60 protein-coding genes (1 of these 60 running past the window's edge) are annotated in these 57,671 nt (G+C 55.9%); 4 read left to right on the top strand and 56 right to left on the bottom strand.

The window, feature by feature from the left end; genetic code table 11:
• Both lspA and thiD read right to left on the bottom strand, forming a co-directional pair.
• On the bottom strand, positions 1-400 hold the 5' portion of the coding sequence (gene lspA / locus NWF31_RS04700) for a signal peptidase II (RefSeq protein WP_258359356.1). 53 nt of this gene lie to the left of the window's left edge; 400 of the gene's 453 nt are visible here — the first part of the coding sequence; it begins with the start codon at positions 398-400; the stop codon falls past the left edge of the window.
• Positions 401-402: 2 nt separating this feature from the next.
• Positions 403-1,197 carry a bifunctional hydroxymethylpyrimidine kinase/phosphomethylpyrimidine kinase gene (thiD, locus tag NWF31_RS04695; protein ID WP_258359355.1) on the bottom strand — a complete coding sequence of 265 codons (795 nt, stop codon included), beginning with the start codon at positions 1,195-1,197 and terminating at the stop codon, positions 403-405.
• A 150-nt stretch (positions 1,198-1,347) separates the two neighbouring features.
• Between thiD and NWF31_RS04690 the strand changes: the two genes are divergently transcribed.
• A complete protein-coding gene (locus NWF31_RS04690) occupies positions 1,348-1,554 on the top strand; it encodes a DUF1540 domain-containing protein (protein WP_258359354.1) in 207 nt (68 codons plus the stop codon).
• Here NWF31_RS04690 and NWF31_RS04685 read toward each other — a convergent pair.
• From NWF31_RS04685 to NWF31_RS04490, 40 genes are all read right to left on the bottom strand, one after another.
• Positions 1,551-2,276: a TraR/DksA C4-type zinc finger protein gene (locus NWF31_RS04685; RefSeq protein ID WP_258359353.1), complete on the bottom strand. Its 726-nt coding sequence runs from the start codon at positions 2,274-2,276 to the stop codon at positions 1,551-1,553. The two genes, NWF31_RS04690 and NWF31_RS04685, sit on opposite strands and share 4 nt — an antisense overlap.
• Before the next feature lie 16 nt (positions 2,277-2,292).
• Positions 2,293-2,586 (bottom strand): DUF5665 domain-containing protein, encoded by a 294-nt coding sequence (locus NWF31_RS04680; RefSeq protein WP_258359352.1) that lies wholly within the window; start codon positions 2,584-2,586, stop codon positions 2,293-2,295.
• Positions 2,587-2,654: 68 nt separating this feature from the next.
• Positions 2,655-3,230, bottom strand: coding sequence for a phosphate propanoyltransferase (pduL, locus tag NWF31_RS04675; RefSeq protein ID WP_277998821.1), 576 nt, complete (start codon positions 3,228-3,230; stop codon positions 2,655-2,657).
• Positions 3,231-3,343: 113 nt separating this feature from the next.
• On the bottom strand, positions 3,344-6,136 hold the full coding sequence (gene ileS, locus NWF31_RS04670; RefSeq protein ID WP_258359351.1) for an isoleucine--tRNA ligase: 2,793 nt from the start codon (positions 6,134-6,136) through the stop codon (positions 3,344-3,346).
• A gap of 16 nt (positions 6,137-6,152) precedes the next feature.
• The gene (locus tag NWF31_RS04665) at positions 6,153-6,653 is read right to left on the bottom strand and encodes a DivIVA domain-containing protein (RefSeq protein WP_258359350.1); all 501 of its coding nucleotides are present in this window, start codon (positions 6,651-6,653) and stop codon (positions 6,153-6,155) included.
• 11 nt (positions 6,654-6,664) lie between these two features.
• Positions 6,665-6,931 carry a YggT family protein gene (locus tag NWF31_RS04660; RefSeq protein WP_258359349.1) on the bottom strand — a complete coding sequence of 89 codons (267 nt, stop codon included), beginning with the start codon at positions 6,929-6,931 and terminating at the stop codon, positions 6,665-6,667.
• A gap of 5 nt (positions 6,932-6,936) precedes the next feature.
• Positions 6,937-7,737, bottom strand: coding sequence for a pyrroline-5-carboxylate reductase (gene proC / locus NWF31_RS04655; protein WP_258359348.1), 801 nt, complete (start codon positions 7,735-7,737; stop codon positions 6,937-6,939).
• A gap of 17 nt (positions 7,738-7,754) precedes the next feature.
• Entirely contained in the window at positions 7,755-8,195 is a 441-nt protein-coding gene (locus NWF31_RS04650; RefSeq protein WP_258359347.1) for a cell division protein SepF, read from the bottom strand.
• Between the two features lie 25 nt (positions 8,196-8,220).
• The gene (locus NWF31_RS04645) at positions 8,221-8,907 is read right to left on the bottom strand and encodes a YggS family pyridoxal phosphate-dependent enzyme (RefSeq protein WP_258359346.1); all 687 of its coding nucleotides are present in this window, start codon (positions 8,905-8,907) and stop codon (positions 8,221-8,223) included.
• A 76-nt stretch (positions 8,908-8,983) separates the two neighbouring features.
• Positions 8,984-9,952 carry a biotin/lipoyl attachment domain-containing protein gene (locus NWF31_RS04640; protein WP_258359345.1) on the bottom strand — a complete coding sequence of 323 codons (969 nt, stop codon included), beginning with the start codon at positions 9,950-9,952 and terminating at the stop codon, positions 8,984-8,986.
• Positions 9,953-9,957: 5 nt separating this feature from the next.
• The gene (gene pgeF / locus NWF31_RS04635; protein WP_258359344.1) at positions 9,958-10,779 is read right to left on the bottom strand and encodes a peptidoglycan editing factor PgeF; all 822 of its coding nucleotides are present in this window, start codon (positions 10,777-10,779) and stop codon (positions 9,958-9,960) included.
• Positions 10,780-10,823: 44 nt separating this feature from the next.
• The gene (locus tag NWF31_RS04630; protein ID WP_258359343.1) at positions 10,824-11,093 is read right to left on the bottom strand and encodes a YlmC/YmxH family sporulation protein; all 270 of its coding nucleotides are present in this window, start codon (positions 11,091-11,093) and stop codon (positions 10,824-10,826) included.
• A gap of 93 nt (positions 11,094-11,186) precedes the next feature.
• Positions 11,187-11,816, bottom strand: a complete 630-nt coding sequence (spoIIR, locus tag NWF31_RS04625; RefSeq protein WP_258359342.1) for a stage II sporulation protein R — start codon at positions 11,814-11,816, stop codon at positions 11,187-11,189.
• Between the two features lie 34 nt (positions 11,817-11,850).
• Positions 11,851-12,621 (bottom strand): RNA polymerase sporulation sigma factor SigG, encoded by a 771-nt coding sequence (sigG, locus tag NWF31_RS04620; protein ID WP_422880243.1) that lies wholly within the window; start codon positions 12,619-12,621, stop codon positions 11,851-11,853.
• Positions 12,622-13,090: 469 nt separating this feature from the next.
• A complete protein-coding gene (gene sigE / locus NWF31_RS04615; RefSeq protein ID WP_258359340.1) occupies positions 13,091-13,819 on the bottom strand; it encodes an RNA polymerase sporulation sigma factor SigE in 729 nt (242 codons plus the stop codon).
• Positions 13,820-13,830: 11 nt separating this feature from the next.
• Positions 13,831-14,751, bottom strand: coding sequence for a sigma-E processing peptidase SpoIIGA (gene spoIIGA, locus NWF31_RS04610; protein ID WP_258359339.1), 921 nt, complete (start codon positions 14,749-14,751; stop codon positions 13,831-13,833).
• Between the two features lie 181 nt (positions 14,752-14,932).
• A complete protein-coding gene (gene ftsZ, locus NWF31_RS04605; protein WP_258359338.1) occupies positions 14,933-15,994 on the bottom strand; it encodes a cell division protein FtsZ in 1,062 nt (353 codons plus the stop codon).
• A gap of 50 nt (positions 15,995-16,044) precedes the next feature.
• Positions 16,045-17,277 carry a cell division protein FtsA gene (gene ftsA / locus NWF31_RS04600; RefSeq protein ID WP_258359337.1) on the bottom strand — a complete coding sequence of 411 codons (1,233 nt, stop codon included), beginning with the start codon at positions 17,275-17,277 and terminating at the stop codon, positions 16,045-16,047.
• 90 nt (positions 17,278-17,367) lie between these two features.
• The gene (locus NWF31_RS04595) at positions 17,368-17,697 is read right to left on the bottom strand and encodes a small basic family protein (RefSeq protein ID WP_258359482.1); all 330 of its coding nucleotides are present in this window, start codon (positions 17,695-17,697) and stop codon (positions 17,368-17,370) included.
• 5 nt (positions 17,698-17,702) lie between these two features.
• Positions 17,703-18,473, bottom strand: a complete 771-nt coding sequence (locus tag NWF31_RS04590; protein WP_258359336.1) for a cell division protein FtsQ/DivIB — start codon at positions 18,471-18,473, stop codon at positions 17,703-17,705.
• A gap of 86 nt (positions 18,474-18,559) precedes the next feature.
• Entirely contained in the window at positions 18,560-19,825 is a 1,266-nt protein-coding gene (gene murA / locus NWF31_RS04585; protein WP_258359335.1) for a UDP-N-acetylglucosamine 1-carboxyvinyltransferase, read from the bottom strand.
• 20 nt (positions 19,826-19,845) lie between these two features.
• A complete protein-coding gene (gene murB / locus NWF31_RS04580; RefSeq protein WP_258359334.1) occupies positions 19,846-20,754 on the bottom strand; it encodes a UDP-N-acetylmuramate dehydrogenase in 909 nt (302 codons plus the stop codon).
• Entirely contained in the window at positions 20,751-22,163 is a 1,413-nt protein-coding gene (murC, locus tag NWF31_RS04575) for a UDP-N-acetylmuramate--L-alanine ligase (protein WP_258359333.1), read from the bottom strand. Before murC ends, murB begins: the two co-directional genes overlap by 4 nt.
• 157 nt (positions 22,164-22,320) lie before the next feature.
• Positions 22,321-23,436, bottom strand: coding sequence for an undecaprenyldiphospho-muramoylpentapeptide beta-N-acetylglucosaminyltransferase (gene murG / locus NWF31_RS04570; RefSeq protein WP_258359332.1), 1,116 nt, complete (start codon positions 23,434-23,436; stop codon positions 22,321-22,323).
• 33 nt (positions 23,437-23,469) lie between these two features.
• Positions 23,470-24,564: a putative lipid II flippase FtsW gene (gene ftsW, locus NWF31_RS04565; RefSeq protein WP_258359331.1), complete on the bottom strand. Its 1,095-nt coding sequence runs from the start codon at positions 24,562-24,564 to the stop codon at positions 23,470-23,472.
• A gap of 29 nt (positions 24,565-24,593) precedes the next feature.
• A complete protein-coding gene (murD, locus tag NWF31_RS04560; RefSeq protein WP_258359330.1) occupies positions 24,594-25,973 on the bottom strand; it encodes a UDP-N-acetylmuramoyl-L-alanine--D-glutamate ligase in 1,380 nt (459 codons plus the stop codon).
• An 18-nt stretch (positions 25,974-25,991) separates the two neighbouring features.
• Complete coding sequence (gene mraY / locus NWF31_RS04555; RefSeq protein ID WP_258359329.1) at positions 25,992-26,951, bottom strand: phospho-N-acetylmuramoyl-pentapeptide-transferase; 960 nt, start codon at positions 26,949-26,951, stop codon at positions 25,992-25,994.
• On the bottom strand, positions 26,944-28,341 hold the full coding sequence (locus NWF31_RS04550) for a UDP-N-acetylmuramoyl-tripeptide--D-alanyl-D-alanine ligase (protein WP_258359328.1): 1,398 nt from the start codon (positions 28,339-28,341) through the stop codon (positions 26,944-26,946). Before NWF31_RS04550 ends, mraY begins: the two co-directional genes overlap by 8 nt.
• Entirely contained in the window at positions 28,335-29,834 is a 1,500-nt protein-coding gene (locus NWF31_RS04545; protein ID WP_258359327.1) for a UDP-N-acetylmuramoyl-L-alanyl-D-glutamate--2,6-diaminopimelate ligase, read from the bottom strand. The genes NWF31_RS04550 and NWF31_RS04545 overlap by 7 nt, the downstream gene beginning before the upstream one ends.
• 190 nt (positions 29,835-30,024) lie before the next feature.
• Positions 30,025-32,148, bottom strand: coding sequence for a stage V sporulation protein D (locus NWF31_RS04540; protein WP_258359326.1), 2,124 nt, complete (start codon positions 32,146-32,148; stop codon positions 30,025-30,027).
• An 84-nt stretch (positions 32,149-32,232) separates the two neighbouring features.
• Complete coding sequence (ftsL, locus tag NWF31_RS04535) at positions 32,233-32,760, bottom strand: cell division protein FtsL (RefSeq protein ID WP_258359325.1); 528 nt, start codon at positions 32,758-32,760, stop codon at positions 32,233-32,235.
• Positions 32,761-32,763: 3 nt separating this feature from the next.
• On the bottom strand, positions 32,764-33,720 hold the full coding sequence (rsmH, locus tag NWF31_RS04530) for a 16S rRNA (cytosine(1402)-N(4))-methyltransferase RsmH (protein ID WP_258359324.1): 957 nt from the start codon (positions 33,718-33,720) through the stop codon (positions 32,764-32,766).
• Positions 33,721-33,731: 11 nt separating this feature from the next.
• Positions 33,732-34,163: a division/cell wall cluster transcriptional repressor MraZ gene (gene mraZ, locus NWF31_RS04525; RefSeq protein WP_258359481.1), complete on the bottom strand. Its 432-nt coding sequence runs from the start codon at positions 34,161-34,163 to the stop codon at positions 33,732-33,734.
• Between the two features lie 226 nt (positions 34,164-34,389).
• Positions 34,390-35,463 carry a uroporphyrinogen decarboxylase/cobalamine-independent methonine synthase family protein gene (locus NWF31_RS04520; protein WP_258359323.1) on the bottom strand — a complete coding sequence of 358 codons (1,074 nt, stop codon included), beginning with the start codon at positions 35,461-35,463 and terminating at the stop codon, positions 34,390-34,392.
• A 64-nt stretch (positions 35,464-35,527) separates the two neighbouring features.
• Positions 35,528-35,728 (bottom strand): sulfur carrier protein ThiS, encoded by a 201-nt coding sequence (gene thiS / locus NWF31_RS04515; RefSeq protein WP_258359322.1) that lies wholly within the window; start codon positions 35,726-35,728, stop codon positions 35,528-35,530.
• Positions 35,729-35,758: 30 nt separating this feature from the next.
• Positions 35,759-37,009 carry a nickel-dependent malate racemase, LarAH5 family gene (gene larAH5 / locus NWF31_RS04510; protein WP_258359480.1) on the bottom strand — a complete coding sequence of 417 codons (1,251 nt, stop codon included), beginning with the start codon at positions 37,007-37,009 and terminating at the stop codon, positions 35,759-35,761.
• 155 nt (positions 37,010-37,164) lie between these two features.
• Complete coding sequence (locus NWF31_RS04505) at positions 37,165-38,673, bottom strand: tripartite tricarboxylate transporter permease (protein ID WP_258359321.1); 1,509 nt, start codon at positions 38,671-38,673, stop codon at positions 37,165-37,167.
• Positions 38,674-38,685: 12 nt separating this feature from the next.
• On the bottom strand, positions 38,686-39,156 hold the full coding sequence (locus NWF31_RS04500) for a tripartite tricarboxylate transporter TctB family protein (protein WP_258359320.1): 471 nt from the start codon (positions 39,154-39,156) through the stop codon (positions 38,686-38,688).
• Positions 39,157-39,177: 21 nt separating this feature from the next.
• Entirely contained in the window at positions 39,178-40,167 is a 990-nt protein-coding gene (locus NWF31_RS04495) for a tripartite tricarboxylate transporter substrate binding protein (RefSeq protein ID WP_258359319.1), read from the bottom strand.
• Between the two features lie 414 nt (positions 40,168-40,581).
• Complete coding sequence (locus tag NWF31_RS04490; RefSeq protein ID WP_258359318.1) at positions 40,582-41,532, bottom strand: ROK family protein; 951 nt, start codon at positions 41,530-41,532, stop codon at positions 40,582-40,584.
• 116 nt (positions 41,533-41,648) lie between these two features.
• Between NWF31_RS04490 and NWF31_RS04485 the strand changes: the two genes are divergently transcribed.
• Positions 41,649-42,980, top strand: a complete 1,332-nt coding sequence (locus NWF31_RS04485; RefSeq protein ID WP_258359317.1) for a B12-binding domain-containing radical SAM protein — start codon at positions 41,649-41,651, stop codon at positions 42,978-42,980.
• Between the two features lie 36 nt (positions 42,981-43,016).
• Here the strand turns inward: NWF31_RS04485 and NWF31_RS04480 are convergent, their stop codons facing one another.
• From NWF31_RS04480 to NWF31_RS04470, 3 genes are all read right to left on the bottom strand, one after another.
• Positions 43,017-43,793 (bottom strand): tetratricopeptide repeat protein, encoded by a 777-nt coding sequence (locus NWF31_RS04480; RefSeq protein ID WP_258359316.1) that lies wholly within the window; start codon positions 43,791-43,793, stop codon positions 43,017-43,019.
• Between the two features lie 112 nt (positions 43,794-43,905).
• The gene (locus NWF31_RS04475; RefSeq protein WP_258359315.1) at positions 43,906-44,097 is read right to left on the bottom strand and encodes an FmdB family zinc ribbon protein; all 192 of its coding nucleotides are present in this window, start codon (positions 44,095-44,097) and stop codon (positions 43,906-43,908) included.
• 210 nt (positions 44,098-44,307) lie between these two features.
• A complete protein-coding gene (locus NWF31_RS04470; RefSeq protein WP_258359314.1) occupies positions 44,308-45,036 on the bottom strand; it encodes an S-layer homology domain-containing protein in 729 nt (242 codons plus the stop codon).
• Between the two features lie 5 nt (positions 45,037-45,041).
• Here NWF31_RS04470 and NWF31_RS04465 point away from each other — a divergent pair, with 5 nt between their 5' ends.
• Positions 45,042-45,242 carry a hypothetical protein gene (locus NWF31_RS04465; protein ID WP_258359313.1) on the top strand — a complete coding sequence of 67 codons (201 nt, stop codon included), beginning with the start codon at positions 45,042-45,044 and terminating at the stop codon, positions 45,240-45,242.
• A 137-nt stretch (positions 45,243-45,379) separates the two neighbouring features.
• Here NWF31_RS04465 and NWF31_RS04460 read toward each other — a convergent pair whose 3' ends face one another.
• Positions 45,380-45,952 (bottom strand): nitroreductase family protein, encoded by a 573-nt coding sequence (locus tag NWF31_RS04460; RefSeq protein ID WP_258359312.1) that lies wholly within the window; start codon positions 45,950-45,952, stop codon positions 45,380-45,382.
• A gap of 482 nt (positions 45,953-46,434) precedes the next feature.
• Between NWF31_RS04460 and NWF31_RS04455 the strand changes: the two genes are divergently transcribed.
• Positions 46,435-48,234, top strand: coding sequence for a hypothetical protein (locus NWF31_RS04455; RefSeq protein WP_258359311.1), 1,800 nt, complete (start codon positions 46,435-46,437; stop codon positions 48,232-48,234).
• Between the two features lie 139 nt (positions 48,235-48,373).
• Here NWF31_RS04455 and NWF31_RS04450 read toward each other — a convergent pair whose 3' ends face one another.
• From NWF31_RS04450 to NWF31_RS04405, 10 genes are all read right to left on the bottom strand, one after another.
• Positions 48,374-48,808, bottom strand: coding sequence for a PepSY-associated TM helix domain-containing protein (locus tag NWF31_RS04450; protein ID WP_258359310.1), 435 nt, complete (start codon positions 48,806-48,808; stop codon positions 48,374-48,376).
• 394 nt (positions 48,809-49,202) lie between these two features.
• A complete protein-coding gene (locus tag NWF31_RS04445) occupies positions 49,203-50,660 on the bottom strand; it encodes a sensor histidine kinase (RefSeq protein ID WP_258359309.1) in 1,458 nt (485 codons plus the stop codon).
• The gene (locus NWF31_RS04440; protein WP_258359308.1) at positions 50,657-51,340 is read right to left on the bottom strand and encodes a response regulator transcription factor; all 684 of its coding nucleotides are present in this window, start codon (positions 51,338-51,340) and stop codon (positions 50,657-50,659) included. The genes NWF31_RS04445 and NWF31_RS04440 overlap by 4 nt, the downstream gene beginning before the upstream one ends.
• 304 nt (positions 51,341-51,644) lie before the next feature.
• Positions 51,645-51,779 carry a hypothetical protein gene (locus NWF31_RS04435; protein WP_258359307.1) on the bottom strand — a complete coding sequence of 45 codons (135 nt, stop codon included), beginning with the start codon at positions 51,777-51,779 and terminating at the stop codon, positions 51,645-51,647.
• A 140-nt stretch (positions 51,780-51,919) separates the two neighbouring features.
• Positions 51,920-52,621 carry a Crp/Fnr family transcriptional regulator gene (locus NWF31_RS04430; protein WP_258359306.1) on the bottom strand — a complete coding sequence of 234 codons (702 nt, stop codon included), beginning with the start codon at positions 52,619-52,621 and terminating at the stop codon, positions 51,920-51,922.
• Positions 52,621-54,696 (bottom strand): flagellar assembly protein A, encoded by a 2,076-nt coding sequence (locus NWF31_RS04425; protein WP_258359305.1) that lies wholly within the window; start codon positions 54,694-54,696, stop codon positions 52,621-52,623. The genes NWF31_RS04430 and NWF31_RS04425 overlap by 1 nt, the downstream gene beginning before the upstream one ends.
• A 94-nt stretch (positions 54,697-54,790) precedes the next feature.
• Complete coding sequence (locus NWF31_RS04420) at positions 54,791-55,192, bottom strand: Fur family transcriptional regulator (RefSeq protein WP_258359304.1); 402 nt, start codon at positions 55,190-55,192, stop codon at positions 54,791-54,793.
• Positions 55,193-55,245: 53 nt separating this feature from the next.
• A complete protein-coding gene (locus tag NWF31_RS04415) occupies positions 55,246-55,608 on the bottom strand; it encodes a YlbF/YmcA family competence regulator (protein WP_258359303.1) in 363 nt (120 codons plus the stop codon).
• Between the two features lie 19 nt (positions 55,609-55,627).
• The gene (locus NWF31_RS04410; RefSeq protein WP_258359302.1) at positions 55,628-56,299 is read right to left on the bottom strand and encodes a LysE family translocator; all 672 of its coding nucleotides are present in this window, start codon (positions 56,297-56,299) and stop codon (positions 55,628-55,630) included.
• 61 nt (positions 56,300-56,360) lie between these two features.
• On the bottom strand, positions 56,361-57,671 hold a 1,311-nt coding region (locus tag NWF31_RS04405; RefSeq protein WP_258359301.1), incomplete at its 5' end, for an FAD-dependent oxidoreductase.

The raw sequence follows: 57,671 nt of genomic DNA, 5'->3' as shown, positions 1-57,671 counted from the left end.
GGATGACACCGCCGACGATGGCTACGTCCGCCAGGTTAAAAACGGGCCAGATGCGGAAATCAAGAAAATCAACTACATAACCAAAACGCAGGCGATCAATGAGGTTGCCCATGGCGCCGCCCAGCATCAGGGCCAGGGCCAGGCGCGGGCCCATGCGTCCCGGCGGCAGGAAGAGGTATGCGGCCAGGATGACGACCACCACTATCACGGCCACGGTTATAAATAACGGGGTTTTATGGGCAAGAAGGCCGAAGGCAGCCCCGGGATTATTGACATGGGTGATATGAAAAATCGACTGGATTACCGGCAGGCTTTCATTGGGCTGTAAATTGGCCCGGATAATATACTTGGTCAACTGGTCAAGACCCATGACCAGGGCTACCAGCAACAAAAAGGGCACGCTCAATCCCCCCAGGAATAATAAGGTGCCAGGTGATGTACCGGCCCGCAGCCCTGGCCTACGCCCCGGGCCTGGCTAATGGCCGCCTGGATGTACTCCTTGGCCGCAGCTACCGCCGCCGGCACCGTCAAACCCCTGGCCAAAAAAGCAGTGATGGCCGCCGACAGGGTACAGCCCGTACCATGGGTATGGCGGTTATCAAGGCGCGGGGCGGAAAAACGCCTGATTTCCCGGCCATCAAAGAGAATATCGGTGGCCGCGCCGGCCAGGTGCCCCCCCTTGACCAGAACATAGGGCACGCCCTGTTCATGCAACTCCCGGGCGGCTGCCTCCATATCTTCTTCACTGCCGATCTCGCGTCCCGTCAGGACGCCGGCTTCTTCCAGGTTGGGGGTAATGATAAGGGCCAGGGGAAAAAGTTTTTCCTGCAAAACCCGGCGTGCTTCCCGGGCCAGCAAGAGGTCGCCGCTCTTGGCCACCATTACCGGGTCAATGACCAGGTTTTTTACCCCGTATTCCTGAACTTTGGTCGCTACCATTTCGATAATACCGGCATTGGCCAGCATCCCGGTCTTGACAGCGTCCGCGCCGATATCCTTTAAAACCGCATCTATTTGCAGGCCCACGAATCCCGGCGGCAGGTCGAAGGTCCCCTGCACTCCCAGGGTGTTCTGCGCCGTAACGGAAGTGATTACGCTGGCGCCGTAAACTTTGAGGGCGGCAAAGGTCTTCAAGTCGGCCTGGATGCCGGCCCCGCCGCCGGAATCGGACCCGGCAATAGTTAAAGCCTTAAACATAAACTCCTCCCCCTTCTTTCCCGTTCTCTATCATACCACGTCGGCCGGTATGGGTAAACTATTTTTGGCGGATGGAACCCCTTGAAGACCTGTCCGGGCCCCGCCGGCCTCTGTAGGAAAATTCCGGCTTGCAATCAAGGAGGGATTTATATGCCCCGCATATCCTGTGAGGTAGATATCTGTATCCACCATGACGGTGCCGGCTACTGTAAGCTGGGAACCATCCATGTTACCAGGAACGGCCTGGATACCAACTGCGGCAATTTTGAACGGTTGCTGCCGGAAGAAGACACCACCACCGTCTTTTCCTTCCGCAAGCCCGATGATACCCTGGAAACCATGCCGTATGATTATTAACGCACCCGGTCCCAGCTGGCGTCGCCGATAACCTTTTCCTCCGGGGCTCCTTCATCGTCAATGTAGGCCCCGGTATCCTCATAAAACATGCCGTCGGCCCCTTTAAAATAGGGGATACCTTCCACCGCTTCAACATAACCCTGATCTTCATCCAGATCCAGGGGGCCAAAGTAGGCACCGCTGCGCGATTCGGAGGCATGCTCAGTAGTTTGGGCCAGGTCCTGCCACGTGTCTTCGCCATCATACATGAGGGCCTCCTCCTCATCAGGGTGTTTCTGGTAGGGGTCGGAGAACTGGCCGCCAAAGGGGGGCAGGATAACCTGCTCCTCGATAGGACGGTGGTTGATATCCCCGGCCCCTTCCATTTTTTTGCGGCACTCCAGGCACAGGGTTGTCTCCGGTATGGCCTCCAGCCGTTCCCGGGGTATCTCCCGGCCGCACATGCGGCAGTAGCCGTAAGTCTCTGCCTCAATACTGGCCAGGGCATCATCTACCTTTTGCAGCTGGATGCGGGCGTTATCCCGCAGGGCCAGGTCTTTGCTGCGTTCGAATTCCTCGCTGCCGAGGTCCCCGGGGTGGTTGTCGTATCGTGATAGTTCCTGGGTAGACTCCACCAGGGATTCCCTTAATCCCCCGCTGTTAAAGGAATCTATTTGTTCCTGTAGCCTTTGCTTTTCCGCCAGTAGTTTCCTGCGAAAATGTTCACGGGATTTTGCATCCATATTAATGCCTCCCAGTTTAATAAATCTCCTGCTGGACCATGCGGACAATTTCGGCTATGAGTTTACCGATAAACGGCAGGTTGAGGAGAGCTAATTCGCGAATGATATAGATTACAATTGCGCCCAGGATGGTAAAACCCACGGCTATACCCAGGCCCCTGGCCACCCCGGCGGCGAAGTTGAGGATTAGGAGCCGCCAGGGCCGGCGGTAGAGCTCTACCCACTCGGCGATGCTGGCTTTTTCTATGGCGGCCGTTAATTGCTGCACCTTTTCGGCCAGGAAGGCGGCCGTTTTTTCATTATCAACCAAAGCGTTTACTCCCCCTCCGGAAAAACTCCATTATAGCTTTCCCAATCTCCAAAACAAAAAATCCTGCTTCAGGGACGCAGGATTTTGACTTTATCGCCCCCCGACAGGAGGGCGGCATTGGCCTCGTCGGTATCCAGGTGCAACTCCAGGCAGGAGTGGGGGCTGGTCCGGATAATTACATTATCCAGGATCATACCCCTTATCCCGGGTACCCAAACCCGGACCGGCTGCTCATCACTGAGGTTTAGGGTTCTGGCCTGCTCTTCTCCCATATGGATGTGGCGGGCCGCCAGGATGACCCCCCGGCGTAAATTTAAGGCACCGGCCGGGCCGACTACCGCTATCCCGGGGGTGCCGTCCAGGTCCCCGGACTGCCGTACCGGCGGCCTTATCCCCAGGCGAAAGCCATCGGTCATGGCTATTTCCACCTGGGAGTAGGTACGAACCGGCCCCAGAACCCGGACGCCCTCCAGGACGCCGCGCGGGCCGACGATGGTCACTGTCTCCCGGGCGGCAAACTCCCCTGGCTGGCTGAGTTGCCGGTATACTGCCAGTTCATAACCGGGACCGAAAAGGGCGTCGAGATCCTCCCGGCAGAGATGGATATGGCGGCCGGAAACCCCCACCGGAACTTCCACAGGCAAAAAGTCTCCTGCCTGGAATAGCCTCACCGCCCTGCCCTTCCTTTCCCTTTTATTTGCCTCCGTGTTGGTGCAGCAAACCTAAGGCTTTCTTAGTATAGCCAGTTCCCCTGTTTTTATAGCTGTTTTTTTGCCTGGCGCAATACGGCTGCACAGCGCTCGCACAGGGTAGGATGATCGCCGTCCCGGCCTACGGTGGTGCTGACCATCCAGCACCGGTCGCATTTTTCCCCTGGCGCCGCCTCGACCAGGACCTTTAGCCCCGGCAGTTCATCGGCAGCAAAGGCCGCGGCCGGCACCTCTTCCCCGGGAGCGTGCAAAACGGCCTGGGAAACGATGAAGATGGTCGCCAGTTCTCCCTCCAGGGAACGGAGGAACCCGTACAGCCCGGCATCCGGGTAAAGGTGGACGGCGGCATTCAAGGAGTTGCCCAGGCCCTGCTCCTGGCGGGCTTTTTCCAGGGCACGGGTAACGACATCGCGCACCTGCAAGATTTTTTCCCACCGCGCCTGGAGTTCATCATCCAGGAATGCTTCCTGCACCCGGGGCCAGCCGGCCAGCTGGACGCTAACCGGTTTGCCGGGCGTTTCCGGCAAATAACGCCAGATCTCTTCCGTAGTGAAGGCAAGTATCGGCATTAACAATCGTACCAGTACGTTAATGGTTTCATACAGGACCGTCTGGGCCGAACGCCGCCCCTGGGAGGCAGCCGGCCAGGTATAGAGGCGGTCCTTGATAATGTCCAGGTAAACGGCGCTTAAATCCACGGCACAGAAATTGTGGATGCTATGGTAGACCACATGGAACTCATAATCTTCATAGGCCCGGGTGACCCTCATCACCAGGCGCTGGAGTTTATCCATGATCCAGCGGTCAATCTCCAGCATTTCCTCCCGCTTTACTATATCTTTTCCGGGGTCGAAATCGTACAGGTTCGCCAGCAGGAACCGGCAGGTATTGCGGATTTTGCGGTACGCCTCGGTAAGCTGCTGCATGATGCGGGGTGAAGCGGCTACATCCCGCCGGTAATCTGCCGAGGCAACCCACAGGCGCAGGACATCGGCTCCCTTTTCCTTTATGACATCGGCCGGGTCGATGCCGTTACCCAGGGATTTGGACATCTTGCGCCCTTCCTCATCTACCAGGAAGCCGTGGGTCAGGACCTGGCGGTAAGGAGCCCGGCCCCGGGTGGCTACTGCCGTCGACAGGGAAGAGTTAAACCAGCCCCGGTGCTGGTCACTGCCCTCCAGGTACAGGTCGGCCGGCCAGTCCAGCTCCGGCCTGGTAGTAAGAACGGCGGCGTGGCTGGAACCGGAATCAAACCATACGTCCATAATATCCGTTTCCTTGCGGAATTTACGAGCACCGCAGGCAGGACATTTTAAACCTTCCGGTACCAGTTCACCTGCCTCCCGGGCAAACCACACATTGGAACCGTATTCCCGGAAAAGTTTTTGCAGGTGGGTGATGGTGGCGTCGTTGATAATCTCTTTGCCGCATTCCGCGCAATAGAAGATGGGAATGGGCACGCCCCAGGTCCGCTGGCGGGAGATACACCAGTCGCTGCGCTCGGCCACCATGTTGTAAATGCGGTCCTCGCCCCAGGCCGGTATCCATTTTACTTCTTTAATGGCCTCCAGGGCCTGGCGGCGGAAGCCGTCAATGGAAGCAAACCACTGCTCCGTGGCGCGGAAGATGACCGGGTGCTTGCAGCGCCAGCAATGGGGGTACTGGTGCTTGATAAAGGCTAGATGCAACAGGGCTCCCCTGGTTTCCAGTTCCTTGACCACGGCTTTATTGGCATCTTCGATGTACAGGCCGGCAAACTGGCCGCCTTCCCGGGTAAAGTAGCCCCGGTCGTCCAGGGGCGAGAGGACCGGCAGGTTGTAGCGCATGCCCACTTCGTAGTCTTCCAGGCCGTGGCCGGGGGCGGTGTGGACGCAGCCGGTGCCCTGTTCCAGGGTAACGTGTTCGCCCAGGATAACGACCGAATCCCTGTCCATCAGGGGGTTACGGCAGGTGACCCCTTCCAGTTCGGCACCGGTGAAGGCAGCCACCACCTGATAATCTTTTATGGCCAGCAGTTCAAAAACCTGCCGGTAGAGTTCTTCAGCCATGAGGTAACGTTCATTCCCTGCCTGGACCAGGACGTACCTGTATTCCGGGTGCAGGGCAATGGCCACATTGGCCGGCAGGGTCCAGGGCGTTGTCGTCCAGATGACTACCGAGCTCCCCTGAGTTGCAAAAAGGCCGCGGGCATCGACTACGGGGAATTTGACATAGATGGAGGGCGAGCGCTTCTCGCCGTACTCGACCTCGGCCTCGGCCAGGGCCGTCTCGCAATCGGTACACCAGTAGACCGGCTTGAGGCCTTTATAGATATAGCCCTTTTTAGCCATCTCGCCGAAGACGCCGATCTGGATGGCCTCGTATTCTGGCTCCAGGGTAAGGTAGGGGTGTTCCCAGTCGCCCCGGACACCCAGGCGTTTGAATTCCTCCCGCTGGATGGCTACGTATTTTAAGGCGTAATCGCGGCAGCGGTTGCGGAACTCTACCACATCAATGGCCCGGCGGTTGAGCCCCAGGTCTTTAATGGCCTGCTGCTCAATTGGCAGGCCGTGGGTATCCCATCCCGGGACATAGGGTGCATCGTAGCCGTTCATGGAATAATATTTAACGATCATGTCTTTCAGGATTTTATTCAATGTATGCCCCAGGTGGATGTGCCCGTTGGCATAGGGGGGGCCGTCATGGAGGATGAATTTGGGCTTGCCTTTATTGGCTTCCTGTACCTGCCGGTAAATATCCTGTTCCTCCCAGAATTTGAGGATTTCCGGCTCGCGCTGGGGCAGGTTGGCCCGCATGGGAAAATCGGTCTGCGGTAGATTCAGGGTTTTGCTATAATCCACTTAACGTCGTCACTCCTTAAACTCCTTCAGAAATCTCTTCCTCGCCCGTTAGGCCGTCATAGCTGGCGGGCGCCGCTTCTTCTTCAGTGGCCAGGATTTCCAGCTGGGCTTGAAGGAAAGAACGCAGCCGCATCTTAAAGGCAGCTGTTTTAGCTTCCAGATCGCTCCGGTAGCGCTCGGCCTTTTCCACCTGCAGCCGCGCCTGGTTTAAAATCTCCCGGGCTTTATTCTCCGCTTCCTGGATGATCAGGGCCGCTTCCCGCTGGGCGTTCTGGCGCATTTCGTCGGCCGTTTGCTGGGCCATGACCAGGGCATCCTTCAGGGTTTGCTCCAGCCGGGCGTAACGCTCCAGCTCTCCTCCCAGGCGCAGGTTTTTCTCCCGCAGCTCCTGGTTTTCGCGGTAGATCTGGCCAAAGTCCCGTAGTACCTGTTCCAGGAATTCATCGACCTCTTCGCAGCTGTACCCGCGAAAGGTGCGGTGAAATTCTTTTTTATTGATATCCAGCGGCGTCAGCACCATATCCCCTCCTAACCCAGGCGCAGGATAAAACTGATGAGCAGGCGTTCTACCAGTTGCAAGACCAGGACTGCTATAATGGGAGAAAAGTCAATGGGTATACTTGTCCGCGGCATGAGGCGGCGGAAAGGGGCCAGTACCGGTTCGGTAACTTCGTAGATAAAACGCATAATGGGGTGATAGGGATTATGGGGAAACCAGGATAAGAGAATCCGGGCGATAATCAGCCAGTTCAACACTTCAAAGGCAGTTCTAATCAACAGCACTAATGTTTGCATATATCCTACTCCTTACTAAAACTTCCGGCACGCAGGGTGGCGGCCTCTACCGCCCGGATAATGGCGCCCCGGAAACCCCGGTCCTCCAGGACGGCCAGGCCGGCAATAGTCGTCCCTCCCGGCGACGTCACTTTATCCTTCAGGACCCCGGGATGCTCTCCCGTCGCCAGGACCATCCGTGCCGCTCCCAGGACGGTCTGGGATGCCAGTTCTAAAGCCACCGGCCGCGCCAGTCCCTGGCGCACGCCACCGTCGGCCAGGGCTTCAATAAGCATATAAATATAAGCCGGCCCGCTGCCACTTAAACCGGTGACGGCATTAAGCTGCTCCTCCGGTAAAACTATAGCCCGGCCGACGGAGCGGAAAATGGCCAGGGCCTTCTCCATGGCTTCAGGCTGGACAAGATTGTTGGCCGCCAGGGCAGTCATGCCCTCGCCCACCAGGGCTGGGGTATTGGGTACCGCCCGCACCAGGGGTACTTCCCCAAGGTATGAGGCCAGGCCGGCCAGGGTAACACCGGTAATAATGGAAATTACCAGTTTATCCTTATCGACTTGAAGGGTATTCAGGGCCTCCTTCACGTTCTGGGGTTTTACGGCCAGGATGATTATATCCGCCTTGCTTACCAGCTCTTCCCTGCCCTTCACGGCCCGCAGGCCGTAAGTAGCTTCCAGCTCCTGGAGCCTTTCCCGCCGTATGTCCCAGGCCAGGATCCCCGCCGCTGGTACCAGGCTGCTCTGCAGCAGGCCGCGGATCAGGGCTTCCCCCATGGCCCCGGCGCCCAGAAAACCAATATTTACTCCCATGACCCTTTATCCTCCTGTTATTTACGCCCTGCTGCTTCCAGCCAGTTAATCCCCCCGGTCACCTGCTCTTCCAGGTCCCCGCTCAAATCAACGTTGCTGGAGGTAAATAAAAAGATGCCGCTTGTCACCCGGCGCACCCGCCCCCCCAGGGCATAGGTGGCCCCGCTTAAAAAATCGATAATCCGCCGCGCCTCATCAAAGGGCAGGGCTTCGACATTGACAATTAGCGGCCGGTAGTTTTTTAAGTTTTCCGCCAGGGCGGCCGCCTGGTCAAAGGACTGGGGCCGGGCAATTACCAGGCGCATGGCCTGGCGTGCTGTCGGCAAGCTTACCAGCTTGGCCTTCCCGGTATGAGGAGGGGGTGAGGACCATTCCAGTTCCTTGAGCTGGTTGCCGGCCGGAGTATCCTCATCATGGCCGTAACCCAGCCAGTTGAGCAAGCCATCCCAGAAAGCCATTTTTTACACCTCCGCCATAGCTTTATTATCCCCGGGTACCAAAGATGGCCGTGCCAATTCTTACTAGATTGGCGCCTTCTTCAATAGCTACCTCAAAATCATTGGTCATACCCATGGAAAGGTAACGCATCTCCACTCCCGGCAGGTGCAGGGCTTCCACTTCCCGCCTTAAAGCCGCCAGCCGGCGGAAAACAGGTCGCACCTCTTCGGCATCCTCTACCAGGGGAGCTACCGTCATCAGGCCCAGGACACGGAGGCCGGTAAACCCGGTGAGTTCCCGGATTAAAGGGACTACTGCCTCTGGTTCCAGGCCGAATTTACTCTCCTCTCCCGCAACGTTAACCTCCACGAGGATGTTGACACGCCCGCCGGCCGCTGTAGCTCGCCTGTCCAGTTCCCGGGCCAGTTCCAGGCTGTCAACGGAATGGATCAGTGCTACTTTATCCCATACCTGGCGGGCTTTATTGCGCTGCAGATGGCCGATAAGGTGCCACGTGGCACCGGTTATGTAGGGCTGCTTGGCCAGGAGTTCCTGGACCCGGTTTTCTCCCAGGTCTTTAAGGCCCAGCCTTACGGCCTCCTCAACCCGTTCCGGGGAGACAGTTTTGGTCACCGCCACCAGGGTTATCTCTTCCGGCCGCCGCCCGCTGCGGCGGGCGGCGGCCGCTATCCTTTCCTGTACCAGGGCGATATTTTCTGCCAGGGTAACCATCTTTTTTCCTCCGTTAATCCTCTATAATTTCTACATCTTTATAATAAATCCTGCCGGGCAGGTAAATGTAATCCCGCTACTTTACCAGCCGGCGGGCCAGGTCAGGGTTGACTATGACCTCCGTGCCGGCTTTCAGGTCCTCGACGACCACCATTTCCCCCACCCGGGCTGTTATAGTTACCGGCTGCCATTTAATGCCCCGCGCTGCCAGGAGGTAGACACCCTTTCCTCCACCGGGCCCGTCGCTCAAAGCGGCTGCAGGTAATATTATTCCCCGGTAACGGTTCAAGACCACTGTTGCTTCCAGCCGGCGGGCGTTTAACCAGCGCTCGTCCCAGGAGGCGATGGTCATAAGGACGGCCTTTTGCCTCCCTTCATCCTGGAGCCGGGTAATGGTCGCCCGCACCTCGTCTCCCGCCGGCAGCTTTAGCCTTACCCTATTACCGGCCTGCCAGCCGGGTGGAAACTCCTGCAAGGGGGCATATACCACCAGGGAGGCCAGGTTGTTCACCAGGCGACCAAAGGCCGTACCGGCTTTTACCTGGTTTCCTGCCGTCACCGGGCATCCCAATTCAACCAGGCGCTCCAGTTCCTGGTATGATATATTCCCCAGGTTATCCGGCCGGAGAGCTTTTTCCAGCCCATCGGTCTGGTAGGAAACCTGTCCCGGAAAGGAGGCTTTAATTTCTATACTTCCCGGCCCGGCCCCGGGAGATGCTGCCGGCAGTACCCGGGCAATGGTAGCCCCCGCCGGGACCCGTTCCCCTTCGGCCGCTACCCGAACCAGGGTCCCTGTTGCCGGGGCTATTAAAATCTCTTCCTCCCTGGCAATGAAAAGCTCCAGGGTGAGGTTGTCCTCCAGGACGCCGTAATTAACCCTTTCCACCTGTAAAAAATACCAGGCAACGGCCCGGAAAACCTGGTTAATACCCAGCCGGGCCCCCAGGACAAGAAGAAGCAGACCCAGGACAGGTATAATAAAACGCCCCCACCGCCGGCGCTGCCGCGGCCGGGCCGGGAGGCCTGGAGTATAAGCCGTCTTCATAGCAATTACCTCGATAGGGATATTAAAGCCGCCTGGCGGCCCGTGGGCCCGCCGGCCGCGCGGTAAGAGAAAAATTCATCCGCCCGGCAGCAGGTACAAAGGCCGGCTACGGCAATATTTCCCGCTTTTAACCCGGCGGCCAGGAGTTCCAGGTAATTGGCCCGGGAAAGGTCCAGGCGGTAGTGACCGTGGCCATCAGGGATTAAAACTTCCCCGGCCCAGGGTAGGCGTTCTTTTACGGCCCCGGCCACCCGGGTATCTACCTGGTAACAGCAGGGCCCCACCGCCGGCCCGATGGCCGCGATTAGGTCGGCAGGTTTGCTGTTAAATGCTGCTGCCATTGCGGCCACCACCCGGCTTCCTATCCTTAATACCGTACCCTTCCAGCCGGCATGGGCCAGGCCGACGACACCCTTTACTGGATCAACAAAGAAAAGGGGGACGCAGTCGGCATAAAAGGCAACCAGGGTAACCCCTCCTGTCGCCGTTACCAGGGCATCGATGCCCGGGAGGGCCGTATCCATTTTCACCGCCCCCCGGCCGGCATCCTGCCCGCCCACCAGGGCCACCCTGTTGCCGTGGACCTGTTCGCCGGCAATCCAGCCTTCCAGGGGGAGATCCAGGGAGCCTGCCAACCTGCGCCTGTTGGCCAGAACGGCCTCCGGTTCGTCACCCACGTGCAGGCCAAGGTTCAGGGTATTGTAGGGCGGGCGGCTGACACCGCCCCTGCGGCTACTGTAAAAAGCCTTTACCGGCACCTGCTCTTCTAAAAAGGCAACGCGCCAGATGATGAGCCCTTCCCTTTCCTCCCGGATAAAGGGCGACATCCTTATCCCCCCCCGCCACTATTATAACATAATGCCGGCCTACCTTAAGCCTTTTCCCGGTGCACAGGGGACGTAAAGCTATAACTTTCCACCAGGATTACATCGACGCCGACTTTAATTACGTTTTCCCACGGGATAATTAAATCCTCTTCCCGGGCGAAAAAGAAAAAAAACTTGCCCCCCTGCCCGGGTACGATTAAAGCTTTTACCCGCCCGGCTTCCAAGTCCAGGTCAATATCTTTAATTGTTCCCAGCCGTCGCCCGTCTATGACATTAATTACCTCCCGCTGGCGCAGTTCGGTCACCCGGATCATCTCTAACACCTCCGGCCCGGGCCTTCTTGTTATATTTAATTATATGTGCTGTCTATAACCAGAAGGCCAAAAAGAAAAACCAGCATCGCTGGTTTAGGACCATAAACCCGCCAGGCGTTGGCGTGAAGACTGCCATAACTCCAGGATTTTCAATGCAGGCGTGACTTTCGGGGGGCCTTCCCCCCCCGCCATTACCGGCCGGGATATTGCCGGCCACCCGCTATGGAAACCGGCGTTAACCTTGCCGGTGGCATCTACCAGGCAGAGGGGAGGAAAGAGAACGCACCACCAGTTTTCTCCTTTTCCCTCACCAATTACCACGCGGACGGCCTCATAGTATCCTGCCGGAAGGGTAATTTCCCCGTAAGCCCTGGTTGGGAAGGCAAAATCTCCGAATTCCGTCCTGACGGCATAATTTTGTCCTTCCTGCCGGATTTGCCCCTGGGCTGCTGCCGTAATGGCGGCCAGGTTGGCGCTCACCAGCCGCCTGGCGGCGCCTATATCCCCGGCTACCCCCAGGTTCCTGCCTATAGTGGCGAGGACGGCGTCGCGGACATGGCGTTTCAACTCTTGATCGGCAACGGTATCACTGTTGGCGATGACGTGGAGCCGGATCAAGTTACGGGAGTTATAGGCAGGTACCGCTGCCTTCCTGACCGTCCAGGCGGCCCCGCCGGATAATAATACCCCGGCCAGGATAAAAAAGAATATCGACTTCTTCAAAAATGACACTCCTTGACACCTCCGTAACAATACACTATATATACTTGCGCATGTGTTGCAGGGCTGCTTTTTCCAGCCGGGAAACCTGGGCCTGGGAGATGCCGATCTCGTCGGCCACTTCCATCTGGGTCTTGCCTTCAAAGAAACGCAGGGACAAAATCAGGCGTTCCCTGGGGTTTAATTTGTTCATGGCTTCCCTTATGGCTATGTTTTCCAGCCAGCTGCCGTCCTGGTTTTTTTCATCGCCTATCTGGTCCATGACATATATAGGATCGCCACCGTCGTGATAGATAGGCTCGAAAAGGGATACCGGTTCCTGGATGGCATCCAGGGCAAAAATAACTTCTTCCTGGGGAAGGTTGATCTCCCTGGCTATTTCCGCCACCGAAGGTTCCCTTGCCAGCTTATTCACCAGGGCATCCCTTACCTGCAGGGCTTTATAAGCAATATCCCTTAAAGAGCGGCTGACCCGGATGGGATTATTATCCCGCAGGTAACGCCTGATCTCACCTATGATCATGGGAACGGCATAGGTAGAGAACTTGACGTTCTGGCTTAAGTCAAAGTTATCAATGGCCTTCATCAGGCCGATGCAGCCAACCTGGAAAAGATCGTCGACGTTTTCGCCGCGATTGGTAAAGCGCTGGATTACACTCAACACCAGGCGTAAATTGCCTTTAATGAGCTTTTCGCGGGCCTCGGGCTCTCCCCTTTGCATGGCCTCAAAAAGCTGCCGCATCTCCTCGCTTGTCAGCAAGGGTAACTTGGAGGTATTCACACCGCAAATTTCTACTTTGTTGAGCATCACTGGCGAGAAACCTCCTGACGGTAGCTCTGGGATAATTATTACCATGCCTTTCGCCTTTTATACCGGCCCGGAAAAAGGGCAAAATAAAGGGAGCCGTTCAAGCTCCCGGGGAAAGCAGGGCGGGCATAGATGGTTTTCGGTTGATCATGCTGTGTCCCTCGCCGCTCAAAAGTTACGCGCCGGCAGGACTACGGCCCTGTCCGGACCGCTGCTCGCCGCCTGTGGATTGCCAATGATGATGCTGCTGGTTCCGCAAGCTATTAGCCTTCTATGAGATCACCCTTGCTTTCTATCAAGGGCGCGCTCAGGCGTCCTCGGCAGCGGCAGCGGTAACCTCACCTCGCCTGTTCTTTTGACCTTCGCTCCACTATTCGCGGCTCCGGGACACAGCATAACTACACTTCAACAGCCAAACGAAATCGTTAGCGCACATAATTCTTCGCGTCGCGTTCCCGGAGTAACTATCTCATTCCATCCGGGCGATTTCTTTCCGCAGGCGTTTGATAATCCGCTTTTCCAGGCGGGAAATGTAGGACTGGGAGATGCCCAGGATGTCGGCCACCTCTTTCTGGGTCTTTTCCACGCCGTCCAGGAGGCCAAAACGAAATTCCATGATCTTGCGCTCCCGGGCCGATAGCTTGCGCATGGCCATCTGCAGGAGCTTGCGGTCGATCTCCTCTTCTATGGATTTATAAATAATATCGTTTTCCGTCCCCAGGACGTCGGAAAGAAGCAGTTCGTTGCCGTCCCAGTCAATATTTAACGGCTCGTCAAAAGAAACCTCGGACCTGGTTTTATTATTACGCCGCAGGTGCATTAAAATTTCATTTTCAATACAACGTGAGGCATAGGTGGCCAGCTTGATGCGTTTCTTGGGGTCAAAGGTATTGACGGCTTTAATGAGGCCGATGGTGCCAATGGAAACCAGGTCTTCAATCCCTACGCCGGTATTTTCAAATTTGCGGGCAATATAAACCACCAGGCGCAGGTTGCGCTCGATAAGTACGGTTTTTACCCCGGCGTCGCCGTCCTCCAGGCGCAGGAGAAGGTCGGACTCTTCATCGCTGGAGAGGGGAGGTGGCAGGGCTTCACTGCTGCCGACATAAAATACTTCGCCCAGCCATCTCAATCTGGCTACCAGGCGGCCGAAAAACGCCTGGATTTTTAATCTGGCAATAATAAATAATTGCAGCATGAGGCTCCCCCCTAGACGCCTATACTGGCCTGCAACAAATCCGGGTGTAATAAGGCGCGGTAACTCCCCTCCGTGGACAGCTTTTCCCTGTAAAGGCCGACAATAACATTTTTAATTTTGACCATCCGTTCGTTAGTAATAACGATTACCTCGTCGGGCCTGAAGCCCAGCAGCATCCCGTGGCTCTGCCCCAGGGAATGATAAGGTACCAGGTGGAGCCTGGAGGCCCAGGGGGAACCGGCCAGGGATTGTAACAGGCTTTCCAGGTCGGTATCCCCATTGCTGCTGAAATGTCTAATAATTTCCTCCGGGAGAATGCCCTTGAGGGCGCTGTACTCGACAATAATTACCGGCCTGCTGGTAAGGGGATCCCGCAGGCTGTTGCCGGTATCCACCAGGGCCTTTAAGGCCCGCTGCCGGCCGGCAAAGGTTATGATCACCGGCAGGCGCAGCACCTGCTGCCATAAGTTTTTTTTAAACCAGTTTGCCCCAAAAACGGCCAGCAACCCGGCAGCAGCCGCGGCCGCTACCAGCCATTGGTAGCGGATACCCCGGGCCAGGGCAGTCGCTCCCCCAATGACAGGTGTTGCTGCATCCCCGCCCGCCAGGTAAATAGCCCCGATCATTGCCCCGCCCATGGCAAAGGCCGCCAGGTAAAAATAGACCAGGGCCTGGATAAGCCTTCGCCCCTTTAAAGGATAAAAGGCAACCAAAATCATAATCAAGGAAAATAAAATATTAGAGAAAAGGGACTGCTCCCACATGCTACCGGGAAACAAGACGACCAGGGAATATATTCCTCCTACCGCCGCACCGGCCAGCAGCCGCCAGGGAGTCGTCGCCAGCTGCCCCAGCCTGGCCGTTGCCCACAGGATGAGGTAGTCCATCACCAGGTTAATGACCAGCAGGATATCTAAATATAAATAAACCACAAAAAGACCGCACCCCCTTCCCGGAGGCAGGACTAATTATTACCATGATATGAGTATTATGGCAGTTTCATAACCATAACTTATTATATAACTTGGATATGGAAAATTTTGTCACTTAATGGGTAAAAGAAAACCTGTTACCCCAAAGGTAACAGGTTTAGAGAAACAGTATAATAAACTGCTACCTGCGCCTTAAGAAGGCCGGTATGTCCAGGTCGTCAATATTAAAGGGTTTGATATTAAGATCCATATCCCGGGCCGCCGCTGCCTCTTTCTGGGCCGCCGGTACAGCTTCAAAGCCAGTGGCAATAACGGTAACGCGAATTTCATCCTTCAAATTTTCATCTATAACGGCTCCGAAAATTATGTTCGCTTCCGGGTCGGCCGCAGCAGCCACGATTTCTGCCGCTTCATTCACTTCCAGGAGCCCCAGGTTGGTGCCACCGGTGATATTGAGCAGCACGCCCCGGGCCCCTTCAATGGAAGTTTCCAGGAGGGGGCTGGATATGGCCATCCTTGCCGCCTCAACGGCCCTTTTTTCGCCGGTGGCCCGGCCGATGCCCATCAGGGCCGAGCCGGCATCGCTCATAATAGTTTTAACGTCCGCAAAATCCAGGTTGATTAAACCGGGCACGGCGATAAGATCGGAAATACCCTGCACCCCCTGGCGCAACACGTCATCGGCAATACGGAAGGCCTCCAGGATGGAAGTCTGCTTATCGGCCACCTGCAGCAAACGGTCGTTGGGAATGATAATCAGGGTATCAACCTTGGTCTTTAACTCCTCTATGCCGGCCTCCGCCTGCCCGGCCCGTTTCCGGCCTTCAAAGCTAAAGGGTCGGGTGACAACGCCAACGGTCAGGGCCCCGGCCTCCTTGGCAATCTGGGCCACCACCGGTGCCGCCCCGGTGCCCGTACCGCCACCCATGCCGGCAGTAACAAAGACCATGTCGGCCCCCTGCAGGCGCTGGGCCAGTTCTTCCCGGCTCTCCTCCGCCGCCTTTTTGCCAATTTCCGGATTGGCCCCGGCTCCCAGGCCTTTGGTCAACTTGGCGCCAATCTGGACCTTTTGTTCTGCCTGGCAGAGGCGTAAGGCCTGGGCATCGGTATTAACGCTGATAAACTCTACTCCCCGCAGGCCTGCAGCAATCATGCGGTTAACGGCGTTGTTGCCGCCGCCACCTACTCCCACGACTTTGATGACTGCGAACTGATTGAGATCACCGTCCTCAAATTCCAGCACCCGAACTCCTCCTTTAACCCAGTATGGCCATAATATTTTCTTGATTTTATTTAAAAAAGTTCCCGCCACCAGCTTTTCAGCCGGGACCAGAAGTTCTCCCAGATGGAATCGCGTGCGGCAGCGGCCTGGGTATAAGCCAGGCGGCCGGCGGCATAATTCACCAGCCCTACTGCCGTGGCATAAGCCGGGGAAGCCACCATGTCGGACAGGCCGCCGCTGTTCTCCGGCCATCCCAACCGCACCGGCATGGCCAGGACTTCACCTGCCAGCCCGGGTATGCCTTCAAGTAAAGCGCCGCCCCCTGTTAAAACCACTCCTCCCGGTAAAAGCCCCTGGAAGTGGGCCCCGTCAATTTCCCGGCGGACAAGGGTGAAAATCTCCTCTACCCGGGGTTCGATAATGGCCGCCAGCATTTTCCTCGGCACCCGGTTTTTCTCCCTGCCCCCCACCGCCGGTACTTCGATTAATTCATTCTCCGCGGCCGCCTCTATAAGGACGCAGCCGTGTTCCTTTTTAACGTTTTCCGCCTGGGTGAGGGGGGTGCGTAGACCTACCGCCAGATCACTGGTAATATGCTCGCTGCCTACCGGCAGCACAGCGGCATACCAGAGACTCCCTTCGGATATTACGGCAATCTCCGTCGTACCCCCGCCGATATCTACCACCACGGTGCCCAGTTCCTTTTCTGCCGGCTGGAGTACCGCCTCGGCCGAGGCCAGGGGATTCAGTACCAGTTCCTCGATGGCCAGGCCGGCCCGCTGGACACTTTTCAAGGTATTCTGGACGGCGGCTCCCGCTGCCGTGACAATCTGGGCTTCCACTTCCAGGCGCGAACCGCTCATGCCAATGGGATCCATGATACCGTCATAACCGTCGACAATATACTGGCGCGGCAGGACGTGGATAATCCGCCTGTCGGCCGCCAGGGGTATTACCCGGGCCGCCTGGAGGACCCGCTCCACATCTTCGGGCCCTACTTCCCCATCTTCGCCGGTAACGGCCACCACCCCGCGGTTGTTAACGGAGCCGATATGGGGCCCCGTCAGGCCGACAAAGGCCGAAGTAATACGACAACCGCTCATCCGCTCGGCCTGTTCTACTGCCTTTTCTATGGCCCGGGCGGTGTTTTCAATATCAACAATAATACCTTTACGCAAGCCTCCGGACGGTGTCTCCCCCAGGCCGATGATGTTGGGGCGTCCCTGGGGCGTGACTTCCGCCACTACTGCCACCACCTTGGTGGTGCCTATATCGAGACCGGTAACTACGTTATCCTTGGGCAAACTATGGCACCTCCAGGCCTTCCGGGGCTTCCACTAAGAAGGAGAATTCAACACAACTTTTCCATTCCCTTTTTTTACAATTAGATTTTCTCACTTTTTCAGCAGGTGGCGCCGGATAATTGCCAGGTTCTGAAACAAGCGCATACCGAAGACCAGGACCGCAGCAAGATAGAGCTCAACCCCCAGCTGATCGCCAATATAGGCTAAAAAAGCCGCCAGTAAAGTATTGGAAAAAAAGCCAGACAGGAAAATGGCATTATCAAAATTATCCTCCATGGAGGCCCTGAGGCCCCCGAATACAGAGTCAAGGGCTGCCAGGACGGCTACCGACATATACTTGCTGTAAAAGGCCGGTATCTTTACAGGCAGCAAGAAACCGAACAGCACCCCGAGGATAAGGCCGATGAGGGGTACCCACATTTTTTTCATCCCTTCTTCTCCTGGTTTTTAGCCTGGTGGAATTTTACTACCGGCAGTCCCTCGAAACTAACATCAATATACTCAACTGCCTCCCCCCCGGCAAGGCCCCGGAGGGCCTCATGGAGGCGGGCCAGCTTATCCGCCACCCGCTGCCCGTCGCCAAACTTAACGGTTATGTTGCCCGTCCAGATTAGCTGCAGGTTATCCGGGAAAGTAGCAATTATTTCCTTGAGGTGACTTAAGTCTTCAGAGGGCATCTGCCGGACCACTGCCAGGGCGGCCTGCAACCCAGGATGGTCGAGCTTCCTGCCCGGACCGGTTTTTTCCAGGTCCCCCAGGCCGGATATGAGGGGGAGTTGCAGGTTGCCTATGCGCTCTATCCTTTCTATAACCACACCGTTGCCGTCTACCAGTAAAAAGCCGCCGTCTTGCACCAGGATGGCCGCCGGGGTTCTTTCCACGATCTGGACGGCCAGGGTTCGCGGCCAGCGACGGCTTACCCGGACCCCGGCAACCCGGGGATGGGTGGCCAGGCGGTTGGCAATTACCGCCGTATCCACCTGCCACAGGTTGACACCCCTGGCCACACCCATCAGGTTTTCTAGTTCACTTACAGGTATATTCCCGTTGCCGGTGATCTCTATGTTTTCCAGGCTGAAAAAACTTGAATGGATAAAATAAAATAAGGCCGCTACCGTTAATAAGAATAACAATAGTCGGCGCATCCGTTGCCGGCGCCGCCGGTATACCCGGGGTGAATGGGCCTGGATAACCATTTACCCACCTCATTTAATGCCATTATACCAGAAAATGCAGGCTTGTCCACTAGATGGAGGGTAAGAAGTAGGCTGCTTCCAACTTCTTACCTTTCACCGGCCTTCAGTCGCCGGATATCCGCCCCCAGGCTGCTCAGGCGTACTTCCAATTGTTCGTAGCCCCGGTCAAGGTGGGCTATGCCTTCCACCCGGGTTTGCCCGGAAGCCATCAGGCCGGCAATTACCAGGGCCGCCCCGGCCCGCAGGTCGGAAGCTTCTACCGGGCCGCCGCTTAAGCGCGGAACGCCGTTGATTACTGCCACCCTGCCCTCAATTTTTATATCGGCACCCAGGCGCCGTAATTCAGCGGCATGTTTAAAACGATTTTCAAAGATACTTTCCACCAGGACGCTGGTCCCGTCCGCCACCGTCATTAACGCCATGAGCTGGGGCTGCATATCGGTGGGAAAACCCGGGTAAGGCAACGTCTTGCAATCGACGGCCTTTAACCGTGCCGGGCCCTGGAGGCGGACGCCGTCCCTTTTGATTATAACCCTGGCCCCCATCTCCGTTAACTTGGCCAGGACGGCCAGGATATGTTCCGCCCGGCAATCCTTTACAAAAACATCGCCTCCCGTACCTGCCGCCGCTGCCAGGAAGGTACCGGCTTCAATCCGGTCCGGGATTATTTCATAATCTGTCCCTTTTAGCTCTCTCACCCCTTCGATGCGGATGGTATCCTGGCCGGCGCCTTCAATCCGGGCCCCCATGCCGTTTAAGAAATTCTGCAGGTCGACGATTTCCGGTTCCCGGGCAGTATTATGAAGGATCGTCACGCCTTCGGCCATTACGGCGGCCATAATCAGGTTTTCCGTCGCCCCAACGCTAGGAAAATCCAGGTAGATAGAAGTTCCCTGGAGGCCCGTCGTCCTGGCTTCGATATAACCCTGGCTTTCCGTTATTTCAGCGCCCAACGCCCTGAACCCTTTCAGGTGCAGGTCCATAGGGCGCGAGCCGATGGCACAGCCACCGGGATATGGTACCCGGAAATAATGGTAACGCCCTAAAAGGGGGCCCATTACCAGGTTGGAAGCCCTCAGTTGCCGCATTAATACGGCCGGTACTTCCGGGGAGGTTGCTGCTCCCGGGCATACATGCAGGGTGCTGTTGCTCCTTTCGACCTTTATACCCAGGGAGCGAATGACATCTGTCATTACGGCCACATCCTGGAGGTCGGGAACGCGCCGTAAAGTACACTCTCCTGCTGCCAGTAACGTGGCCGCCATAACCGGCAGGGCTGCATTTTTAGCTCCTTTAACAGTCACCGTCCCTTCCAGGCGCCGCCCCCCGTTGATAACAAGATGTTCCTCCAAGGCCTACCCCTCCTAAAAAACTACGGGCCTTCACCCCAAACTTCCACTTCCAATTCCAGGTTAACCCCGAAGGAACCGGCCACTGCCTCCCGGATCCTGGCGATAAGCTCCAGGACATCGGTAGCCCTGGCCCCGCCCAGATTGATGATAAAGTTTGCGTGTTTAGCCGACACCTGGGCCCGGCCGGCCTGCCATCCCTTGGCTCCCACTTCTTCTATGAGACGGCCCGCATAATCACCCGGCGGGTTTTTAAAAACGCTGCCGGCATTGGGCCATTCCAGGGGCTGCCTGGCACGCCGCCGCTCCAGATTTGCCTTCACCCTTGCCTCAATGAGCCGGGGATCCACGGCAGTCATTGCCAGGTCGACGGTCACTACCACCCCACTCCGGCGTAAAGATGTAGAGCGATAACTGAAGGTTATATCGCCGTATTCAAGATAACGGCGGCTACCGTCAGGAGCAATTACCTCCACCCCGCGGACGATATCTCCCAGGCAACCTTCCGGGGTACCCGCATTCATAACCACGGCCCCGCCTATGGTAGCCGGTATACCGGCGGCAAACTCCAGGCCCCCCAGGCCGTGCCGGGCGGCGACCTCCAGCACCCGGGAAAGGAGGGCTCCGGAACAAGCCCTTATGCCCTCTTCCCGCACAATAACCTGGCGCCAGGACCTGGTCTGGACTACCAGGCCGCGGACACCGCCGTCGCATACTAAAAGATTGGAGCCGTTACCCATAATATGCAGGGGTAACCCCTTTTGCCGCGCAAAATCGAGACAGAAATCAAATTCACCTGCGGTCACAGGGCGGGCAAAAAGATCGGCCGGTCCCCCTATGCGCCAGGTCGTATGGCGGGCCAGGGGTTCATTGACAAACACTTCTTCCTTTAAACCCCGTTGTAGTTCCCGGGCCAGATCTGCTAAATTCATTGGCAAGCGCCCACCTTGCCGGTATTTTTTTTCGCAGCGAGGAAGCGGGCCAGCTGAAACCCTACCTGCCAGACATCGCCGGCACCCATGGTTAAAACCAGATCCCCGGCCATGCAGTTCTCCTCAAGGAAAGCCGCGGTTTCTGCCAGGGTAGGCAGGTAATAGACCTGCGGGTGCCCGTTGCTTTTGATTTCGTCCAGGATAAGGCGGGATGTTACCCCCTCCACCGGCTTTTCCCCGGCCCCATATATATCATTGATGATGACCATATCGGCACCCTTAAAGGCCCGCCCGAATTCCCGGTAGAGGTGGTAGGTCCGGGTATAACGGTGGGGCTGGAAAACGGCTATCACCCGCCGCGCTCCCACTTGAGCGGCTGCTGCCAGGGTAGCCTCTATCTCCGTAGGGTGGTGGGCATAATCGTCCACTACCCGGATTACACCGTCGTCCCAGAGGACCTCGAAGCGGCGTCCGACACCGTGAAAATCCCCCAGGGCCCGGGCGGCGACCGGAAAGGGTATTCCCAGCCGGTGGGCTACGGCAACGGCCCCCAGGGCATTCAAAATATTATGACGCCCCGGTACCTGCAAAACGAGATCTCCTAAATGACGATTATGGTAATATATAGCAGCACGTCCACTAAGACCCTGCAGGGTTACCCCGTCGGCCCGGTAGTCGGCTTTATCCTTAAAGCCGTAAGTGATTACCGCCCGCCCGCAGCCCCCGGCAAGCCCCGCCACCCGGGGATCTTCCAAACATAAAACGGCCGTGCCACCGGGGCGTACCCGGTCCAGAAAGGCAGCAAAAGCGGCGACAATGCTTTCCAGGCTGCCGTAGTGATCCAGGTGATCGCCCTCGATATTGGTTACCAGGGCAATTTCCGGCTTTAACCATAAAAAAGAACCGTCGCTCTCATCGGCCTCGGCTACGAAGTAAGGCCCTCTCCCCGGTAGAGTATTACCGTGAAACTCACGGACGTAACCGCCGATAACGGCTGCCGGGTCCAGGCCGGCCTCTTTCAGTACCAGGGCCACCATAGCTGAGGTGGTGGTTTTACCGTGAGCGCCGGCCACGGCAATACCGCGCCGGGCATTAAATAACCGCGCCAGCAGTTCCCCGCGCTTGACTATGGATAAACCACGGCTGCGAGCTGCTACAACTTCGGGGTTATCGGGGGGTACCGCTGAAGATATAACAACTTCCTGCACTCCCGGGGCAATATTCCCCTGTTCATGGCGGTGGTAAATTACCGCACCCTGGGCTTCCAGCTGCCTGGTAAATTGATTTTCCTTGGGGTCAGAGCCTGATACCCGGTAACCCTGGACCAGCAGCAGCTGGGCCAGGCCGCTCATCCCCACCCCGCCAATGCCGACGAAGTGGGTCCACCCCCTTGCTTCCAAATCTTTCATCTCCTTCCCGCAAAGCTGCTACCGCCCTGACTGCTACATCTGCATAATATGCACGCCCTGCATAACAGGTGCCTGGCAGGGAGTGCGGCCTTATTCCCGGTAAAGTATAAACGGTCGCCGGGGCGGGAAACAGCTTGTCCGGTGTAATATTTCAAGGTTACATGTTTTCCAGCTCGGTTAAAATTACTTCCAGTATGGCCTCCAGGGCACCGGGACGTCCCAGTTCCTTTGCTGCTGCCGCCATGGCCTGCAACCGCCCGCGATCGGCCAGGAGCTGGTTAACAACATGATAGAGACGCCCGCTTTTCAGTTCCCGGTCCGGAATGAGTACGGCCGCCCCTTTCCCGGCCACGGCCCGGGCATTATACTCCTGGTGATTGGCAGCAGCGTGGGGATAGGGAATGAGGATTGAAGGCAGGCCCCTGGCCAGTATTTCGGCTAAAAAAGATGCCCCCGCCCGTCCAATTACCAGATCGGCCGCAGCCAGGGCATGTTCCAGGTCATAGACATAGGGCTCGATGGTAATATTTCCATATTTGTCCAGATCTATTCCCCATTCCCGTACCTGTTGCAGGTAACCATCGTAGTGGCGGCGCCCCGTAACCTGGAGGATACTTACATCGGGCCGCCCGGCCATCTCTTTCAATACCGGCAGCATGGCCCGGTTGAGGCTCCGGGCTCCCTGGCTGCCGCCAATAACCACCAGGAATAACTGGTTTTCCCCCAGGCCCAGCTTGCCCCGGCATATGCCGCGATCGGCCCGGAGAATCTCCGGCCGCACCGGCAGGCCCGTCGTCACCAGGCGGGCCCGGCGGGGGAATCTACCCGCCGCTTCCGGGAAAGTAAGGCAAACCGCCCGGGCTACGGCTGCCAGGAGGCGGTTGGTAAGGCCGGGATAGGCATTCTGTTCATGGAGCACCACCGGTATGCCCTGCAAGGCTGCAGCAAGGCAGACCGGCCCGCTGACATATCCGCCGGTGCCTACCACCAGATGGGGACGGAAGCGCCGTACCTGGAACCATGCTTCGCCCAGGCCTTTGATGGTTTTCGCCAGCGCCGGTACGTTTTTCCATAACCGGCGCCGTTCCAGCCCCTGGACGGTAATGGTCCTGAAGGGAAAGCCCGCCCTGGGCACGACGTCGGCTTCCAGCCCCCTGGCCGTCCCCATATATAAAAGCTCTATACCCGGCCGGGCCTGCTGCAGGCCCCGGGCGATGGCCAGGGCCGGGTAGACATGGCCGCCGGTCCCACCGCCGGTAATGATAACGCGCAAATTCAAGTCACCTCTGAACCGGCCCGCAGCCCATCAGTGCCGGGCATAGCGGGATATATTGAGCAAAATACCGATACCCAACAGGGAAAAGATTAAAGACGAGCCGCCGTAGCTTACCAGGGGCAAAGTGATGCCCGTAACCGGCAGCATCCCCGTAACCACTCCCATATTGATCAGGGCCTGAAGGGCCAGCATAATGGTCAGGCCCGCGGCCAGGAGGCTGCCAAAGGCGTCAGGAGCTTTAAAAGCCGTGCGGAAGCCCCGCCAGACCAGGATCAAAAAAAGGATTACCACCGTAGCGCCGCCGATAAAACCCAGCTCTTCGCTTAAAATGGCGAAAATAAAGTCCGTATGATTCTCGGGCAGGTAATACAGCTTTTGCCGGCCTTCACCCAGGCCGGTACCGAAGAGACCGCCGGAGCCGATGGCCAGCAGGGACTGGATGGTCTGCCAGCCGTTGCCGCGGGGGTCGGCCCAGGGGTCGAGGAAGGCCGTAAAGCGCGCCATGCGGTAGGGGGCGATGACAATGGCCAGGGCTACGGCCGCCATGCCCAGGACGGCCAGCAGGGCCAGGTAACGTTTATCGGCCCCGGCTACCGTCAGCATGAGGTAAGTGGTCCCGGCCACGGCCACAGCCGTACCGAGGTCAGGCTGGGCCAGGATCAGGAGGCACACCATGGCCATCAGGGCGAGGTACGGTCCTATCCCCTGGATCAGGGAATTAAGGTGCTGGCGGTTGTGGGCCAGGCTGGCAGCCAGGAAGATTACCATGGCGAGCTTAATGGTTTCCGAGGGCTGGAAACTTAAAGAACCCACTCCCAGCCAGCGGGCCGACCCCCGGGCTTCGGTGCCGGCAATTAAGACCAGCACCAGGAGGATAAGGGCCAGGCCCAGAAAAGGCACCGCCAGGCGGCGTAAATGTAAATAATCAAACTGCGCGGCAAAAAAAAGGCCGCACAGGCCTATGGCCGCCCAGGCCAGCTGGCGTTTTAAAAAATAGTAGGGATCGCCAAAGCTATAGGAGGAAGTCAGGGCACTGGCGCTAAAGATCATGATAAGCCCTGTCCCTAACAAGAGCACACACGGCAGTAAGATCCAGAAATCCAATGGCCCCGCCCTGCGGCGCATGATGGTTACCTCCTCCGAAAATAACTTTGTTACAGGTCGTCTCCGTAGCTTTTTCCCGCCAGTTCATGGACTATACTTTTGAACAGGTCGCCCCGTTCTTCGTAGTTGTTAAACATATCCCAGCTGGCGCAGGCCGGTGAAAGCATGACGATATCCCCCCGGGCGGCCTGCCGGGCTGCCTCCAGCACGGCATCTTTAAAGCCGGCGGCGCGGTAAATATCCTTAATCCCCGCCATCCTGGCCGCCTCTTCCAACTCGGCGGCCGCTTCTCCCACCAGGACCAGGTACTTGACCCTGCCGGCCATTTTCCGGGCCAGGAGGGTGAAATCACTCCCTTTATTCCTGCCCCCGGCAATAAGTACCAGGGGGTTGGGATAGGCCTCGAGGGCCTTCATGGTCGCCTCGGGGTTCGTCCCTTTGGAGTCATTAATATAGAGGACGCCGTCTATTTCGGCTACCCGTTCCAGGCGGTGGGGAACCCCGGGGAAGGTCTTTAAAGTGGATATTAACTGCCAGGGCTTTATGCCCAGGGCCAGGGCAACCAGGGAAGCTGCCAGGCAGTTCTCGAGGTTATGATCACCTTTTAAAGCAAGGTCGGCCCGGTGGCACAGCTTGATTTCGCCACTACCCAGGTTGGCGTATATTACATCATTTTTAAGATAAGCACCCAGCTCCAATTGCTGCCGGCGGCTGAAATATAATACCCGGGCTTTCGTTCTTCCGGCCAGGGCCAGGGTCAAGGGATCGTCGTAGTTTAAAACGGTAAAATCCCCCGCTTCCTGGAAGGCCATCAGGCGGGCTTTAGCGGCTATATAGCTGTCTAAATTGCCGTGACGGTCCAGGTGGTCCGGGGTAATATTTAAAATCACCGCTACCCGCGGGCGAAAAGTGGCTACGGCCTCCAGCTGGAAGCTGCTGACCTCGCAAACGACGTAGCCGCCCGGGACTATCTCTTTTATTTCCTCTACGAGGGGAATGCCGATGTTACCCCCCACTGTTACCGGCAGGCCGGCATCCCGCAGGATCTGGCCGCACAGGGCGGTAGTGGTCGTCTTGCCGTTGGTACCGGTAATGGCCGCTATTTTTACCCCCGGAGGCAGGAGGCGGTAGGCCAGCTCCAGTTCGCTCCAGACGGGGATCCCCAGCTGCCGCGCCCCGGCCAGGGGGGGTTCCCAGGAAGGTACACCGGGACTGGTAACTACCATTCCGGGCTGCAGCGACGCTATTTCCGGGTAGCGGCCCAGGATAAGCTCAACCCCGGCCCGGCTTAAACCCTCTATTTCTTCTCCTGCTAATACTTTCCGATCGCAGGCCGTAACCCTGGCGCCCAGGCGGGCCAGCGCGGCCGCAGCTGCCCGGCCGCTTTTCCCCAAGCCAACTACCAGTACTTTCTTGTCCTGCCAGGACATATTCTACCTTCTTCCTATCTACTTAATAAGGTAAATATAAAGGCCCGCCGTAACCATAACTATCGCCAGGAACCAGAAAAAAAGCACTACCCTGGTTTCCGGCCAGCCAGTGAGTTCAAAATGGTGGTGCAGGGGGCTCATGCGCAAAAGGCGCCGCCCGGTAAGGCGAAAGGACGCTACCTGTAAAATCACCGAAAGGGCCTCGATAACGTAAACCCCGCCCAGGACCGGCAGCAGCAGTTCCGTCCGGGTCATGATGGCCAGGAAGCCGATGGCCGCCCCCAGGGCCAGGGAACCGGTATCCCCCATAAAAACCTTCGCTGGATGAAAATTATACGCTAAAAAGCCCAGACATCCTCCCGCCAGGGCAAAGGCAAATATCGCCATCTCCCTCTGCCCGGCTGCTATAGCTATCAGGCCGTAGGCCAGGGCCACCCACAGGGTAATGCCGGCTGCCAGGCCGTCCAGGCCGTCCGTCAGGTTAACGGCATTAGTGGTTGACACCAGGACAAAGGCTGCCAGCAGTGGATAGGTCCAGCCCGGGTCCAGGGTTAAGCCCGTCAGGGGCACCTGGATGGTACTTCCCCGGCCCAGCCAGAGCATGGCCGCTACACCGGCCACCAGTCCCAGGAGTACCTGCCCCCCCAGCTTCTGGCGGGCATAAAGGCCTAAAGGCCGGTGCAACACCACCTTCAAACCGTCGTCGGCAAGGCCAATCAAGGCATAGCCCCAGGTCAGGATGAGGGCCGATAACATTACCGCTGAAGCCGGGGCCATTACCAGGGAAGCAGCCGTCAAGCCGGCTAAAAATAAGATTCCGCCCATGGTCGGGGTACCGGTTTTGCCCAGGTGGCTCCGGGGGCCGTCATTGCGAACGGTTTGCCCTGCCTTAAGTCGCCTTAAAACAGCAATCCCTGCCGGGCCGAGGATAAGGGTAACCCCTGCCGCCAGGATCAGGGCTTTTAACGCCTCAGCCATTGGCCTCCCCCTCCCAGATGGCCAGGACCTGCTCCACGCCTGCCCGGCGCGAACCCTTAAAAAGGACGACGTCCCCCGCCCCCAGGTCCAGCAGGTGTCCTGCCGCTTCGCCGTGGCTGCTGCAGCTGAAAACCCGTCCCGGGGGCATGCCGGCGGCTACTGCCCCGGCAGCTATTTCCCGGGCCAGCTCGCCCACGGTGACCAGGCGAAAAAGGCCCGCGCCGGCGGCAAACCTGCCCACTTCCCGGTGCAGGGCCGGGCCCATGGGGCCCAGCTCAAGCATGTCTCCCAGGACGGCCACCCTGCGGCCCGGCAGGGCCGCCAGGACCTGGAGGGCGGCCTGCATGGAATCGGGATTGGCGTTGTAGGCATCGTTAAAAATGAGGCAGCCCCCTGGCCCCGGCCGCAGCTCCTGGCGCAGGTCTTCCGCTGGCCATATTTCCAGGGCGGTGGCCATAGTATCCGGAGCCAGGTTTAAAGAATAACCGGCGGCCAGGGCGGCCAGGGTATTATAGATATTGTGCCGCCCCGGAACCGGTATTTGCACCCTGACCTCACCGGCAGGCAAAACGGCGGTAAAAGCCGTACCCCGGGTGCCCTGGACGGTTATATCCCGGGCCATGACGTCCGCCTTGCTCTTGAGGCCGTAAAAAACCACCCGGCAGTGACAGGTGGCAGCCAGCTTGCGGCACCATTCGTCGTCGCCGTTTAAAATAGCCACCCCTTCCGGGGGCAGGGCAGCCAAAAGTTCTCCCTTGGCCGCGGCGATAGCGGCCACAGAACCCAGGCGTTCCAGGTGAGCCGTACCGATATTGGTTATAATGCCCATGGTGGGACGGGCAATGGCGCACAGGGCGGCTATTTCCCCCCGCCCCCGCATGGCCATCTCTACCACGGCAGCCTCGTGTTCAGGTGCCAGGCTTAAAAGGGTAAGGGGCAGGCCGATCTCGTTATTAAAATTCCCCGGGGTCTTTAAAACCTTCATCCCCGAACTCAATACAGCGGCCACCAGGTTTTTAGTCGTGGTTTTACCGCTGGAGCCGGTCACGGCAATGAGGGGGCCGGTAAAATTTTTCTGGCGGTGGTAAGCGGCCAGCTGCTGCAGGGCCTGGTAGGTATTCTCCACCTGAATCAGGGCCTGTTCCGGTTGCCGGCAGGCCATTGCTCCTGCCGGGAAGTGTTCCCCCACGGCCGCCGCCGCCCCTGCGGCCAGGGCCGCCCCGATAAAATCATGGCCGTCAAAGCGCTCCCCTTTCAGGGCGATAAAAAGCATTCCCGGCTTGATGGCCCGGCTGTCGGTGCTGACCCCTCTGACAGGGGTGGTTTCTTCCCCGCAAAGCAGCCGTCCTTGAACGGCGGCGCATATTTCCCCGGCCCCGGTCGCTAACATGATTTCCTCTCCCCGTTATAACCTAAAGCGGCCAGCTCTTCCCTGGCTACCTGGCGGTCGTCAAAGGGCAGGATTTGGCCCCTGACGATCTGGTAGGTCTCATGACCCTTGCCGGCAATAACCACCATATCTCCCCGGCCGGCCCGCGCCAGGGCTGCGGCAATGGCCCGGCGCCGGTCGGCCACCACCTGGTAGCGGGCGCCGGGAACCTCCTTTACCCCGGGGAGGATTTCGGCAATAATGGCCTCAGGATCTTCATCGCGAGGGTTGTCAGAAGTAATAATGCAGTAATCGCTCAACCTGGCGGCAACGTTACCCATCAGGGGGCGCTTGCCCCGGTCCCGGTTGCCGCCGCACCCGAAAACAACGATCAGGTGACCGCGGGTGACCTGGCGGGCCGCCCGGAGGACATTCTCCAGGCCGTCGGGGGTATGGGCATAGTCAACGACCACAGTGAAGGGCTGGCCCTGGCGCACCTGCTCCAGGCGGCCGGGTACTCCCCTGACCTCCCCCAGGGTTTTAACAATGGTGGCTGGGTCAACACCTTCCTGCCAGGCTACGGTAAAGGCCGCCAGGGCATTGTAAATATTGAAGCGGCCGGTGAGTTGGAGGTTGAGCCCTGCTTCTCCCCCCGGCCAGATGACCCGGCAGGTAGCGCCGTTCGCCGTTAAATTAATATCCCGGGCCCGGACCTGGCATTCCGGGCCGCAGCCGTAGGTAATTACAGTTACCGGGGTCAAGGTCCTCAAGGGGGTGCTGTAGGGATCGTCGCCGTTAATGACGGCGTACTTGGGCCCCCTTTTAACACCCTGGTCCAGGGCCGCGAAAAGCCTGGCCTTGGCCTGGAAATAATCCTCCATATCCCGGTGGAAATCCAGGTGATCCTGGGTCAGGTTGGTAAATACGGCGGCGTCAAACTCGGCACCCTCTACCCGGTGCAGGGCCAGGGCATGGGAGGAGACCTCCATGACAACCTCCATGGCGCCCAGGTTAACGAGCTGGTGCAGAAGGGCCTGGAGGTCCAGGGACTCCGGGGTGGTGTGGGTTGCCGGCAAGACCTGGTGACCCAGGCGGTTGGCAATAGTCCCCAGCAGGCCGGTAGGACGGCCGGCTCCCTCCAGGGCGGCCTGGATCAGGTGGGTGGTCGTAGTCTTGCCGTTGGTACCGGTTACCCCGATGAGGCGCAACCGCCGGCTGGGATAACCGTAAAAACGGGCTGCAAGGATACCTAGAGCCCGGCGGCTGTCGCCCACCCGTACCCAGGCCACCCCGGCCGGCAGGGATACTTCCTCCTCCAGGACTACGGCTACCGCGCCCCTGTTTAAGGCGTCCTTAATATATAAATGGCCGTTGGTTTTAAAACCTTTGATGGCTACGAAAAGAAAACCGGGCTTAACCTGCCGGGAGTCATAATGAAGCCCGGTAAGGTAAACCTGCTGATCGCCACCGCGATCGACGGTATCTATTGCCGCTACCAATTCCTCCAGGGTCACTGCAAGATGTTCCTCCTCGGAAAAAGGTCCTGCCGGAAATGTACCTTCCGGCGGGGATATGTTCTCCTGTAGCTTCTATATTAGCGGCTCCGGGACATGAGCCGTCCCTCCATGCTATATTTTTGCCATCTGCTGGTAATTTAACCTTGTAATGGTTTTAGCCCGGTACCTCAAGGTCCGGGCTATCAGGCTACGGTCCCAGTACTTCCAGGGATGGTTCAATAAATTTAACCCTTACTCCTGTGCCGCCGGAAACAATGGTTCCCGGGGCCGGTTCCTGCCCGGCCGCCTGGCCGGTTCCTTCCGGTATCAGGTTCAGGCCGTAGGCCTCGAGGATTTCCGCCGCCTCGCTGACCCGCAGGCCGGCAACATCCGGCACCCGGGGTCTGGCCGGGTCACCCTGGAGATACAGGATCACATAAGTTCCTGCCGGTACTTCGACGCCTCCTTTGGGCACCTGGGCTATAACCCGGCCTTCGCTGCCTTCCACCCGTACCGCCAGGCCGGCTTGCTCTATTTCTGCCCTGGCTGCGGCCAGATCACGGCCAACGACATCGGGTACTGTTACCACAGGCGCCTGCTTTTGCTGGTCCCCCTGGCCGCTGTCATACTGGGGCGGTACCTTAAGGTAATGGAGGGCATCGCTGACTACCCGCTGGAAAATCGGCGCGGCTATCGTCCCACCATAATAAGGATACCCCTGGGGCTCGTCAATGGTTACCAGGGCCACCAGGCGAGGGTCATTGGCAGGGGCAAACCCAATAAAGGAGGCAACGTATTTTCCTTCCATATAACCCCCGGGGCCGGCCTTCTGGGCCGTACCCGTTTTACCGCCTACCCGGTAACCGGGAATATAGGCATTACGTCCCGTGCCTTCACTGACAACGGCCTCCAGCATTTCCCTGAGAAGACTGGCCGTTGCCGGCGAAATCACCCGGCGGATCACTTCGGGCTCATACTTTTTAATAACATTGCCTTTATTGTCCAGGATTTCCTTGACCAGGTGGGGACGAACCAGCTGGCCGCCATTGGCTACCGCCGCTACCGCCGTGACTAATTGAACGGGAGTAACGGCAATGCCCTGGCCAATGCCAATGGTAGCAATATTTATTGGCTTTAATTCATTCTCAGGGATTAATAATCCCGTCCCCTCGCCGGTTAAATCAATTCCCGTGGGTTCACCGAAACCAAAGGCCTTGATGTAGTCATAAAAAAGGCCAGCCTTCTTTTCTTCCAGGCGCAGGGCCACCTGGACAAAGACCGGATTACAGGAATTTTTTACCCCCTCGGTAAAAGATTCGCTGCCGTGACCCCCGGGCAGCCAGCAGTTAATGATGTCCGGCCCCACCTTGATGTAACCCGGATCGTAAAAACGGTCGTCCGGGGTTACGACCCCTTCTTCCAGGGCTGCGGCAGCAGTAATTATTTTAAAGGCCGATCCGGGCTCATAGGCATCCCGGACCAGGGGGTTACCCCAGACGGTATTGGGGTATTTGCTATAATTATTGGGATCAAAGGCCGGCCGGCTGGCCATGGCCAGAATCTCCCCGGTTTTTGGGTCCATGACAATGATATTGGCCCTGCGGGGATTGGTGGAGCTGGCCATAATTTTGTCCAGCTCACGCTCGGCAATATACTGGATCGTCTGGTCAATGGTAAGAACCAGGCTGTAGCCGTTCTGGGGCGGTACATAACGGTGGGTGGCCCTGGGGATTTCCCGGCCCAGGGCGTCAAATTCCAGGACGATTTTCCCGTCTTCCCCGGAAAGTTCTTTATCGTACATGGCCTCAAGGCCTTCGAGGCCCTGGTTGTCTATACCGGCAAAACCCAGGACGTGGGCCGCAAGTATCCCGTTGGGGTAATACCGCCGGCTCTCCGGAACCACTTCAATCCCCGGTAATTTCAAATCTTTAATTTTTTGGGCTTTATCGAACTCTACCTGGCGCTCCACAAATTCGAAACCCGTATTGCGGGTTATTTTCTCCAAGATCTCTTCGGCGGGAATATTCAAAATGGCACCCAGTTGGGCGGCGATTTTTTCAGCTTTACCGGAATCTTTAATTTCAGGGGGAAAAGCTCCGATATAATCGGTAGCTATGCTGATAGCCAGCTCATGCCGGTTGCGGTCGTAAATAACTCCGCGCTGGGCCTTTACCGGCATGGGATTGAGGCGGTTATCAAGGGCTTTTTGCTGCAGTTCCTCGCCCCGGACGAACTGCAGCCACGCCAGCCGGAATAAAACCGTTACCAGGCCCATAGCCAGGACAAAAAAAACAAAAGCTAAACGCTTGCGTACATTGATACTGGTTTGCATGCCCTTCGCCCCTCGCCGGCAGCCCGCCGGTAGCGCCGGGATTATATCTATAACGGCTCTGAGCAGGAGCTGTTCCCGGGCAAGCTAACTGTTTATCCCGGCTTCATATCCCGGCCCCAGCCAGCTTTGCAGGGCCTGGGCAAGATAGGCCAGCCAGGACCGCCGGGCAGGCGCTTTTGTTTCAACCCCTTCTGCTCCCGTTTCCCCGGCCGCCACCTGCAGTTGCCGGTACTGCCCGTTATTCCCCGGGACATAATAAAGCTGACCTTCCCGGGGTGCCACCATACCCAACCGGGTAGTAGCAACGGCAGCTATTCTTTCCGGTGCTTTTAAGCGGGCCACCTCTAATTGTAGCCTTTCATTCTCCCTTTGTATAGTACTGATTTCTTCCTTCAGGGCTTCCAGCTCGTAACCCCTCAGAACCACCTGTACTGCCAGGTAAGTTTTTGCAAAGGCGATACCGATGGCCAGCAGGACCAGGACCAGCAACACAACTTTTTGCCGGGTTTTATCTCGCGCCCGCGGCCGGTACCCTTCCTTTGCCGCTGCCGGCTTATAGTTATAGTCGGGATGCGTCTTATAGGCGAGTTCCTGCGGTGGTGCTGCTAACATAGCTTATTCACCATCCTTTTCCTTTAGAACCCTCCTGGCAACCCGGAGTTTGGCACTGCGGGACCGGGGGTTGGCGGCCACTTCTGCCGGCGCCGGCGTTACCGGTTTGCGCGTGACCGGTTCCAGGACGGCCTTCCGGTCACAAAGGCAAACCGGCAATCCCGGCGGGCAGGTACAATGTCCCATTAAACGCCGGAAAGTCCTTTTCACGATCCTGTCTTCCAGAGAATGGAAAGATATAACCCCTACCCGGCCCCCCGGCTTTAAAACCTGTTCCAGGCTATCCAGGGCCGCCTGCAGGGCATCCAATTCACCATTTATGGCAATCCGGAGGGCTTGGAAGGTCCGCTTGGCGGGATGATGTCCGGACCTCCTCGCCCCGGCCGGAATTGCTGCCTTGATAATTTCTACCAGCTGGCCGGTAGAAGTAACGGGCGCTTTCTGGCGGGCGGCTACAATAAAGGCGGCTATGCGCCTTGCCCAGCGTTCTTCCCCGTACTCCCAGATAATCCTGGCCAGTTCATCTTCAGGCCAGGTATTAACAATGGCCGCTGCCGTCAATTCCTGTTCCTGGCCCATGCGCATGTCCAGGGGGGCATCGACCTGGTAGCTGAAACCCCTGGCCGGGTTATCCAGTTGATACGAAGATACCCCCAGGTCAAATAGAAGGCCGTCGACAGCCTCTATCCCCCTGCTCTCTAAAACCCGTTCCAGGTCCTTGAAATTGGCCCGTACCAGCTCTACCGCTTTTCCGAAAGGAGCGAGCCTTTCGGCGGCAGCTTCGATGGCCCCGGCGTCGCGGTCCAGCCCGATTAAATACCCCCCGGGAAGCAGTCGGGGCAAAAGGGCGGCGCTATGGCCGCCGCCGCCGACGGTGGCATCCACAAAGATTTCCCCGGGCCGCGGGTCAAGGAACTGTACGACTTCTGCCAGCAATACTGGCCGGTGGGTACAGGGCAAAGCAGCCACCCCTAGATATCGAAGTCAACGATTTTTTCGGCCAGGGTCTCGTACTGGGCCGCCGTTTCCTGGCAGTATTGCTCCCACAGGGAGCGGCTCCAGATTTCTACCCGGGTGGCAACCCCGACAATGACCACTTCTTTTTCCAGGCGGGCGTATTCCCGTAAATTCCCCGGCAGCAGTATTCTCCCCTGGCGGTCCAGCTCACATTCCGTGGCCCCGGAGAAGAAAAAGCGGACAAAGGCACGGGCGTCAGACCGCGTAAAGGGCAGGCTGCGCAGTTTTTGTTCCATCTCCGCCCAGCCGCTCATGGGGTAGACAAAAAGACAATTATCCAGGCCCTTGGTGATTACAAACCTTTCTCCCAGTTCCTCACGGAAGCGCGCCGGAATAATCAGGCGCCCTTTATCATCGATGGTATGCTGGAACTCCCCCATGAACACGGGCGGCATCCCACTTTTCTACCACTTCATTCCACAATACACCACTTCTTACCACAATATATTCGCTGTCAGGATAAAAATTCCTCCTGTAAAAAAAGAAAAAACCCTCAAAAATTGAGAGTTTTTCCGGTTATAGAACATATTTTCGCTGTTTTTTAACGAAAGGCTTATGCTCACGCCGGTGAACACCGGCCGGCCATAATCCGTTAACGCGGCCCTTCGTTAATTACATTTCCCGGCCCATAATTCCTGATACACCTGCCGTTAACCCGTAGATGTGCCCGGCCAGGCCTTCTTCCAGGATCCCGGTGCCGCAGGCCGGCGTTACCAGGGACTGGCGGTAGAGAAGCTCCCGTTTAACACCTTTGCCGGCCAGTTCCTCGATTGCACCCTGGAGCCTGGAAGCCAGGCCGGCCGCCGTCTCCTGCCAGGCCTGCTCAGAGGTTGGTACAATCCCCCACGCCAGGACGCCGCCCTGCTCCAGAAAGGCAGCTACATCGGGAGCAAAAACCAGCAGGGAGGTAAAATAGTTGTAGGCATCAAAACTTACAATCCGGTAGCCGGAATCAAAGAAAACGGGCCATTCCACCCCGCTACAGGAATGGACACCAGGCACGCCGCCTCCGGCCATGATTCCCTCTGCTACCCCGGACAGGGCCTCTACCAGATCGTCCCGCCGGAGGGCCACATGGGTAGAAGAACCGTATGCAGCCAGGGCCGGGTCATCCACGAATACAAGTACCGGCAGCCCGAAGCGTCCCAGTTCCCGGACCTGCCAGCAGGCCTGCATGGATGTAGTCTTGACGATGAGGTCCCTCAGCTGGGGGTCATAAAAGGCGCTGCGCCCGGAACTACTGCTCAGGTAAAGACCGGCAGTTACCGGCCCGGCTACCTGGCCTTTAAGAAAGCGGGCCTTCCCGGGACCGTGTTCTTCCAGGTACCCCACCAGGGCATAAAAACCGGTTCCTGCTTCCCGGGGAATGGCAAAGGCCGCCAGGGCTTCATCGCTGCCGGCTTCTGCCTCCAGGTAGAGGCTGTAAAAGGCCGTAAGCTTAGCGGCCCAATCAGGTTCAGCATCGGTAAAGACCGGCATCTTCCCGCCCTCGTCTTTAATCAATCCCAGGCGCACCAGGGGGAACAGGCTCTGGTAAACGAAGTGCTCCTGATGCCCCCGGCGGGGCAGCTGGGGCCAGTGGGGTACCAGGGGCATATGCTTGAAGATGAGTTCCAGGGCCGGTTCCGCTTCTATAAAGGGCAGGCTACCAATCCCGGCGGCCCAGAAATTGCCTGGCAATGACATGGTCATTCTCCTTTATCGCCAAGGTATTCTATCCTAATTCGCTGCCGGCCGGTAATTTTCCTCCTTATCCCCCCTCCATTAGGATAATTACCTCCACCCTGTCGCCCTCCTCGAGACGGCAATTCCATTCCTGCCGCGGTAGCAGTTTATCATTAACAGCCACGGTCGCAGCGGGGGTCAGTAAACCTTCCTGTTCAAGGAGCGCGGCCACAGTAATATCCCCGGCTACCTGCAGTTGTTTACCGTTTAAGTATACCTTGATCACAGGCCACCCCCCGGTCGGAAGTAAAGGTAACTACAGTACCGGTATTGTCGAATTGGCCTTGGGCAATACGGCAACCATCCCGGCTCCCGGCAACCCTTGCAGGGCCAGATCGATGGCCGCCTGGAGGCCAGGCGCCCTGCGGACCATCATTACCCGGGCCAGTTCTTCGTCTACCCCGTCGCTGACCAGGATCACCCGGGCATGGACCAGCGAGCGGCACCAGAGAAAGGCTTTGTGGAAGCCCATCTGGAATTCCCGGCTGTGGAAAGAGGCCATTACCTCTTCGGGCGTATTACCCGCCTTCATGCCGGCAATAAAGCGATCTTCTCCTGCCCCCTCCCGGCACTCGGCACAGAGGATTATTATTCCTCCCTTTTTTACTACCGGCGTGGCGTGGTAAAGGCCTTTCTGGGCCTGGTAGAGGTTGATATCCTTGGGATACCCACCTGGAGAAACTATAGCCAGATCGGCAACTCCGGGGACCGGTACTTCGCTAACCTTGCGGGCAATTGCCACCCCGGCCCGGTGGGCTGCCAGGTAATGCCCTGCCACTACGCGAACAATTTCTTTACGGTTATTCAAAACGACGTTGACGATCAGATCGATGCCGACCAGGCCGCCGATTTCATCAATATCCTCCCGGGCGGGATTGCCTTCCACTCGCCCGAGGGTAGCTCCCGGTTCTACCAGGCGGGCATGATTGGCGCAAATGGTAGCCTCCCCCCCGCAGCCGATAACCAGGGACTTGGCCCCGGCGCTGTACCCCACAATCTGATGGGGATCAATCATACCAACAAGGATACGGCCGTCGGCTTCCAGGTAGTGACGGTTAATCCATATAGGCGTGCCCCGGGAAGAAGTACCGGCCCGGCCCAGCATACCGGTGGCAGAAGCGTCGTGGCTGATTACCTTGATCCTGGCCGCCACTTCAGGACCAACAATGAGGGGGAATTCATCCGGTGACGCCGGCCGGTGCAGCCCGGCTCCCACCAGGACGGTAACCTGCTCATCCCTGATTCCAATGGCGTTCAGCTTTTCCAGCAGGACCGGTAAAATAATGGCATTGGGCACCGGCCGGGTCAGGTCGCTGACCACAATAACTACTTTTTGCGCACCGCGCAATTCTTCTATTCCCCGGTTGCCTATAGGATTCTCTAAGGCCCGGTGCATCTCAGCGGCGGCATCTGTTACCCCGGCCACCTCCCGGGGGGCTATTTCGTATACCGTGAGCCCCTGCGGCAGTCTGCCAGCCTGGTATCCTTCTCCATAGGGAATTTGCACCTCAGCCAATTTATCAGAACCTCCTTATTCATTAACCCGCTAAAAACTTTGGATCTGGCCCTCTTAATTAATCAAAGGAAGCCTTATACGGCTTCCCTGATTATTAAAGGCCATAACATAAGGGCTTATCCTAGTCTTAGTTTTTCTTTCACTCTTTAATCGCTTTCATCGGCCGCCAGCTGGGCGCTACGGCCGCTGAACTGCAACCACAAGCCCCAGGCAATCATGACCAGCGCCAGGATCATAAAAACGGCGGCAATCGGTCGCGTGAAGAAAATCAAGGGAGATCCGCTGGAAAGGACCAGGGATTGCTTTAAAGAAGTTTCCAGCATCTGGGCCAGAACGGTGGCCAGGACCATCGGCGCCAGGGGAAAGTTCAGCTTGCGCATTAAATAGCCAAGGATACCGAAAATTAGGGCCACCCAAACGTCAAACATCAGGAAACGGACGCTATAGGCACCGATAACTGAAAACAAGATGATCAGGGGGCCTAAAATCGGGAAAGGGATGAGGGCGATACGGGCCCACAAACCCACAAGGGGCAGGTTCAGCACCAGCAGGATAACATTGCCGATGTACATGCTGGCGATGATGGCCCATACCAGGTTGGGATTTTCCTTGAAAAGCATGGGGCCGGGCTGCAAACCGTACATCATGAAGCCGCCCAGGAGGACGGCCAGGGCCGGACCGGAAGGAATACCAAAAGAGAATAAAGGTACAAAGCCGCCGCTGCAGGTAGCATTATTAGCTCCTTCCGCCGCCGCTACCCCCTCAATGGCGCCGCGGCCGAAAAGATGCGGCCGTTTGGAGACTTTCTTTTCGGCGTCGTAGGCGATAAAAGTAGTTACCGCCGGGCTGCATCCCGGTAAAAGCCCCAGGAAAAAGCCAATAACCGATGATCGCAGCATGGCCCCCAGGCTGTATTTAAGGTCCTCCAAGCCCGGCAACCAGTCGCGAATTTTGTTCTCATAAATCGATAAAGCCGCCCTTTCAATGTTAACCAGGACTTCCCCGATGGCGAAAAGGCCGATAATGACGCTGATAAAGTTAACCCCCGCCATCAATGAAACCGTACCAAAGGTCAGGCGGGCTTCTCCCGTAAGGGGATCCAGGCCCACCATGGCCACCAGCAGGCCCAGGGCCGTAGCAATGAGCCCTTTAAGTAACGCCCGTCCCGAAAGGCTGATTACCAGGCTCAGGGCCATAAACATCAGGGCGAAATACTCCGGCGGCCCGAAGGCAAGGGCTACACCGGCCAGGAGCGGGGCGAAGAAGGTCAACCCTACCAGGCTTATGGTGCCGGCTACAAAGGAAGATATTGCCGCAATACCCAGGGCCGGCCCGCCCCGGCCCTGCCGGGCCAGCTGGTAACCATCCATAGCCGTCGGCACCGATGAGGCCTCACCGGGGATATTAACAACAATAGCCGTCGTCGAACCGCCATACATGGCGCCATAATAAATGGCCGCCATCATAATGATGGCCGGCAGGGGCGGCAAAATCGTCGTCAGGGGTAAAAGGATGGCGATGGCTGAAGTAGGACCGATGCCTGGCAGGACGCCTACCAGGGTACCCACCAGGCTGCCCAATATGGCGTAGAGCAGGTTCACGGGTGTTAAGGCCTGGGTAAAACCCTGCAGCAACAAGCTCCATGAAAAAGACATAGCTATTACCTCCTACCACCCCAGGGGCCCGACAGGAAAATTAAGACCTAGCAGACGGTAAAACAGGTAATAAATGGTCACGACGGTAGCAAGGTCCATAAGAATAATTAGTATAAGGTTATACCTGCCCAGGTACCAGATCAGGAAAGTTAATAAAAGAAAACTGCTCAAAGTAAAGCCCAGGGGTTCCAATAAAAACAGATAGACTACTATACTGGCCAGGGAAATTAGAATCCGCTTCCAGCCTTCCCGGTCCGGCCAGGCAATAATCTTTTCTTCGCCCCGGTAACGCCAGCCACCTAGAAGCAAGGCCAGGCCGGTTATAAATATGACGAGGCTTAAAAGATAAGGAAGGGTACGGGGGTGCAAATGCTCCCCCGTAACCCCGGATATATTAAGGGAAGCAACCAGGGACAGCAGTCCCAGGGCGGCAAGTATGGCGCCGCTAACCATGTCGGCCGCCCGTTGTGTGCGCATAAACATCACACCCGTCTCCCGTCAGGCCTAATTTTTCAGTCCGGCAACAATTTCTTTATAAATACCCGTCATTTTTTCGATATAAGCCTTGCATTCGTCATGGCCCATGGCGATAGGCACAAAACCTTCTTTTTTCATCTGGGCCTGGATTTCAGGATCTTTAGCAATTTGCAGGAAGGCTGTTTCCAGCTTTTTGATTACATTATCCGGTGTCCCCGGTGGTACCGCAACGCCCCGATCAATGGCTTCGACTAAATCGAGACCCTTTTCTTTGAACGTAGGCACATCGGGGAAGGCTTCGAAACGTTCATTGCCGGCAAAGGCCAGGACACGGATTTTATCCTGCTGCTTTACCAGATCGTCAGAGTTGGCAAAGACCGCGTCGACATGGCCGCCCAGGAAAGCTGTTATCTGGGGGGCCGAACCGGTAAAGGGCACGTATTTAAACTTGGTTCCCGTCAGCTTCTCCAGTCGTAAGGTACCCATCTGGTGGCCGGAAAAGGTGCCTGAACCGCCGATGGAGATCTCGCCGGGTTTCTGCTTGGCTGCATTCAGGAAATCCTCCAGGGTCTGATAGGGGCTATCCTTTAAAACAGCCAGGCCCAGGGGGGTCGACTGGAACAGGGCTACAGGTACAATCTGCTCAGTCTTGTAACCTGTTTCCTGTTGCATAGGTTGAAGGATGATATGGGGCAGGTTGAAACCGGCAATGGTGTAGCCGTCGGGTTTGGCCCGTACCAGTTCGCTCCAGCCAACGGCTCCGCCGCCGCCGACCTTGTAATCAATTACGATTTTCTGGCCCAGGATTTTCTCCAGCAGGGGCTGTTGCCGCCGCGCTTCCCGGTCTGACTGTCCGCCGGGATCGAAGGTAATAAGGTAAGTAATCTGTTTTTCAGGATACTTGTCTTCAGCTTTCTGGGACTGGGGCTGGGTTTGACCACACCCCGTTACCAGCAAAAAAGTGCTGACGGTTATTAGAGCCACCAGCGCTGCCAGTCTCCACACTTTCCGGCGCATTTTTCCTATTCCTCCCCATTTTTAATTTGACCTCTTTAAAACTCCGCTACCCTTTCCCAAGATTATCCTCCATAAAAGTCAGGTGCACTTTGAGTTAACAATAACTCTTTTCTCTCACCCCCTCCGTAGATTTTAATCATTATAAATATGTGAAATAATTCTCTAACCCGTATATGCAAAAATGATTCATCATGTAATTACAAAAAATAGTATGCTTTTTATCCCGGGAAAAGTCTTGCAACCAGTTATTTCCATAGCCGCCAATATAAAATCATTTGAGTAATACTTCATTAAATTCGCCTCAATCCTGACGTCTGTGGTCTTACCAATTATATTTTATTCTACATCAAGAAACAAAATCCTGCTGGTGCTCGGTCATTTTACCCGGCAAAAAACTTATGCATGAAAAGATTATCAAGGCCTCTCACAGTACAGTTCCAGGGCCAGGCGGGCGGCGCCAATGATCCCTGCCTCGTTGCCCAGGCTAGCTGCCAGTACAGGTAAGGGCGTGGTCTGCCAGTCACCCAGGCTTTCAGCCACATATTTACGGATGGGTTCCAGGATCACTTCTCCGGCCCGGACAGGCCCACCGCCGATAATAATAGTTTCCGGTCCCAATACCAGGGCGGCATTAGCCAGGGCCGTGCCCAGGTAAAAAGCGGCAAGGTCTACCACCCGGCCGCAAAGCTCGTCACCGCCAGCGGCAGCCGCCAGGATCTCCCTGGCCCCCAGTTCCGGGCTATCCTGCAGCCGGGAAGCCAGGCCGGCAGCCAGGTATTCCCGGAACTGTCGCACCATGGCCGTAGCTGAGGCCAGGGTTTCAAGGCACCCGCGGCCGCCACAATGACAGAATGGCCCGCCGGGCAACATTTTAACATGCCCCATCTCGGCGCCGTAGCCGAATATTCCGCGCCGGATGCGCCCGTCAATAACCAGGGCTGAACCGATACCGGTACCGATGGTCACCATAAGCAGGGAATTAAAGCCCCGCCCGGCACCCTGCCAAATCTCTCCCAGGGCGGCAACGTGGGCGTCGTTATCCACTGCAACGGGGAGGCCAAGTAAAGCCTCCAGTTCGGACCGCAACGGGAAGTCCCGCCAGAACAGGTTGGGGGCCAGGCGCACCACCCCGCTACCAACGTCGACGGAACCGGGGATGCCGATGCCTGCCGCTTTTATATCCCGCCGTTTCAATCCCTGGCGCCGCAACAGGTCGCCGGCCAGGTCGACGATACGCTTCAGGACAGCCCGCGCCCCCTCCTTCGCTCCCGTGGCCACCTGGTCCTTAATAAGAATGCGACCGCCGCCGTCTACCACCCCGGCCTTGATAGTCGTACCGCCGAGATCAATACCCAAAAGGCACAACTTTACCCATCCTTTCCATTTTTGCAGGATTCCGTCACCATGTAGAGAACAGTATACATGAACCTTCAAAACCCTGGCCATATTAATGCTAAAACCCTTTTATCGGAGGTTAAAAAATGAAAATCGCTTTAATTGCCCCGGCCTGGCATGACCCCCTCTGGGAAAGCGAAAAGGAAAAGTCTATATTCCCGCCCCTGAATTTAATTACCCTGGCGGCCCTCACTCCGCCCCGTCATGAAGTGACCATTCTTGATGAAAGTTTAACCGATATCGACTTCGATGCAAAGTACGATCTGGTAGGTATTTCCGCCATGACGGCCCTGGCTCCCCGGGCCTATGAGATTGCCGACACCTTCCGGGAAAAGGGTATCAGGGTAGTCCTGGGCGGCATGCACCCATCGGCCCTGCCGGAAGAAGCCGCCGCCCATGCCGATGCCGTTGTTGTCGGCGAAGCCGAAGGCTCCTGGCAGCAGCTCCTCGCCGACCTGGAAGCAGGAAAACTGGAGCCCGTTTACCGGCAGCAGGAACGCCCCTCCCTGGAACATATGGTTTACCCGCGGCGTGACCTTTTACTCCGCAGCCGCTACCTGGTACCTGATACCGTCCAGACGACCCGCGGTTGTCCCTTTGCCTGCTCCTTCTGCAGCGTCAGCCAGTTCTTTGGCAGGAGCTTCCGCTTCCGGCCGGTAGAGGAGGTAATCGGCGAAGTCGCAGGGCTTGAAGGCGAAGTTATCGCCTTTATTGATGATAATATTGTCGGCAATGCCGGCTATGCCCGCCGCCTTTTCACCGAACTGGCGCGCCTGCCGAGGAAAGTAAAATGGTTCAGCCAGGGCTCCCTGAATATCGCCCGGGACGAAGAACTGCTGCAGCTGGCGGCGGCCAGCGGCTGCATCGGCCTCTTCATCGGCTTTGAATCCCTTTCCCCTGATAATTTGAAGGCTGTAGGCAAGGCCGTTAACCGTGTTGATGAATACCGGCAGGCTATCAAGAAGATCCATGATTACGGTATCGCCATTGAAGGGGCCTTTGTCTTCGGTCTCGACGAAGACGATGAAGGCGTCTTTGAACGGACCGTTAAATTCGCCCAGGAAAACCACCTTGAGGCGGCCCAGTTCGGCATCCTTACCCCCTTCCCGGGCACGCCCCTGCGGGCGGCTATGGAGCGGGAAGGACGGATCACCAGCAACGACTGGAGCGAATATACCATCAGTAAAGTGGTCTTCGAGCCTAAAAACATGAGCGCAAAAACCCTGCAGGAAGGCTTTAACTGGGCCTGGCAGGAGTTTTATTCCCTGGGTTCCATCTCCCGCCGCCTGGGGCTGGCCAAAAAGCACGCCGCCATCCTCTGGGCCCTTAATTTAAATATCCGCAAGCGTTTTAACCATTTTCTCGAAAAAATCGGTGCCGGCAACTTTGGCCTGCCCCGTCCATCCCTGGCCAAATAAAGAAGCCGGTGATCTACCGGCTTCTTTATTAATTGATTATTGAGGGTTCCCCTCGTTCCCCTGCTCTCCTCCTGCCTGGGGCTGGCTATTTCCTTCCTGGTTCGCCTGTTGTTTGGCCGCTTCGGCCTGCTCGATCATCTCCCGGACCTGGGCGGCTAGTTCCTCGTCCGGGTTGTGCTTTAAAATTTCCTGCCACTGGTCTATGGCTCCCTGTAAGTCGCCCTTCGTATAAACCAGGTACATCCCATAATTCAAGCGGGCATTATTATCCCCCGGGTCGGCTTTAATGGCCTCCTGGAAGTTTTCTTCCGCGAGTTTTTCATCGCCGGCATACAGGGCCGCGCCGGCCATTCGCAAATATATTCCTTCCTCCCGGGGATTAATTTTCACCACCTGCCGGTAATTGTCCAGGGCTGCCTTGAAACTCTCGCCCGCTTTTTCCTGGTCGCCATTGACCATGAGATACAGGGTCCCCAGGTTATACTGGTTATCGCCTAGCTGGAGCAAAATAGCCACATCATCCGGTTTGGCCTGCAGCTCTTTTTGTAAGTTGCTGATTTCCGTCTCCAGCTGGCTGATTTGCTCCCGGGCTGCCTTCTGGAGTTCTTCTGCCTGCCGGGCAGCATCGCCTGTCCCTTCCCGGTCCCCCTGGGATCCCGCCGGCGATTTAGGAGCTGCAAATATAGCATAACTGCCGATTAACCCGATACTTAAAACTACAACAAACAAAATTCCCAAAACCGGCCGCTTTTTGCTCAACCGGCGCAGGGAAGTCATCATGCCCATTTCGTCCACTCCTCTCTGCCCCATCATAACTTAACCGTCCGGTAAGAGTCAATTAAAAATATAAGCCCTGGATTTCCAGGGCATACCGATCTTTCCTTTATCTATTCTCAAGGGCCACCGGCCCTTGTCCTTATCCTCCTCAGCTGAACCGGCTACCGGATGGCGCCGCGCAGCCGCCGCTACTACCGCCCAGGATGGTGATCCCGGTAAAGAGCTGCTGCAGCTTCCGGCTACCGCACGTGGGGCAGGTGGCCTTATCTTTTTCTTTCCAGGACATTTTCACGGTAAATCGTTCACCACAATCCTGGCAACGGAAATCATAGGTCGGCACGTCGTTCACCCCCTATCGGCCCGAGCTTGAAAAAATATCGTTTGCTGACTTGACGGCCTTCATGCGTTCCGTATGGTATTTTACTATTATTTATTTTCGCCGTCAATATTTTTAAGCGGAAGATTTTCCCGGATAATAGGGTAAGGTGAACATTTTTATAATTAAAAGGGGGTGAAGTTTTTCACCCCCTTTCCGATTGATATAAGTTATCTACTGACTAATTTGTCCTATACCTGCAAGCATACGTTTAAGCATGACGACCGCCTCCGCCCGTGTGGCGTTTTCTTTCGGGGCGAAGCAGTTATCGGCTCTTCCCCTCGCTATACCCGCTTTAACTGCTTGAGCCACGGCTTCTTTTGCCCACGCACTTACGGTGTCCCTGTCAGCAAAAGCGGCAAGCGCCGCATCGTCTGCAGTGATGTATACGCCGCTCCTGGTCATCGCCCTGACCACCATGGCCGCAATCTCTTCACGAGTAATATTCTGGTCGGGACGGAAAGTGCCGTCTGAGTACCCGCCGACAAGGCCCTCCGCTTTGGCAGCTTCAACCACGCCATAGTACCAGGAGTTGGGGTTAACATCTTTGAAGCTAGCCTCCGCCGGTGTGGCTTCTTTAATGCCCATGCACCTGATGAGGAAAGCTGCAAACTGCGCCCTGGTTACATTGCCGTTGGGATCGAAGCTGCCGGAAGATACCCCACCGGCAATGTCCATGTCGGCCATCTGCTCGATGTCGTCCTGACCCCAGTGTCCCTGGATGTCGGCAAAAGTCTTGCCCGCAAACACGGCAAATACGGTCAGATGGTCAACTTCAACGGTTATGGTGCCTTTGGTAAGATCGTACTTACCACCAACTCTCTTCCAGGCGTTTTTACCATCGTCGTAGTAGAAGACTACTGGCCTGTAACCTTTAGACAGTTTGCTGCTATCAAAGTTCAACGACGGTGAACGGTGAAGAGACGCCGATTGAAGCAGGCGGCAGTTACAGTGGCGAGATTATCCTTACAGGAGTTAGCGTAAGGATTATATTTACATCTTTTGCAATAAAAACAGATAACCTTCTGGGGCAGATAAGAAGAACAGGAATATATGTGCGCGAAAATGGGATTGCCGGTACGGTGCAGCAGATTGATCTGAGAATATAAATGCCATGCAATAAGCTTTGTAACGTAAGCGTAAAACCCCTACCTTGCATCTAAGGTGGGGGTTATTTTACTTTTCCGCCCTGGCTCCGGGAGCGATCTTCCGGTGAAATGAGGGAAAAACAGCCGGGTGATGGAAGTCAGTCTCCAAGCCAGGTGACCACTTCTTCAAGGGGTTTACGGGGTTTGGGGGCAGGGTCCTCATCCGGATAGCCAAGCGGCGTCAGTGCTACTAATTCCATGTCGTCAGGAATGGACAGGATTTTGCGCAGGATTTGTTCCTCATTTAAAGGACCGGTCATCCAGCAGGTACCTAATCCTTCCCGGGTAGCCGCCAAAAGGAGATAACTAAAAGCAGCTGCCGTGCTCTCTAAAAAACTCTTGTGCAAGCCCGGCTCCTCATGTGTTTGACTTAATGCTACAACAATCGCCGGTGCCTCATTCAAAATTTGTACAAACCTCAATAGCCCCTCCTTGCGCGGGCTGCGTTGGCCAGCCGGCATAGTCTCTGCTTCTGCTACTTCACGAAAAGCCCGGGCTAACTCATCCTTCTTATCTCCTATAACAACAATAAACCTCCAGGGTTGCCGGTTAAGACCTGAAGGAGCCCAGGTAGCTATTTCCAGTATCCTGGTTATTACCTCCTGGGGCACCGGATCGGTTTCATACTTGCGGATGCTCCGTCTCCTCTTAATCAATTCATACAGTTCCATAAACAACACCAGCTCCTTACACATTTTTTTATATTCTGTTCATTATTTGCCAAATCCTATATTACCATAAATACCACTAAAACTCTACTAGTTAGCTGTCGCCGCAGGTGATGGCGGCTGCAACCGGGTCATGCTGCCCGCCGGCAAAGCCCAGTTCGTCAAGGTTTATTAATATCATGTCCGCCGCCATCCCAGGCGCCAGGTAGCCCGGGTCCTCCCGGACAAAATTTTTAGACGCAGCCTGTCCACCACCATAATGGGAACCACATTATGCTTTTTTGGTATAAGGCCCGGTTTATTTATGAATTACCTTTTTATTCTGTACTGGATTAAAATAACATTGGAGTTAGACACTGGAGTTAATAGTGCCTGCAGAAAGGGGTGGTAGCTCTTGAGGTAATATTCACACATAACCCTCAGTTTAAAAATTGCCGGTCAAGCTGCTTTGAGAATTGACCAAATTTCCTGAAGGGGTGAATAAAATGCTAAAGACAAAGCGATTAAGGAATATTCTGGTATTGCTCTTCACCGTCTTACTCCTCACCTTATCCCTTGCCGCAGGCGCTACAGCCGGAATTGCTTCGTCTTCATATAAAAACAGCGCAATAGTATCGGTTGACGCAGGTGAAACCTGGATTGTAGATAGGACTACCCGGGTGGACGTGCTGAAAATTGCAGACGGGGCTGTCATTACCGCTCCTGAAGGGTACAGTCTGACCATGACCGTTAACGGCATCGGTACCCCCATCGAGCCGGGTACATATATTGGCAACATCGTTCTCACACCGACGGAGAATATTATAGTTCAATATCGAGAGTTAGATCCACATTATTTGAAGACCGGTATTTATATTGAAAACGGTAAATATGTACCGGAAAAGTCTGTGGCAGCTGTTGTATCCGAAGGTAAAGTTGTCGGCAAGAGCATCAAAGATGTAAAGATAACTTCCAATGAGGAAAAGTTCAACGGCATTATTGTGACAGGAAATTCTAAATTTAATATCCTTAACCCGCAAGTTTACCTTACCGGCAACGGCGGCAATGACTTTGCCGGTTACGGCGCCGGGATTATGACCGGCGGCAACGCCGACGTTACTGTAGATGGCGCTACGATTATTAACGAAGGTTGCATCAGGCCGGCCATCTTTGTCGGCGACAACAGCGTCCTCAGGGTTAATAATTCTCATATCGAAAGCCGCAACGGTACCCTGCCCGAAGATTATTCGTTTACTATAGAAATGGGCAAGATGATGGAATGCCCCTGGATGCTGGGGATCAAGGGCAATTGCCGCACCACCAACCTGGTCGGCAACGGTACCGTTTACTATAATAATTGCTACATTAAGAGTGAAGCATGGGGCGCCCTTTCTACTGACGATACCAATACAGTGCGGATGTACGTAACCGACTCCCTCATTGAAACCGTCAAGAGCGGATACGGGGCTTATTCCATAGGCGATTCCATCGATACATTTACTCGCTCCACTATGAACGTTGCTGACTACGGCTTGATTATGGCTAACGGCTCCGGTTCCGGTGTTTTTGATGCCAGTGTTGTTAACTCCGGAAAGATCGGCGTCATGATGCACGGCGGTAACGAGGGTAATCTGCTAATTAACAACGGCAGCGTCTTCAATACCAAGAAGGCTGTTATCCAGGTAAAAAGCAGCTATCCGACCATAGTGGTAGATAATGCCGAGCTCAATTCTGAAAGCGGCATCATCCTCCAGGCAGTGGAGAACGACGACCCCTTCATGGCGATGATGATGGCAGGCGGCGGTCCCGGCGGCCCACCTGCCGGCGATGCGGCTCCCCCTGCTGACACCGGCAGCCAGGAACCCAAAACCATCAACGCCACCTTTAAGAACGTCACCCTCAACGGCGACTTCATGAACGCCATGACGGCTCTGGGCGGCTTGAATCTCACCTTTGAGAATGCCGTCGTCAAGGGTGCCATCACCACGGCCACTGTCGAGCACGCCACCGGACCCAACGGCGAACCCGTCACTATGGATCATCCTGAACTATACTACTTAATCGGCGAATTTATCCCCACCTACTGCGCCACCGAAGACCCCTACGGCGTTAATGCCACCTTCGCCAGGGGTTCGCAGTGGATTGTGGACAAGACGTCCTATCTGACTGGCCTGACCATTGCCAAAGGTGCCAGCGTCACCGCTCCCGAAGGCTACAGCCTGACCATGACGGTGAACGGCGTCGAGCGGCCTATTATTCCCGGCACCTACAGCGGCCGGATTGTGCTGGCAGTTAATCCTGAGTAATATTTTATAAACAGAACTTCAGCCCGCCTAACGGCAATAAACCTCAAACAGATATATACGTTTAGAGGGAGGCCCGACCTCCCTCTTCTCATATCGCTGGTAGGGCACCCCCCACCCCTGCAACTCAAGCTCCAACTTTTTACCTGCGCACTAAAATTTTTATAGCCATGTAGACCCCGGTCAAAGTAAGGATAATGATGCTTATAGCTGTAAGTTGTATTAACCAACGGATATTTAAACTGCCCAGCCTGCCCTCATGTAACTCGAGAACAATTCCCATCAAGTTACCCCTGGCCTCCGTCTTTCCGGCGTCAGCAAAACCTGAAAAATCCGGCCTTCCTCTCTGTATCCCTGAATCCTGATTCTCTACTGCAGCATTATCAGAGCTCGCTTCCGATGTGCCAGGATTTCCCGGCAGTGCGAGACGGGAACTGCTTTCTGCTACGGGGCCCCTGGCCGGTGCCCCCAGGAGTGACGGATACGATAAGAGTAGTCCTGTACCGGCCTCCAGAAGAATAAAAACCGCAGTAATAAGCCCCAGCCATAAATGCAGATTGTGTATTTTTTTAAACATACAAAGATCCTCCTTTGAAAAAGATTATTATTAAACCACGATGCCCTCGACCAGTACCCCGCAGGCGGTCAATGGAAAACCCATAAACGGCTGCCGGAATAATTAATTACCAGTCCTGCACCGGTGGCAATAAACTTGCTGACAAGCACAGGCCAGACCAGTTGATTGTGCAACCAAACCAGCAACCAATAGAACTATTACCATCATACCATCTTCAGCTTAATTAACCCTTAACGGTAACTGAATTTTACTTAAGTAATAGCTGAAATTATGCTTAAAACTGTAAACCATGGCTGGAAACTAAAACAATGACGGCATTCATCCCCCCAGGGTCAACCGGGGATGATTGCCGCCTCCTGGAGCACTCCTTCACGCTTTTTAAGAAAAAACCGGTTTAAGCAGGTAACCAAACATAAAAAGTGCATCCTTCCCCCTGTTTACTCTTAACGCTGATAGTCCCGCCGTGGGCGTCAACAATGGCTTTGGCGATGGCTAAGCCCAGACCGGCCCCGCCGTATTTACGTGTCCGCGAAACTTCGGCACGATAAAAGCGGTCAAAGATATGGGGAAGATGGATATCACTGATCCCCGGGCCGTTGTCCTGCACGGACAACTGCACACCGCCCCTTTGGCCGTATAATGCAATCTTTATGTAGCCATTTTCTGGATCCGTGTGCTGCACCGCGTTATGAAACAGGTTCAAGATCAGCTGTTTCATTTTATCCTTATCAAATTTGCACTTCATATTCGGCTCGATGTCTATATCCAGCTTCCTGCCAGCGCCCAGGATGCGCAGCTGGGGCTCCATATCCCAGACCACCGTATCCAGCAGGCCTTCCTGTAGCTCCATATGTGACGCACGGTCCAGTTTGGCCAGGAGAAGGAGATCACGTACCAGTTTATTCAGGCGCGCCGATTCGCTATACATGCTTTTTAGAGCTCTCTCCAGCTGGTCCGGCTGATTGGCCGCGCCGCGGAGCAACACCTCTAAAAACCCGTGAATGGAGGTCAGCGGCGTGCGGAGCTCATGCGAGGCATCGGCAACGAAACGGCGCATCTGTTCTTGGGTTTCTCTTTCCGCTTTAAAGGAGGCTTCCAGACGGTCCAGCATGGCGTTAAAAGATTCCGCCAGCCGGTCTATTTCCATCTGGCCCTGCCGCGTAGGAAAACGCCTGGCCAGGTTCCCGGCATCAATCTGCTCCACCGTAGTCACCATATTGGTCAACGGTACCAGGGTCCGGTTAAGGACCGGAAAAAAGGTAAGCAAACCGCAAAACAGGGCGGTAAAGGCCAGCAATAAAAAAATCAGCAGTTGCCGCATCAGCAGTTCCTTGAGGGGGCCAGTTGAAGTACTGGCCTGGACCACGCCCAGCATTTCACCCGGGGCCCCAGGGATAGGCTGCAATATAAGTAACTGTTCGTCTCCTCCCGCACCGCCAATAACTTTATAATGCAGTCCTGGATCTTGGTTAAGGATATTGAGATACTCTTCCACCTCCAGCTGAGGGGGGTCAGGCGCGCCGGGCTCTTTCGCTAAGACGGCAAAATTCCCCCGGATATCAATAAATGCCAGTTTCGTCCCAAGAATAAAAAAATACGGCAAGCGCCTTTTCACGTATTCCTGGCTGTCCAGGACGGCCTGCTCCCAGATCTGGCGGGGGAGTGATATAATCTGGGTTTGGAGGGTGGCAGCTTTATTCCTGTAAATAAACTCCCGCATGAAGATGTATTGAAATACCCCAATAAACGCCAGCAACACGGCCAGGATCAACAGCGACCGGCACAGCAGCTGGAACCGCAGGGAGGTGGGGTTAAAAAAAGAGCTAAAGGAAATATTTCTCTTGCTTTTCATGATAGTTCCACCCGGTAACCTGAACCGCGTATAGTCCTTATTATTTGATGTTCTTTGTCATTTAATTTATCACGCAGGGAACGAATGTACACTTCTACAATATTTTCCTCTCCCCCGAAATCATAGCCCCACACTTTATCAAGAATCATTCGTTTGCTTAAAACCAATCCATGATTGAGAACTAATAATTTTAACAGTTCATATTCCGTTGGTGAGAGCTCCAGAACCCGTTCATTGAACTTTATTTCTTTACGACGGTCATCAATTTGGAACGGCCCGACCACCACTTCTCCAAACAGATTGGGAAATTGATTGCGTACCCTGGCATAAATCCTGGCAAGCAACTCCTCAAAACTAAAGGGTTTTAACATGTAATCGTCGGCACCGAGCATAAGCCCTTTCACCCGGTCATCGACTTCATCCCTGGCCGTCAGCATGATTACCGCCACGTTCTCCATCCTTTTTAGCATACGGCACACCTCAAAACCGTCCATGCCGGGCATCATGACGTCGAGGATAACGACATGGGGTTGGAATTCTTTAAGAAGAGTGATGGCTTTAACGCCATCCTGTGCCGTCCTGACATCAAAACCCTCATTTTGCAGGCCGAGTTCTAAAAATTGCAGTATATTCGGTTCGTCGTCGACTACTAATATTTTAATTCCCTTTAATTGGTGCATTCCTCACCTACCACCTTCATGGAAATCATCTTTCTTATATTATCAGACCTGAAACTAAAACTGTACTGAAGGCAAACTGAAAATTTGTTGAATATCGGGGATTTTTTTCGCCGGGCGCACCTGCTATACCGCAGGCAACGGGTAGACGCCACTTTGTCAAATCCATGCACCCCGGGGTAGAAATTTAATGCGAAAACAAAAACTCCCCGGATACTATGATAACATACGGGGAGTCCAGATAGATACAAAAATACCCCGCAGGTTTCCTCCTATATCCGGGGACTGCAGGGTCAAAGTCCAAGGTTTATCCTTTACAGGGCAGCGTGTGGTTCTCGCCCTTATCCCGTGGTTTTTCTACTTTAATGCCGAGCCACTGCAAGAGCTCTACCCAGTCCTGGCCGGATTCCAGCCTCCTGGGTGAAGGTTGCCGGCCATCCATTTGTTTAACACCCCCCTAAATTAAACTTTTGTTTGATTTTATTGTTTTTTATAATACCCTGATTTATTTCTGTACGCAAGTGCTAAATCTTAATAAGCATTATTCACCCGATGAAAGGTATATATTTACTGTTTAGCAGTTTAATCCCATCCGGCCAGCTTTTGCGGGGCCAGGATGGTAATTCGCTGGCGTTCAACACCCACAACGCCCAGGCGTTTGAAGTCGCTTAAAATCCGGGCCACCGTTTCCCGGGACGTGCCTATAAGGTTCGCCAGTTCTTGCTGGCTTAAATTTAAATCGATGGTAATACCGTCTTCCCCTGGTGTCCCGTAATCCCTTGCCAGCTGGAGGAGGGTGCTGGCCAGGCGACCGTAGGCCCCTTTAAGGGCCAGGTCCCGGATATGTTCCTGGGCCTTGCGCAGGCGCCGGCTCATAACTTTGATAATTTTAACGGCCATTTCCCCGTGATTGCTGAGGAGCCTTTCCATATCGGCATTGCGGATGATACCCACTTCGGTATCTTCCAGGGTTTCAGCAGTCGCCGGGTAAGGGCCCCCGCCGAACAAAAGAACTTCGGCGAAAATTTCTCCTTCCCGGACGAAGTGCAGGATCTTTTCCCGTCCATCCTCAAGGACCTGGAATAATTTGATAGCCCCTTTTTTAACGAAATAGATGGCATCGCCGGGTTCGCCTTCCATAAAAATATACATGTTTTTGCGGTAACGGCGGAACAAGGCCAGGGCAGCGATATTTTGCAACTCTTCCGGGCTCAAGTCTTTAAATAGAGATACCTGGCGTAAATATTCCCAATCAGCAGCCACCACACCCACCTTCTTCCCCATCAAAATACTCCCAGGATCATATCGCCCTCATTATCTAAATAGGCCATAACTCGATTTTCTTCATTCTCCACCTGGCGGATACGCTTGCCTATTTGCAGGGTGCAGTTCGGCCAGATCTTCCCGCTTTTAATTATCCTACCTTCGGCAACCCTGACCAGGGTCCTGGCCCCACCGCTGGAACCCGTCTCCTGGACATAGACATCACCACCGGCATAAATACTGCCGCCCCGGAAGACACCCTGGATCTCCACCTTGCCCCCGGCTACAATCTCGCAGTTAAAACAGCCGCGGCCGGTAATTTTTACCCACCCGCTGGCTTGAAGCCTGCTGTTGAGGGCATAGCTTAAAGTAATATTACCTCCCTCACCGGATATCTCCTGGCAGAAGGCCGCCATCTCCTCAACGGCGGCAGCCATCTGGCCGAGTTTCGCCGGGTTGAGACTCTGAATGGCTGAAGGCGAGCCGAAGGATCGGGCCAGTTCACGTCCAAGCTGGATTAAATTTTGTTCCTCCTCTCCTCCTTCCGTGCCCCGGAGAAGCTGCTCCAGCCTGGCTGCCAGGGCAGGCAATTTTTTAAATTTATTTTCCACCAGCACGCCAATCAGGTAGCCGGTGTTAAGATAATCATTGGCCCCGCCCTGCTTCCTGGCACTCTGCTCCAGCTGTACGGCAGCTGCCTGCAGGAGCGATAGCTGATGGGCGAGATCGGCCAGGATAGGTTCTGCACCCTGATAAATGCTTTTATTTCCCCCGGCAACCAGGAACGAACCGATACAGTTGCGGTGAATATTAATTGTTCCCCCGGCTTGAACTGTAGCCTGGGTAACGTCGCCGCCGATTTCTACATCCCTGGTGGCAGTCACCTGCATGGTTTCGGTAACATTGCCGGTGACGCTGATACAGCCTTTAAACTTGAGGTTACCGGAAGCCAGGTCAACATCTCCCCGGTGGGTCAGGACCGGGAGGATATCGATTATAACCTTCCCTTTTCGCCGGCTTAACTGGGGCCGGCCCTCGGCTGTAGCAACACAGCGCCGGCCGTCAATAACTTCTGTTCCTTTTCCGGCCACCAATTCGACATCCCGGGGCTCAGGCGGGGGAATAACCTTGCCCGTAACCGTCATTCCCGGCTTACCAGGCTGCGGTGGTATCTTAACGGCGACGAGGTCACCTACAGCAGCTGAAGCCCGGATCACCATCTCCCGGTAATCCACCTGCTCCTCCTCGCCCACTTCTTTTCTAGTCATCTCCGTAGAAAAAAGAAATTCCACCCGCCCGTCTTCCGGGGGCCGGGGCGCCAGGCCCCGGGCAATTACTATCTCCATCTCCCTGGCCTCCGTACATGCCTGCCGGACGGCTTCTTCGTCAATATTATAAACAACCTGCTGGCGGTTTAACTCGGCCAGGAGCTCCTCCCGGGAAACGGCCGGCAGGGCAATATCCACCGGTACGCCCCTTAATTCCAGGCGGCCGGACGGGAGCCGGTCCTGTAATTTCCAGGTCCTTTTCCAACCCGGCCTGACCGTTAATTTCGCCGTCAGGCCGTCACCGGTCACCGTCAATTTCCATTCTCCCTCGCGCCGCTCTTCCCTGGATTTAACGGTAATTATGTCACCATTATGAACGGCAACCTCATTTGCAACGGGCATGCCGTTAACGTAAAGTTCAAAATGTTCCCCGGGAATAATTGTGGCCGGAATATTGCCGGCGCCGATATGGATTTGTCCTCCTTCAATCCAGGCAACGGCAGGACGATCCCCTGCCCCCCCCTCTCCACCATCACCCCTGGCAGTAACCGCATCGTTATCTCCGGTAGTTTCCGGCTCAGGCTGCGCCTTACCTTCTTCCCCATTGCTTTCCTGAAGCCTGCCGTCCTGCCCCGGAGCCGTTTCTCCTTCCCCTTCGGGCCGGGCCAGTATCACTGCCGGCCGGAAACCCAGTCCGAAAAAACCCTTGCTGCCGGCATCAATTATTTCCACCGCCAGTTCTTCAGGTAAAACATTAAGTAGATCCGCCGCCCTGTGGATGGCCTCATCTACCGTCTTTCCTTCCACCCTTATACAATCAGCCGCCACAGCCCCCACCTCTGGTCAAAACTATTTTCCTAATTTAAATTCTCGGTTACGGGTTTAATTCCTTTAAAAAAAACCAGGGCGTATGCACCTGGTTTTAGTTTTGCCTTTGCTGGTGGCATGCCTTGCAGATACCGTAAAATTCAAGGCGGTGATAGAGGACTTCACCGCAGTCGCCGGCTTCGGCCTCTTTTTCCAGTTCGTAATGCACCGCCATTTCCAGGTCGGTAATACGACCACACTCCAGGCAGACAAAGTGGTAATGGTTCTCGGGATTACCATCATAGCGGCTGTAGGTGCTGCCGTAATTTAATTCCATGATCTCGCCGGCTTCTTTTAAAACTCCAAGGTTCCGGTAAACCGTTCCCAGGCTGATGTCAGGTAAAACTTTACGCGCCTGGGCATAGATCCAGTCTGCCGTGGGGTGGATTTTGGTATTGCGCAGGATGTCCAGGATGACTTTTTTCTGTTTAGTCATACGCTTACCAGTAGGTTCCATAATGGCCACCAGCCTGTTGATAATAATTATTACTCTTATTGTAACCCCTGGTCTTACTTGTTGTCAATTTCATTAACAATATCTTTTCCCCATTCAGGTATGGCATCAAGTAGTATTTTCTGGATATCCGCCAGCAGGCGGGCTACCCTTTCTTCCGCAGCGAGATAGGCCGTTATGGAGGGATTGAGGCTGATAATACGATAGCTTTCCTCCACGGCCTGCTTTAAAGCCGGATCCGGTTCCTTCCCGCTTAAAAGGGTCATCTCCAGTTCCAGCTGGCGCCGCCGGAAATCCCGCAGCATGTCCAGGTTGGCGGGATTACTCTCCATCTTAGCCCTGGCCAAACGATAATCGCCGTATTCATTGCTCCGGCTTAAAGCACGGGCCAGCTCATGGGCACGGTCGTATACTTCCATCAAGGATCACCTCGCTGTTTTACAGGCTGATATGGCCGCGGTAACCGGCAACAATAAACAGGACACCTAAAATAAGGAGAAACAGCCCACAGGCCATGATTAAATACCGGTAGACCCTCTGGCTGATAATGCGGTGGCCGGCGGCTACCCCGGCGGCAACCAGGGAGTACCAGCCGAGATCTGATAAAATATGGCCGCTGAAAAAGAGGGCTATCCCGCCGGCCCCCAGGCGGGCCGCCTGGGCGACAAAGGCGGCGCCGATGGTTGCCCACCAGAGCAGCCAGTAGGGATTGGCCAGGCTGATTAAGCCCCCGGCGGTTACTGTATGTAATAGCGGCCGCGGCGGCAGATGCAGGGAATTGTCCTTATTTCCCGTCAGGGCCAGCTGGACCTGGCTGGCCCCGGCGCTGCGGATCATACCCGTTCCCAGCCAGATCAATACCGCCCCTCCCAGGACGGCTACCACCCGGCCTACTGCGGGAAGGGCCAGGAAACTTCCCAGGCCGAGGAGGAGCAGGAACAACATGAGTAGTTCCAGGAGGCCGTGGCCCAGGACCAGGAGCGGCCCGGCGCCGGCTCCCCGCCGGGTGCTTTCTTCGACGACCAGGGTCAGTAAAGGACCGGGCATCAGGGCCCCGGAAAGCCCTACCATAAAGGCGGTGGTAAACAGGGCCAGCAATTCTGCAGACAAAAGTTTCTCCTCCCCGCTGATGGTGCTGTATTCCTAATCGCACATGATTATTTTCAAGTTATTATTCGGCACCCGGCGCCTTTTTCCTTCCTAACAACGGTTCGGAAAAAATCCCTGCCAGGCCGGCTACCCTTTTCTTGATAACCACCCGGTCGGTAGTGTAAAGTCCCAGCTTTTGCATGCGCTCGAAATAGATAGACCCGGAAAAGGTAAAACGCTGGTAGAGGCCATCACCCTTATATACCTGGCGGCCGGTATAAGCGATTATATCACCTACGGCCAGGGTAGAAGGTAAAACCAGCAATTCCCTGCCAGCCAGGAGGCGCACTGCGTTGTGACCGGCCAGGGTGCCGGTGACGATGGCTTCAGTATGGCCGACCAAGGGGCCGGCCTTTTCCCCGGCGCAGAAGACGTTGGCCAGGCCCTGTATCTGTAAAGTATCTTCCCTGGGTACCATGGCCAGAAAGCGCACCGAATTGCCGGTGCCGCCGGCATAGGGATCTTCAAAGCGGGCGTTTTCCAGGCCGGCTACCCGGCGCAGGGCTTCCAGGGGGAAAAAGGGAGCCATGAGTTTGGCATGACCGGTATCCAGGAGGATAATGTTAGTCGCATACTCGGGCAAGGCATACTGCTGGCAGGCCTTGCGCCGGAGCAGTTCACCTTTACCCGGCAAATCAGGAGGTACGGGCAGGACGGCCACTCCTTTTTCCTCCAGCTCGGCCGCCAGCCAGGACGCCAGGGAACCCTTGTGCAGCTTGCAGGAACCGCTTAAAGCCCCGCGACCGCCGCCGCGCCTCAAAGCCGCGTATTCCTTCACCCCGGCCAGGGCGGCAAGGCCGACGCGGCCGCCAAAGGCCGGGCAGCGGTAAATACACATGGCACAACCGTTACCGTAGCGGCGGCAGTTGGCCGGCGGCCCCGCCGTACCGGTAGCGTCGATAAAAGTCTCGCCGGGGTAAGTACGTCCCCCTTCGGTACTGACTGCCTGGAGGGTGTTGCCTGCCGCCTGGACGGCAGTAACCCGGCTTAAAAGATGTACCTCGACGCCTGCCTCAATTAAAGCCTGCCGGACCAGGGGCTCAATGCGGGCCACGTCATAAAGCCAGGCATGGCGGTGGCCGGCAAAGTCGATATTGCGGTGACGGGCGACGCTGTCGCAGAGCTCGAACAATTCCCCCCCGCCCAGGGCAATCATCTCTTCCGCTGCCGTGAAACGGCCGTTATTGCGCATTATCCCCCCAACCAGGCCGGTACCCAGGAGCATATCCGTCCGCTCCAGGAGAATCACTTCCGCGCCTGCCCGGCGGGCGGCCAGGGCTGCCGCACAACCTGCCCAGCCCCCCCCGACTATGACTACCCGGGGCATATTAAG

Origin of the sequence: Neomoorella sulfitireducens, assembly GCF_024733845.1 — a bacterium.
GTDB lineage: Bacteria > Bacillota > DSM-521 > Neomoorellales > Neomoorellaceae > Neomoorella > Neomoorella sulfitireducens.
This window is presented reverse-complemented; position numbering and strand designations above follow the sequence as displayed.

Excerpts from the sequence above, each read along its gene's own strand:
- sigE (WP_258359340.1), bottom strand. The coding sequence starts at position 13,819 with ATGCTGCAATTATTTATTATTGCCAGATTAAAAATCCAGGCGTTTTTC.
- NWF31_RS04505 (WP_258359321.1), bottom strand. The coding sequence starts at position 38,673 with ATGTCTTTTTCATGGAGCTTGTTGCTGCAGGGTTTTACCCAGGCCTTA.
- NWF31_RS04660 (WP_258359349.1), bottom strand. The coding sequence starts at position 6,931 with ATGCAAACATTAGTGCTGTTGATTAGAACTGCCTTTGAAGTGTTGAAC.
- proC (WP_258359348.1), bottom strand. The coding sequence starts at position 7,737 with ATGGGAGTAAATATTGGTTTTCTGGGCGCCGGGGCCATGGGGGAAGCC.
- NWF31_RS04445 (WP_258359309.1), bottom strand. The coding sequence starts at position 50,660 with ATGAAAAGCAAGAGAAATATTTCCTTTAGCTCTTTTTTTAACCCCACC.
- sigG (WP_422880243.1), bottom strand. The coding sequence starts at position 12,621 with ATGCTCAACAAAGTAGAAATTTGCGGTGTGAATACCTCCAAGTTACCC.
- NWF31_RS04455 (WP_258359311.1), top strand. The coding sequence starts at position 46,435 with ATGCTAAAGACAAAGCGATTAAGGAATATTCTGGTATTGCTCTTCACC.
- NWF31_RS04690 (WP_258359354.1), top strand. The coding sequence starts at position 1,348 with ATGCCCCGCATATCCTGTGAGGTAGATATCTGTATCCACCATGACGGT.
- NWF31_RS04595 (WP_258359482.1), bottom strand. The coding sequence starts at position 17,697 with ATGTGGGTACCCCTCATCGGCCTTATCCTCGGGGTGCTGTTCGGTTTC.
- NWF31_RS04540 (WP_258359326.1), bottom strand. The coding sequence starts at position 32,148 with ATGCAAACCAGTATCAATGTACGCAAGCGTTTAGCTTTTGTTTTTTTT.
- murB (WP_258359334.1), bottom strand. The coding sequence starts at position 20,754 with ATGAATTTAGCAGATCTGGCCCGGGAACTACAACGGGGTTTAAAGGAA.
- NWF31_RS04550 (WP_258359328.1), bottom strand. The coding sequence starts at position 28,341 with ATGTTAGCGACCGGGGCCGGGGAAATATGCGCCGCCGTTCAAGGACGG.
- murC (WP_258359333.1), bottom strand. The coding sequence starts at position 22,163 with ATGAAAGATTTGGAAGCAAGGGGGTGGACCCACTTCGTCGGCATTGGC.
- NWF31_RS04590 (WP_258359336.1), bottom strand. The coding sequence starts at position 18,473 with ATGGTTATCCAGGCCCATTCACCCCGGGTATACCGGCGGCGCCGGCAA.
- NWF31_RS04450 (WP_258359310.1), bottom strand. The coding sequence starts at position 48,808 with ATGTTTAAAAAAATACACAATCTGCATTTATGGCTGGGGCTTATTACT.
- NWF31_RS04485 (WP_258359317.1), top strand. The coding sequence starts at position 41,649 with ATGAAAATCGCTTTAATTGCCCCGGCCTGGCATGACCCCCTCTGGGAA.
- NWF31_RS04640 (WP_258359345.1), bottom strand. The coding sequence starts at position 9,952 with ATGAAGACGGCTTATACTCCAGGCCTCCCGGCCCGGCCGCGGCAGCGC.
- NWF31_RS04520 (WP_258359323.1), bottom strand. The coding sequence starts at position 35,463 with ATGTCATTGCCAGGCAATTTCTGGGCCGCCGGGATTGGTAGCCTGCCC.
- NWF31_RS04420 (WP_258359304.1), bottom strand. The coding sequence starts at position 55,192 with ATGGAACCTACTGGTAAGCGTATGACTAAACAGAAAAAAGTCATCCTG.
- NWF31_RS04440 (WP_258359308.1), bottom strand. The coding sequence starts at position 51,340 with ATGCACCAATTAAAGGGAATTAAAATATTAGTAGTCGACGACGAACCG.
- NWF31_RS04500 (WP_258359320.1), bottom strand. The coding sequence starts at position 39,156 with ATGTTTATGCGCACACAACGGGCGGCCGACATGGTTAGCGGCGCCATA.
- NWF31_RS04460 (WP_258359312.1), bottom strand. The coding sequence starts at position 45,952 with ATGGAACTGTATGAATTGATTAAGAGGAGACGGAGCATCCGCAAGTAT.
- NWF31_RS04435 (WP_258359307.1), bottom strand. The coding sequence starts at position 51,779 with ATGGATGGCCGGCAACCTTCACCCAGGAGGCTGGAATCCGGCCAGGAC.
- murD (WP_258359330.1), bottom strand. The coding sequence starts at position 25,973 with ATGTCCTGGCAGGACAAGAAAGTACTGGTAGTTGGCTTGGGGAAAAGC.
- mraY (WP_258359329.1), bottom strand. The coding sequence starts at position 26,951 with ATGGCTGAGGCGTTAAAAGCCCTGATCCTGGCGGCAGGGGTTACCCTT.
- NWF31_RS04645 (WP_258359346.1), bottom strand. The coding sequence starts at position 8,907 with ATGGTTACCCTGGCAGAAAATATCGCCCTGGTACAGGAAAGGATAGCG.
- NWF31_RS04630 (WP_258359343.1), bottom strand. The coding sequence starts at position 11,093 with ATGATCCGGGTGACCGAACTGCGCCAGCGGGAGGTAATTAATGTCATA.
- thiD (WP_258359355.1), bottom strand. The coding sequence starts at position 1,197 with ATGTTTAAGGCTTTAACTATTGCCGGGTCCGATTCCGGCGGCGGGGCC.
- ftsW (WP_258359331.1), bottom strand. The coding sequence starts at position 24,564 with ATGCGCCGCAGGGCGGGGCCATTGGATTTCTGGATCTTACTGCCGTGT.
- NWF31_RS04430 (WP_258359306.1), bottom strand. The coding sequence starts at position 52,621 with ATGGGGAAGAAGGTGGGTGTGGTGGCTGCTGATTGGGAATATTTACGC.
- NWF31_RS04685 (WP_258359353.1), bottom strand. The coding sequence starts at position 2,276 with ATGGATGCAAAATCCCGTGAACATTTTCGCAGGAAACTACTGGCGGAA.
- NWF31_RS04415 (WP_258359303.1), bottom strand. The coding sequence starts at position 55,608 with ATGGAAGTATACGACCGTGCCCATGAGCTGGCCCGTGCTTTAAGCCGG.
- ftsL (WP_258359325.1), bottom strand. The coding sequence starts at position 32,760 with ATGTTAGCAGCACCACCGCAGGAACTCGCCTATAAGACGCATCCCGAC.
- pgeF (WP_258359344.1), bottom strand. The coding sequence starts at position 10,779 with ATGTCGCCCTTTATCCGGGAGGAAAGGGAAGGGCTCATCATCTGGCGC.
- NWF31_RS04495 (WP_258359319.1), bottom strand. The coding sequence starts at position 40,167 with ATGCGCCGGAAAGTGTGGAGACTGGCAGCGCTGGTGGCTCTAATAACC.
- NWF31_RS04480 (WP_258359316.1), bottom strand. The coding sequence starts at position 43,793 with ATGATGGGGCAGAGAGGAGTGGACGAAATGGGCATGATGACTTCCCTG.
- NWF31_RS04650 (WP_258359347.1), bottom strand. The coding sequence starts at position 8,195 with ATGGCTTTCTGGGATGGCTTGCTCAACTGGCTGGGTTACGGCCATGAT.